General features: G+C 66.4%; 57 protein-coding genes and 1 pseudogene (1 of these 58 only partly in view). 34 read left to right on the forward strand and 24 right to left on the reverse strand.

The genetic code is table 11. The features are described from left to right. The first annotated feature begins 726 nt into the window (after positions 1–726). Positions 727–1,314 carry a hypothetical protein gene (locus tag AH6_RS25200; protein WP_157431700.1) on the forward strand — a complete coding sequence of 196 codons (588 nt, stop codon included), beginning with the start codon at positions 727–729 and terminating at the stop codon, positions 1,312–1,314. Between the two features lie 165 nt (positions 1,315–1,479). Here AH6_RS25200 and AH6_RS25205 read toward each other — a convergent pair whose 3' ends face one another. Next, on the reverse strand, positions 1,480–1,779 hold the full coding sequence (locus AH6_RS25205; protein ID WP_067484188.1) for a hypothetical protein: 300 nt from the start codon (positions 1,777–1,779) through the stop codon (positions 1,480–1,482). 384 nt (positions 1,780–2,163) lie between these two features. Between AH6_RS25205 and AH6_RS25210 the strand changes: the two genes are divergently transcribed. From AH6_RS25210 to AH6_RS44045, 9 genes are all read left to right on the forward strand, one after another. Then, positions 2,164–2,622 (forward strand): hypothetical protein, encoded by a 459-nt coding sequence (locus AH6_RS25210; RefSeq protein WP_157431701.1) that lies wholly within the window; start codon positions 2,164–2,166, stop codon positions 2,620–2,622. An 89-nt stretch (positions 2,623–2,711) separates the two neighbouring features. Continuing rightward, positions 2,712–3,620 carry a hypothetical protein gene (locus AH6_RS25215; protein WP_067484192.1) on the forward strand — a complete coding sequence of 303 codons (909 nt, stop codon included), beginning with the start codon at positions 2,712–2,714 and terminating at the stop codon, positions 3,618–3,620. Then, positions 3,617–3,961 carry a hypothetical protein gene (locus AH6_RS25220; protein ID WP_067484194.1) on the forward strand — a complete coding sequence of 115 codons (345 nt, stop codon included), beginning with the start codon at positions 3,617–3,619 and terminating at the stop codon, positions 3,959–3,961. Before AH6_RS25215 ends, AH6_RS25220 begins: the two co-directional genes overlap by 4 nt. A 280-nt stretch (positions 3,962–4,241) precedes the next feature. Continuing rightward, positions 4,242–4,718 carry a L5-gp82 domain-containing phage-derived protein gene (locus AH6_RS25225; protein WP_067484196.1) on the forward strand — a complete coding sequence of 159 codons (477 nt, stop codon included), beginning with the start codon at positions 4,242–4,244 and terminating at the stop codon, positions 4,716–4,718. Continuing rightward, the gene (locus tag AH6_RS25230; RefSeq protein WP_067484198.1) at positions 4,711–5,190 is read left to right on the forward strand and encodes a hypothetical protein; all 480 of its coding nucleotides are present in this window, start codon (positions 4,711–4,713) and stop codon (positions 5,188–5,190) included. Before AH6_RS25225 ends, AH6_RS25230 begins: the two co-directional genes overlap by 8 nt. A 60-nt stretch (positions 5,191–5,250) precedes the next feature. Then, positions 5,251–5,586, forward strand: coding sequence for a hypothetical protein (locus AH6_RS25235; protein WP_067484200.1), 336 nt, complete (start codon positions 5,251–5,253; stop codon positions 5,584–5,586). A gap of 3 nt (positions 5,587–5,589) precedes the next feature. Continuing rightward, on the forward strand, positions 5,590–6,147 hold the full coding sequence (locus AH6_RS25240) for a hypothetical protein (RefSeq protein WP_067484202.1): 558 nt from the start codon (positions 5,590–5,592) through the stop codon (positions 6,145–6,147). 166 nt (positions 6,148–6,313) lie between these two features. Further along, positions 6,314–6,916: a hypothetical protein gene (locus AH6_RS25245; RefSeq protein ID WP_067484204.1), complete on the forward strand. Its 603-nt coding sequence runs from the start codon at positions 6,314–6,316 to the stop codon at positions 6,914–6,916. A 250-nt stretch (positions 6,917–7,166) separates the two neighbouring features. After that, positions 7,167–7,331: a hypothetical protein gene (locus tag AH6_RS44045; RefSeq protein WP_157431702.1), complete on the forward strand. Its 165-nt coding sequence runs from the start codon at positions 7,167–7,169 to the stop codon at positions 7,329–7,331. A gap of 297 nt (positions 7,332–7,628) precedes the next feature. Here the strand turns inward: AH6_RS44045 and AH6_RS44050 are convergent, their stop codons facing one another. After that, the gene (locus tag AH6_RS44050) at positions 7,629–7,928 is read right to left on the reverse strand and encodes a hypothetical protein (protein WP_157431703.1); all 300 of its coding nucleotides are present in this window, start codon (positions 7,926–7,928) and stop codon (positions 7,629–7,631) included. 255 nt (positions 7,929–8,183) lie between these two features. On the opposite strand from AH6_RS44050, the gene AH6_RS25250 reads away from it, so the two are divergent. The 11 genes from AH6_RS25250 (at position 8,184) to AH6_RS25300 (ending at position 14,815) form a co-directional block, all read left to right on the forward strand. Beyond that, entirely contained in the window at positions 8,184–8,447 is a 264-nt protein-coding gene (locus tag AH6_RS25250; protein WP_067484206.1) for a hypothetical protein, read from the forward strand. Positions 8,448–8,906: 459 nt separating this feature from the next. Then, the gene (locus tag AH6_RS25255; protein ID WP_067484208.1) at positions 8,907–9,308 is read left to right on the forward strand and encodes a hypothetical protein; all 402 of its coding nucleotides are present in this window, start codon (positions 8,907–8,909) and stop codon (positions 9,306–9,308) included. 127 nt (positions 9,309–9,435) lie between these two features. Beyond that, complete coding sequence (locus AH6_RS25260) at positions 9,436–9,627, forward strand: hypothetical protein (RefSeq protein ID WP_067484210.1); 192 nt, start codon at positions 9,436–9,438, stop codon at positions 9,625–9,627. A gap of 199 nt (positions 9,628–9,826) precedes the next feature. Continuing rightward, positions 9,827–10,090 (forward strand): hypothetical protein, encoded by a 264-nt coding sequence (locus tag AH6_RS25265; RefSeq protein WP_067484212.1) that lies wholly within the window; start codon positions 9,827–9,829, stop codon positions 10,088–10,090. After that, positions 10,090–10,365: a hypothetical protein gene (locus tag AH6_RS25270; protein WP_067484214.1), complete on the forward strand. Its 276-nt coding sequence runs from the start codon at positions 10,090–10,092 to the stop codon at positions 10,363–10,365. The genes AH6_RS25265 and AH6_RS25270 overlap by 1 nt, the downstream gene beginning before the upstream one ends. Positions 10,366–10,613: 248 nt before the next feature. Further along, the gene (locus tag AH6_RS25275; protein WP_067484216.1) at positions 10,614–11,198 is read left to right on the forward strand and encodes a hypothetical protein; all 585 of its coding nucleotides are present in this window, start codon (positions 10,614–10,616) and stop codon (positions 11,196–11,198) included. Between the two features lie 135 nt (positions 11,199–11,333). Continuing rightward, positions 11,334–11,753 (forward strand): hypothetical protein, encoded by a 420-nt coding sequence (locus tag AH6_RS25280; protein WP_157431704.1) that lies wholly within the window; start codon positions 11,334–11,336, stop codon positions 11,751–11,753. A 162-nt stretch (positions 11,754–11,915) separates the two neighbouring features. Continuing rightward, the gene (locus AH6_RS25285; protein WP_157431705.1) at positions 11,916–12,083 is read left to right on the forward strand and encodes a hypothetical protein; all 168 of its coding nucleotides are present in this window, start codon (positions 11,916–11,918) and stop codon (positions 12,081–12,083) included. A 964-nt stretch (positions 12,084–13,047) separates the two neighbouring features. Next, the gene (locus AH6_RS44780; RefSeq protein ID WP_067484228.1) at positions 13,048–13,443 is read left to right on the forward strand and encodes a single-stranded DNA-binding protein; all 396 of its coding nucleotides are present in this window, start codon (positions 13,048–13,050) and stop codon (positions 13,441–13,443) included. A gap of 116 nt (positions 13,444–13,559) precedes the next feature. Next, entirely contained in the window at positions 13,560–14,261 is a 702-nt protein-coding gene (locus AH6_RS25295; protein ID WP_067484230.1) for a DUF4192 family protein, read from the forward strand. Positions 14,262–14,584: 323 nt separating this feature from the next. Next, positions 14,585–14,815 (forward strand): hypothetical protein, encoded by a 231-nt coding sequence (locus AH6_RS25300; protein ID WP_157431706.1) that lies wholly within the window; start codon positions 14,585–14,587, stop codon positions 14,813–14,815. Positions 14,816–14,866: 51 nt separating this feature from the next. On the opposite strand, the gene AH6_RS25305 is transcribed toward AH6_RS25300, so the two are convergent. Then, entirely contained in the window at positions 14,867–15,385 is a 519-nt protein-coding gene (locus AH6_RS25305) for a hypothetical protein (protein WP_067484234.1), read from the reverse strand. 477 nt (positions 15,386–15,862) lie between these two features. Here AH6_RS25305 and mobF point away from each other — a divergent pair, with 477 nt between their 5' ends. The 6 genes from mobF to AH6_RS44060 all read left to right on the forward strand — a co-directional run bounded on the left by mobF (position 15,863) and on the right by AH6_RS44060 (position 23,422). Continuing rightward, entirely contained in the window at positions 15,863–20,956 is a 5,094-nt protein-coding gene (gene mobF, locus AH6_RS25310; protein ID WP_067484242.1) for a MobF family relaxase, read from the forward strand. 442 nt (positions 20,957–21,398) lie between these two features. Further along, positions 21,399–21,581, forward strand: coding sequence for a hypothetical protein (locus AH6_RS44055; protein ID WP_157431707.1), 183 nt, complete (start codon positions 21,399–21,401; stop codon positions 21,579–21,581). A gap of 493 nt (positions 21,582–22,074) precedes the next feature. Beyond that, positions 22,075–22,299, forward strand: coding sequence for a hypothetical protein (locus AH6_RS25315; protein WP_067484245.1), 225 nt, complete (start codon positions 22,075–22,077; stop codon positions 22,297–22,299). Continuing rightward, positions 22,292–22,525, forward strand: a complete 234-nt coding sequence (locus tag AH6_RS25320) for a hypothetical protein (RefSeq protein ID WP_157431708.1) — start codon at positions 22,292–22,294, stop codon at positions 22,523–22,525. The genes AH6_RS25315 and AH6_RS25320 overlap by 8 nt, the downstream gene beginning before the upstream one ends. Before the next feature lie 19 nt (positions 22,526–22,544). After that, positions 22,545–23,135 carry a hypothetical protein gene (locus tag AH6_RS25325; RefSeq protein ID WP_067484248.1) on the forward strand — a complete coding sequence of 197 codons (591 nt, stop codon included), beginning with the start codon at positions 22,545–22,547 and terminating at the stop codon, positions 23,133–23,135. Between the two features lie 20 nt (positions 23,136–23,155). Further along, positions 23,156–23,422 carry a hypothetical protein gene (locus AH6_RS44060; protein ID WP_157431709.1) on the forward strand — a complete coding sequence of 89 codons (267 nt, stop codon included), beginning with the start codon at positions 23,156–23,158 and terminating at the stop codon, positions 23,420–23,422. A 119-nt stretch (positions 23,423–23,541) separates the two neighbouring features. Here AH6_RS44060 and AH6_RS44065 read toward each other — a convergent pair whose 3' ends face one another. From AH6_RS44065 to AH6_RS25380, 13 genes are all read right to left on the reverse strand, one after another. After that, positions 23,542–24,093: an SMI1/KNR4 family protein gene (locus AH6_RS44065; protein ID WP_157431710.1), complete on the reverse strand. Its 552-nt coding sequence runs from the start codon at positions 24,091–24,093 to the stop codon at positions 23,542–23,544. Next, positions 24,071–30,085, reverse strand: coding sequence for a fibronectin type III domain-containing protein (locus tag AH6_RS44070; RefSeq protein WP_169807904.1), 6,015 nt, complete (start codon positions 30,083–30,085; stop codon positions 24,071–24,073). Before AH6_RS44070 ends, AH6_RS44065 begins: the two co-directional genes overlap by 23 nt. 509 nt (positions 30,086–30,594) lie before the next feature. Beyond that, on the reverse strand, positions 30,595–30,909 hold the full coding sequence (locus AH6_RS25330) for a transposase (protein ID WP_067484251.1): 315 nt from the start codon (positions 30,907–30,909) through the stop codon (positions 30,595–30,597). Between the two features lie 184 nt (positions 30,910–31,093). Then, positions 31,094–31,444, reverse strand: a complete 351-nt coding sequence (locus AH6_RS25335; protein ID WP_067484254.1) for a hypothetical protein — start codon at positions 31,442–31,444, stop codon at positions 31,094–31,096. Between the two features lie 16 nt (positions 31,445–31,460). Further along, entirely contained in the window at positions 31,461–32,486 is a 1,026-nt protein-coding gene (locus tag AH6_RS25340) for a DnaB-like helicase N-terminal domain-containing protein (protein ID WP_067484258.1), read from the reverse strand. Positions 32,487–32,607: 121 nt separating this feature from the next. Further along, complete coding sequence (locus AH6_RS25345; RefSeq protein ID WP_067484261.1) at positions 32,608–33,603, reverse strand: DnaB-like helicase N-terminal domain-containing protein; 996 nt, start codon at positions 33,601–33,603, stop codon at positions 32,608–32,610. Further along, the gene (locus AH6_RS25350) at positions 33,600–34,514 is read right to left on the reverse strand and encodes a hypothetical protein (protein WP_067484264.1); all 915 of its coding nucleotides are present in this window, start codon (positions 34,512–34,514) and stop codon (positions 33,600–33,602) included. Before AH6_RS25350 ends, AH6_RS25345 begins: the two co-directional genes overlap by 4 nt. Then, complete coding sequence (locus AH6_RS25355) at positions 34,511–36,373, reverse strand: type IV secretory system conjugative DNA transfer family protein (RefSeq protein ID WP_067484267.1); 1,863 nt, start codon at positions 36,371–36,373, stop codon at positions 34,511–34,513. Before AH6_RS25355 ends, AH6_RS25350 begins: the two co-directional genes overlap by 4 nt. 2 nt (positions 36,374–36,375) lie before the next feature. Continuing rightward, the gene (locus tag AH6_RS25360) at positions 36,376–37,875 is read right to left on the reverse strand and encodes a VirB4 family type IV secretion system protein (protein ID WP_067484270.1); all 1,500 of its coding nucleotides are present in this window, start codon (positions 37,873–37,875) and stop codon (positions 36,376–36,378) included. 2 nt (positions 37,876–37,877) lie between these two features. Beyond that, a complete protein-coding gene (locus AH6_RS25365) occupies positions 37,878–39,434 on the reverse strand; it encodes an SCO6880 family protein (protein ID WP_067484273.1) in 1,557 nt (518 codons plus the stop codon). Continuing rightward, positions 39,431–41,017 carry a hypothetical protein gene (locus tag AH6_RS25370; protein WP_157431712.1) on the reverse strand — a complete coding sequence of 529 codons (1,587 nt, stop codon included), beginning with the start codon at positions 41,015–41,017 and terminating at the stop codon, positions 39,431–39,433. Before AH6_RS25370 ends, AH6_RS25365 begins: the two co-directional genes overlap by 4 nt. Before the next feature lie 56 nt (positions 41,018–41,073). Further along, a complete protein-coding gene (locus AH6_RS25375) occupies positions 41,074–41,811 on the reverse strand; it encodes a DUF8175 domain-containg protein (RefSeq protein WP_067484279.1) in 738 nt (245 codons plus the stop codon). Between the two features lie 11 nt (positions 41,812–41,822). Further along, positions 41,823–42,143, reverse strand: a complete 321-nt coding sequence (locus AH6_RS25380) for a hypothetical protein (protein WP_067484282.1) — start codon at positions 42,141–42,143, stop codon at positions 41,823–41,825. Between the two features lie 255 nt (positions 42,144–42,398). On the opposite strand from AH6_RS25380, the gene AH6_RS25385 reads away from it, so the two are divergent. The 4 genes from AH6_RS25385 (at position 42,399) to AH6_RS25400 (ending at position 46,414) form a co-directional block, all read left to right on the forward strand. Further along, a complete protein-coding gene (locus tag AH6_RS25385) occupies positions 42,399–42,848 on the forward strand; it encodes a helix-turn-helix domain-containing protein (RefSeq protein ID WP_067484285.1) in 450 nt (149 codons plus the stop codon). Between the two features lie 198 nt (positions 42,849–43,046). Then, complete coding sequence (locus AH6_RS25390) at positions 43,047–43,628, forward strand: hypothetical protein (protein ID WP_157431713.1); 582 nt, start codon at positions 43,047–43,049, stop codon at positions 43,626–43,628. 2 nt (positions 43,629–43,630) lie between these two features. Continuing rightward, positions 43,631–44,791 (forward strand): MAB_1171c family putative transporter, encoded by a 1,161-nt coding sequence (locus AH6_RS25395; RefSeq protein WP_067484291.1) that lies wholly within the window; start codon positions 43,631–43,633, stop codon positions 44,789–44,791. A 333-nt stretch (positions 44,792–45,124) separates the two neighbouring features. Continuing rightward, complete coding sequence (locus AH6_RS25400) at positions 45,125–46,414, forward strand: C40 family peptidase (RefSeq protein WP_067484294.1); 1,290 nt, start codon at positions 45,125–45,127, stop codon at positions 46,412–46,414. A gap of 160 nt (positions 46,415–46,574) precedes the next feature. Here AH6_RS25400 and AH6_RS42735 read toward each other — a convergent pair whose 3' ends face one another. From AH6_RS42735 to AH6_RS25425, 6 genes and pseudogenes are all read right to left on the reverse strand, one after another. After that, positions 46,575–47,771: a DUF4238 domain-containing protein gene (locus tag AH6_RS42735; protein WP_169807905.1), complete on the reverse strand. Its 1,197-nt coding sequence runs from the start codon at positions 47,769–47,771 to the stop codon at positions 46,575–46,577. Between the two features lie 188 nt (positions 47,772–47,959). Further along, positions 47,960–48,283, reverse strand: a pseudogene (locus AH6_RS42740) (IS5/IS1182 family transposase); the annotation flags it as partial. A 3-nt stretch (positions 48,284–48,286) separates the two neighbouring features. Beyond that, positions 48,287–49,210: a hypothetical protein gene (locus tag AH6_RS25405; RefSeq protein ID WP_067484297.1), complete on the reverse strand. Its 924-nt coding sequence runs from the start codon at positions 49,208–49,210 to the stop codon at positions 48,287–48,289. A 592-nt stretch (positions 49,211–49,802) separates the two neighbouring features. Further along, on the reverse strand, positions 49,803–50,069 hold the full coding sequence (locus tag AH6_RS25410; protein WP_067484301.1) for a helix-turn-helix domain-containing protein: 267 nt from the start codon (positions 50,067–50,069) through the stop codon (positions 49,803–49,805). A 92-nt stretch (positions 50,070–50,161) separates the two neighbouring features. Beyond that, positions 50,162–50,566, reverse strand: coding sequence for a helix-turn-helix domain-containing protein (locus AH6_RS25415; RefSeq protein WP_083983440.1), 405 nt, complete (start codon positions 50,564–50,566; stop codon positions 50,162–50,164). 610 nt (positions 50,567–51,176) lie between these two features. Then, positions 51,177–52,718, reverse strand: coding sequence for a tyrosine-type recombinase/integrase (locus AH6_RS25425; RefSeq protein WP_067484307.1), 1,542 nt, complete (start codon positions 52,716–52,718; stop codon positions 51,177–51,179). A gap of 142 nt (positions 52,719–52,860) precedes the next feature. Here AH6_RS25425 and AH6_RS25430 point away from each other — a divergent pair, with 142 nt between their 5' ends. Then, the gene (locus AH6_RS25430) at positions 52,861–53,241 is read left to right on the forward strand and encodes a hypothetical protein (protein WP_067484320.1); all 381 of its coding nucleotides are present in this window, start codon (positions 52,861–52,863) and stop codon (positions 53,239–53,241) included. Between the two features lie 431 nt (positions 53,242–53,672). Next, positions 53,673–54,956, forward strand: coding sequence for a WD40 repeat domain-containing protein (locus AH6_RS42750; RefSeq protein ID WP_169807907.1), 1,284 nt, complete (start codon positions 53,673–53,675; stop codon positions 54,954–54,956). 214 nt (positions 54,957–55,170) lie between these two features. Here the strand turns inward: AH6_RS42750 and AH6_RS25440 are convergent, their stop codons facing one another. After that, positions 55,171–56,016, reverse strand: a complete 846-nt coding sequence (locus AH6_RS25440) for an AraC family transcriptional regulator (RefSeq protein ID WP_067484323.1) — start codon at positions 56,014–56,016, stop codon at positions 55,171–55,173. A 96-nt stretch (positions 56,017–56,112) separates the two neighbouring features. On the opposite strand from AH6_RS25440, the gene AH6_RS25445 reads away from it, so the two are divergent. Further along, positions 56,113–56,499, forward strand: a complete 387-nt coding sequence (locus AH6_RS25445) for a Dabb family protein (protein ID WP_067484326.1) — start codon at positions 56,113–56,115, stop codon at positions 56,497–56,499. Between the two features lie 45 nt (positions 56,500–56,544). Here the strand turns inward: AH6_RS25445 and AH6_RS25450 are convergent, their stop codons facing one another. After that, a protein-coding gene (locus AH6_RS25450; RefSeq protein WP_067484329.1) for a cobalamin B12-binding domain-containing protein crosses the window boundary here: on the reverse strand, positions 56,545–57,039 show its final stretch. Its footprint extends 603 nt past the window's final position; only the last 495 of its 1,098 coding nucleotides appear in the window; the start codon falls outside the window, past its right edge — the gene reads right to left on this strand; the stop codon is at positions 56,545–56,547.

A 57,039-nucleotide genomic window follows, 5' to 3' on the forward strand; every position in this document is an offset into this window, starting at 1 on the left:
AAGGGCATCCGCGAGATAACCCGCGACGAGTTCGACGCGCAGTCTGCCGTACAAGCCGAAGACGCGCGGGCCCACAGCCGACCTTCCGAGACGTCCGGATCGAGAACGACCCGTACAGCAGGCCAGGCTCACGCCGTCGATCCGCTTCCCTGGCTTACCCGCCACGGCAGTGTCCGCATCTATGCCAGGACCTCACCTGTGGGGGTTGCGCGACCTGGTGCTGCCCGTTCGGTCTCCTGTGCTCTCGTCAGTATCTCCTGTAGCCCTTGATCGACATCAAGGCGCTCCCTGATTGCTTCGTCCATCTCAGCGCACAGGTTGGCCAGTTCAGATAGCTGCATGGTGCCTCCTACAGACAGGGGTCTACAGGTAAGAGGGTGTCCGCACCGAAAGCGTGAACTCGATAGCGAAGTTTTTCGCCACCTTGCTCCAGACCCAGAACCAGTGGCTCGGTGACTCACACACCGGTGAAGGCCACTAGCAACACGAGTCCGCACAGGTCAGCACCCAGATGTCAGCTATCAGGCCACTTGGTGAACGTCATAGACTCAGCCAAAGTCAGGAACCGATCCGGCGACTCCCACAGGTGTGTCGCACCGCTGTAGATCGGTCGCCATCGAAGCGACGCTTCCCCTTGAGAGACCTGATCCAGTGCCTGCCTCCTCACCACCCGATGATCACCCAGATCTGCCGCCCCTGTCCGCTAAAGATCAACGTGACCTGGAGTTGCTGCTCACTGGACGCAGCCCGCGCCGCGAACGGCTGGACGACGTCGAACCCGTTGCCTGCATGGCGGCCATCGCCACCGCGATCGTCATCGGCATGTGTGTGTTCTTCATCCGCGGTGGCATGACTCATCAACTGTTCTGGCCGATAGCAGTCCCCGCTGCTACCTGCGCCGCAGTCACCTGGCACAGCTCGGCCTGGCTCCTTTGGGGCAATCGTCTGCGTCTGCCGCGCCCAGGCGGGCGGATGGTTGTCACGCCTGCCGACCGGCGCACGATCAACGTGGCAGCGGCACTGGTGGGGGTCGATGTCGTGGCGGTGCTGGCCTCGACGATCGCAATGCTGTGGATCGGCATCGCCGATGGTGGTCAAGCTCTCGTCCGTGCAGTGACCTATCCGACAGTGGCTGGAGGGATGAACCTCTTCATGGCCCTGTTCCTGCTGGAGGTGCAGATCCAGCCTTGGCGCCCGGTAGATAGCTGCCAACGCATTGACTACCAGCAGGCCCGTTTGCTGCGCTGGCTGGTCACCTCCCCTGCTATGCAACGGCTCAGTTGCATCCTCTTTGGCCGTACCACCGGGCGCTGACTATGGCGTCCTGTTGATCACTATGTTCTTCCAACATCTCGCGCTCGGGCTCACCACACATCTGAACTGACCAGGTGGGGTGGGGTGACGATGCAGGGAAGCGGAGCAGCCGACCGCGCGCAACCGGCTCCGCAGTTTTCCCCTGCCGCACGCCCGGGTCATGAGTCAGTCGATCAGCAGCGGCACGGTGTCGCGCACCAGTCGTTTGGCGCAGGCATCCAGGCCACTGGAGGTGAACACGATCGCCGCCCGCAGAAGATCCTCCTCGTCCCTGGCCAGCCGACCGCGCGCGTCCTTTCCCTTCTCCGACTGCTTGGCGTCGCGGATCTGACCAAGCCCGTCGAAGACACCCTGCACCGACCCATGAGCGGCCGTCAGGAACCGCCACGCCGGATTGATCGCCTTTCCCCGCGGCTTGGCCGGGAGTGCGCTGAGCTCGATGGAGGTGTATCCGTTGCCGCCCATTCCGCCAGTTCCGCAACCGTTTCTCCGCGCTGCACGCCGATCTTGATCAACAAGTAGATCATTACCCGCTGATCTCATTGGTGATCATGGCGGCGCGAGAGCCGTCAGCCGCCGGTGACCAGGTCTTCTCCCAGAGCACGAGCCTTGAGACGGTGCCGCCCCGGCGGTACGGATTCCGGAGCCTGGCAGACCACGGCCGTCCGCGCCTGGTCGTTCGTCCGCGCGCTCGTTCCTCGCGCTGCGGGCGCTCCACCACGGCGCTTGCCGTCCGTGGCCCGCCCTGACGGCTCCTCCGTCCCGCCGGGCGGACACCAGAGACCTCACGGAGGCCGTCATGCACCCTGCCCTGCACCGAAACCGGCCGTGCGTGCCTGGGGCTGCGCCGTGCTGATCCCCTCCATCAAGCTCACCTTCGACCTCAATCAGGCCGTCGCACTGGCCAGGGAGTCCCTCGAAGACACCGATCGCGTCACCAAGCTCTATCCCAACCTGGCCGACGCGGCGTCGCTGCGCCCGGCGCTGCTGTTCCACAAAGGCGAGGGCGTGTTCCTCATCTCGTCCGCCGACGCCATCGGCAGCCGGCCCCTGTTCGCCGACGGTTTCGATGCCTACCACGACAACTGGCGACCACGCTGGGCCGAGCACGGCCTGCCGGAAGGGCCTTCCGCCCACCGTATCGACCTTCTCGCCGGGGGGCTTTTCACCCACCTGCGGGAAGCCGCGGCCGATCGGCACGTTCTGCTGTGCATCACCTACACCGAGGGCTTCGCGCCCCGCGTCACCCATCCCCACGCCGGGCCCGGCACCGACGCCTACGTCAGCGGCTGCTGCCCGCCCTCCTGACCCATTCGCCGCCGCCGGGCTCCCCAGGGCCTCCAGGTCCAAGGGCCGGTCCGGTTGCCTCACCTTCCCATCCCGAAAGTGATTCTTCTTTGGATCAGGTCATCATCGACGCGCCGTCGTCGGTCACAACGTCGTATCTCGTCGCCACTCATTTCCACGTCGGCCACCCGCAGCTGCTGATCATTCCGCGGCTGCGTGAGCTCCTGGCCGATGAGCACCCGTTGGCCGAGACCGCGTTGGAGCTGCTGCGGTCGGACTCGTGCACGCTCACCCAGCTGGAGGTGGCCTCCTCCGGGCGGCGCGAAGACCTCCAGGACGTTCTCGGCGAGCAGCCGGCGTTGCGTGCGATCCAGGCCGCCCGCTACCACCAGGTCCTCACCGTGGAGGCAGCGGTGGCGGCGCTCCCCAAGGTCGCTCAGGCCATGCGGCTGATCGCCCGCACCCTCGCGTTCGTCACGGGCGGGGTGTTCGTGGACCTTGCGGGTCGGATCGTGCTCGCCGACCGGCATCCGGCGTTGGAGCCGTCGGCGTTCACCGTGTCGGCCTGCTGGGTGACCATCGTCATCAACCACGGCCACGACCCCGACAGCCTTTCCGCGCAGACGTGGGGGCTGAGCCGGTTCGGGCTGCCCGAGCTGGGCACCTCCGGGTTCGGGCAGCCGTCGACGCTGACCGCGTTCAACCTGCTGGCCGGGATCTCCACCCACCTGCTGGACGGCCAATGGGCCTACCTCGCCTCCCGCGGAACCGGCCCCACCAGGGCGCTGCCCAGCCGTCTGGACCTCGACGTCGCCTGGGTCTACCGCTTCTACGACCTGCCGCCGGCGACCGCGGGAACCCTGCCGCTTCAGCTGCGGCCCGTCTCCTCCACGCCGGCCGACGGCCTTCATGTCCTGCCGGCCGGAGGCACCGACGCGGATCTCGCCCGCTGGTGGCGGACCCAGGTATCCGCAGTCATCCCCGATCTCCATCCGAAATCTGGAAGGAACCTGCGTTGATCCACAATGATCGGCCCGACCGTCCGCTGTCTGCCGACGACCTCGACTATCCCACGGACAAAGCCCATTCCCGCGCCGTCCTTCCGGATGGTCCAGGCGACGAGAGCGATGCGCACGGTCCGGCCCCTTACGAAGAGATTCGTATCACGACGACGTTCGGCCAGCACAGATTCGGCCGTGCCCTTGCCCGCGCCGCCGTCCGGTCGGGTCTGAGCGTGGAGTACTTCCACAACGGCCAGTGGTCGCTCCGCACTCACCTGCTGCGGGTGACCGGGCCTCGCGCGAAGACGTTCTGCGTAGCCGTCATGCAGATCGCGGCCAGGATCGGAAAGGCCCGGTGACCCGATCACCTGCGAACACCACAGCGCCGTTCGAGCCCTTCACTGGCACCGTGAAGGAGTTCACCCGAGCCCTGCACGAACACAACCTCAGCTGCCAAACCTGCGCTCCGTCCGGCTTGCCCAGCACCGATGACGGCCCGCTGTGCCCGAGCGGCCGCACGTTGCGCCGCAGCCTGGCCTACGCCCGAGGACGCGAGGCGAACATGACCGGAGCGTACCTGGACAGGTGAAACCAACTGATTCACCGCTAGACGGCCCGGCCATTCGGACCGATAGCGTCATGCCCGACGGCCGACTGCTGCCCACCGATCTGATCGGCGGGTTCTTCCGCGTCCACTTCAACCTGCGGACCCATGTATGGAGCGTGTCCGCTGTCGCCGGGCTGGCACGAGGCCGGGTGGTCGCAAACGTGGACGACATCACCCTCGCCCGTGCCCGGATGATCGTCTCCGAGGCCGGGCTGCGCCGGGTCAAAGAGAAAGGTCACCGTGCGGTCCACGCTTGGGTGTGCGGCACGGTGACAGCCGTCAACACCCGACCCGATCTCACCGGCCTGACCAAGGTCTCCTACAACCCCCGCCCGAAGGACGAGGGCTTCGACCCCTTCTTCCGGGTGGTGGCGGCGTCCGGCCTCGGGCCGACGGTCACCGAGGCCGACTGGCTCCTGCTGGCCAAACCCTCCCCTGACGCTCCCAAGGGCTATGCCTGGCTCCGCCGACCCGTGCCCCAACTACCGAAGGCGTCTTCCCATGCTTGATCGCTACGACGTCCGCCCGGCGCTTGAGCACCTGTGGCAGCTCCTGGCCGACCAGGTGATCGGCGAAATCGAGCTGGGCCCGTTCGGCTGGCTCTGGCTCGGCCGACCCGCACCCAACCTCGACAACCTGCTCCTGCGCCCGGTTCCCGCCCGCCCCGAGGTGATCGAGCTGGTCAATCCCACGGCGCAGCGGTGGATCGAGGCCACCGAGCTGTTCATCGCCCCCGCCCGCGTTCTGTCCCCGCTCGGCGTGATCACCGGCGGGACCGCTGTTTCCGCGACCGGGCCCGTGCTCGGTCTGGAGTGCTGGTCCCGCCGTCTGGACATCCGCACCAGCATCACCGCGCCCCTGCACGGCTCCCCCGTCTCCGGCCTCGGTGAGCGCGCCTACAGCACCGCAGGCCGGCCCCCGCACTGGGTCCAGCTCGTCCTGCAACCCCACTGTCCTTTCACCGACCGCTCTCAGCCCTGACCCAGATCGAAGGCCGCGAACCAAGAGCCCGAATCTCCGCATCTCCCCCGAAAGATCGCTATGCCGACCCCGTATCGCCTGTTCATGTTCACCGCCGATCCCCGCGTCCGCGCGCTCGGCGAAGCAGCCGCCGCCGAGCTCCGCGCCCCCTACGCCGTCACCTGCGACCCCGCCGCACTCGCCCGCGCCCTGACCTTCTCCACCGTCCCGGTCTTCATCGGCGACGACCTCATGGCCCAAGCGCTCGACGTCGCCCGCTCCATCGACCAAGCCGTCCTCAACCGCCGCCCCGCCCACCGGACCGCGATCAGCGCTCGTCTTCCCGGCCTGCTGGACGCTGGCCTCCACGTGGCGCTCGGCTTCAACCAAGCCGTCGATGTTCGCGTCGATGCCTAGGCCGTGCCCGACCCGGCCCAGGTCACCCGGCTCACCGGCTGGCTTCGCGACCAGCTCCCCGACCTGTTCGACCCCGCCCAGCTTCCCGGCGCCTACCCCTACAGCTACGGCGTGCCCAGCCCCGAGGGTGACTGGCGCTACCTCCTGGACACTGACTCGATCAGCTACGGGGCCGGGCTCTGGCCTTTCTACCGATCCACCGATACCGGACAGCATCCGGCCGGCGTCCGCTTGTCCCCGGGCACCGAGCTCTACGCCTGGGCCAACGAGCACATCTTCCTCGGACCGAGCTTTTGGAGCGGCGACATCGCCGAAGCGACCCTCCACCTCTACTGCGGATACGACGGTGCCCAGCACTGGGGTCACGACGGCAAGATCCGGCTCCTGCTCGCCCAGCACACAGCCGAAATCCACCCCGAGATCCCCGAGACGCTACGCGAACAGGCCCAGGACAAGGCCGACAAGCTCCTCGCCTCGATCATCACCCATCGCGTCGCCCGCGACAGCGGTGCCGCCGAGCCGCTGACCGCCCGGCGGCATTTCCGCCCTGACGCCCCTTGAACTTCCCACCTCGCCCGGTCAGCGGTCGGCGTTTCAGCAGCCCGGCGCTACACCCCTGCCACCCATTCCTCAGTTGCTTTCTCATCCCAGAGAAAGAAGGATCATGACTCCTGGCCGTCGCGACGTTTTCTCCGCTCAGCCGCCTAGCTTGCTTGATCCGGCGATCGTGAACCGCCGCTCAGCGACCGGGGCGGCCTTCGCGGTCGTCGGCGGGCTCGACGATGACCTGTTCGGCCCCGCCCCCCGGGACGAATGCCAAAGGTGGATCACCGAGTCCGCGGATGTGCGGCAGATGCTCGCCCAGCTCCCCGTCCCGGCACCCCGCACCAAGGGCGTCACCGCCCCGGGCCACCACCAGGACGACGTGGTCGAGTTCGTCCGGCTCGGCATGACCTTCAGTCTGGAGTTCGCGGTGCAGGTCACCCGAGAGGAGACCTTCGCGCGGTGCCTGCTGCACATGGCGTACGGGTCGATGCGGCCTGTGCACACGATCGGTCTGCTCCTGCCGTTCTTCCGCCAGGCTGCCCACGTCGAGATCGGCCGCCTGGTGGAACCGTTCGTCACCATGCACTTCGCCATCGCTACGCCCGACCGGCAGCGGGTGTGCGCTGAACTGGTCGAGGCCGCGTGGCGTTCCAAGGCCGACATCGTCGGCGTCCGGCACCTGACCCCCTTGGGATCACGAACCGACCGCTACACCTACCTGAGGCGCGGATCCACCAGCGTCGGGGATGCCCCGATCACCGTCCGGATGAAGTGGGACGGCTGACCTTCATCCTTCCTCACCGGCCGACGCGGGAAGGGAGCGGCGGCTGACCCGCTTCACTCCCTTCCCTCGGTCGCCGCTCCGAGGAGTCGGCTTGGGAGCCTGGCAGGCATCGGCCGCAGCCCAAGGTCGTTCGTCCGCGCCCTCGTCCCTCGCGCTGCAGGCGCTCCACCTTGCGGCTGACCTGGCCGCCGCCCGCCCGAGCGGCTTCTCGCCGACACCCGGCAATCGAGCCAACCGCAGGAGGGCACCCATGGGAGTCATCACCACCGGCAGCCACGATCACTCCGACGCCGCATCCATCATCATCGCGCTGCCCAAGCTCGACAAGCAGTTCACCAGCCCCCACATCCTGGTCTACGGCGGCGCACACGGCGCTGAAACCACGGCGGCCAAGGCCGCGACGAGCCTCAGCTGACAGGTCGAGGCCCACCAGATCAACTGGCAGGCCCCTTGCGTCCACCAATGCAGGCACGGCGGCCAGCGGCACAACCACAACGGCAACTACTGGCCCGGCTGTCAGCCTCCGCCACAACCAGAACATGGCCGACCTCGACGGCGATCTCCTCTTGGCCCCCTTCAAAACCGGCGTCACCAACTGCGGCATCACCGACATGGTTCAGCGCGCCGGCACCCCCGTCGAGATCTACTGGGACTGACCGCCTCTGGGCTTCCTAGACTGCCTGAGGAGCCCTTCTTTCTACCTGGCCACAATCTAGTTCTCCGCTTCCAAGGAGCCGCGAAGGCCGCCCGGGAGATCGCATGGCGGTTCCTGCCCCAGCTCTACGCCCGGCTCTGGGAGCACAGCGACTTCAAGCAGAGGTTTCTCCAAGCGCGGACCCACCGCATCGCCATGCAGCGCCCAGCGCGGGACATCCTCGGCGAGGATGATCTGTCCTCGTAGTTCTGGCGCCATACGACCGACGAGCAGCAACCCATCGCCGTCGTCGGGGCCCGCAACCACTACAACGACATCCACACCAAGATCACCTTCAACCACGCTGAATTCGGCCACGCGCATGACTATGAGCAGGTCGACTGCCTGACGTGTTAGGCCCGTCCACCGGCGAGCTGCTCCAGCTCACCACGGCACTCGACACGATCCTCAAGGCTCGGCCCATGGCCTGGGACACGAGCGCGGCCAGCCGAACCGGCTGACCTCCTTCGTCGATCAACCACTCGTGAGCGCGGCCCGTCACCCTCACCGCTCGCTCCCGTCATCCCCCGGCGTTCCTCTGCGCCTGATCCTGGCCTCTCTTAGTCTGGCCGGGTGAACAGCGCGCCCGACGACCTGGCTGAGGCTCTCGCCGTCGCCGCACGCAGACTCGCCATCACGGCGGAGAATCACCTGCTGTCCCGGCAGGTTCCCGGTATCACGCGGTCGCTGGTCGAGGTGGTCGGTGAGCTGGAAGCACTGCTGTCGAGCGCTCAGTTCCACAACGCCTTGTCCGGCGATCGGCAAGAAGCAGACCGGCAAGCGGCTCTGGAAGGTTTGGCGCTGGCGCAGCGCGCTCTCGTCCGCTTGTCCCTGTGAGCTAGCGTCCAGCCTCAGCAAAGGGGCGAGCCCGCCGCGACGGGGCACGCGGCGGGCTCAAGGAGCGCCACCGACGGGGCTTCGGCGGCATCGGCCTGGCCGGAGCCTCGTCATGCTGTGGTGGCGTGCACGAAACCCCGACGAGAGGAGTATCTGACGTTCGCGGCGTTCCCGCCAGAGGTCTGCCATCAATGGTTCCGTCACGCTTCCGGCACGTGAGTGATGGCGATCCCGCCGATTTCTCCGAGATGCCCGTTGCCCTGGCCGCCACGGTGAAGCTCGCATGATTGGTTGACCTGCCCTGAGGTTGGGTGACCGGTTGGCGGCCGGTGGGGTCTTGGCTCGTAGCTTCGCGGACGCGCTCCTGCACGCAACCGGACTCGCTACGCTCCCCCGGTGTGCGCTCCGTCGCTGGCGCCCGCGCGCGGCCTCGCTTCAAGACCACCACTGGAGGCCGCCATGTCCGACTCGTATCCATCCGCGCTGCTTCGGCACCGCAAGCTCGCCCTTCGCCAGGCTCTGCTGATCGCAGGGGTCGCCTGCGCCTTGCACGCGGTGTCTCTGTCCATCGAGCTGCCGTCGGGATCCGGCGCTGCGCGCCTCATCGCGATCACCGTTTCGGCGGTCAACGCGGCGTTCTTCCTGTGGGCGGCCTGGTACGACCGTCACGGTCGGCCCCACGTCTGGTTCTCCAAGCTCGCGCGGGCCGCGTTCTTCCTGCTGCCGATCGTCACCATGATCGCCGGAGGCGTCGCCACCCAACGCACCGGCGGCCACGTAATCAGTGACGTGGTGTTCTTCCTGGTCCTCCTGGTGGGCGCCGTCATCGCTCTCACCGCAAAGCGGCAGCCCGGCAAGTGATCCAGGGGAGCCGCAGCGTCAGCTGCAGCTCCCCTTCTCCCGCCGCCTTCTCTTCCACCAGGAGACACCGCGTCATGCCCCTGTTCGCTGTCGTTGCCGTCGCGGACTCAGATCCGGTGATCAGCCGGTGGGCTTCGTCATCGAGGCCGAGCACTACCACCGGATGCCTGAGACCGGAACGACACTGACCGAGACCACCAGGACCCCGCACGTCCACACCCACCAGGTCGTCGACCACCTGATCGAAGTCATGGGGGAGCGCGGCGACCGGTTCTCCGGCATGGAGACTGGGAGCTGGAGACCTGCCGTGCCTGGCTGACCGACGCCCTCGACCGATCCGGCGAGATCGGCGATCTGCACATCGGCGGCCGGGAGGGGGTCAACTTCTCCGTTTGGACGAAGCTTTGATCTTCCGCCGTTCCCACCACGCCTAACGCCCGAGGCGTCCGCTGAGTCCTTCAGTGGACGCCTCTTGCTGATCGGAGCCCCGAATGATCGACTGCGATCACTGCCGAACCATGGCCGAACTCGGTCTCCCCGGCCACGACGTCCAGATGGCGTTGCGGATCCGCGGTGAGGCCATCGAGTGCGACCCCGAGCGCTACGACGAGGTCCACCAGGTCCTGTCCGCCGCCTACGCCGCGCTGACCGACCATGAGGATCTCAACGGCACCTACTGGTCCCAGGTCTACTGGGTCCGCCGCACTCACATGCACTGGCATCGCGACCACGGCACCGAATGCCGTCTCGGCCGGCTGCTGCGCGAACAGAATGCCGCGTGATGAGCGTCTGGGACTACGCGGTCAAGCCCGGCGAACTGGTGTTCATCGACTGCTTTTCAGGGCTCGTGCCCGGCCAAGCCATCGGCCGGGTCCGGGAGGGAACGTTCGAGCAGATCGCGGTCAAGGTCACCGCGACCACCCGCGCCTACCGCAAGGGCGAGGTCACTTGGGCGGGCAAGAACTGGGTCGTCCACCGCAGCGCCGTGTCCGTCCGCAACGGCCACTACCGGATCCGCAACCACCACTACGACTGGTCCGCGCTACCCGTCCTTTGACTCTGGAACGTGGATCTGTGGCGGTCGGGATGCCGGTGCCTCCCGCGCGTGGTCTTGGGCTCGCAGCCTGGCGGGCACGGCCGTCCGCGCAACCGGGCTCTCGCTCCGCTCGCCTGGCCAGCGCCACAGATCTTTCCTCCTGCGTCGGAAACATCTTGGCACCGACCGGGACACCCGGTGTGCACTCCCTGCCGCAACGCCCGCCCACGGCCTCGCCCTCAAGCCCACGCCGAACCGGGAGGCCACCCATGTACACCAGCGACTCCGCGCAGATCCCCGTCCATGTCTTCCACAACCTGACCTACCCGTCCTCCCGCCCCTACTTCAGCGGGTATCTGTCCGGCGACCCCGCCGTCCACGTGTTCACCACCACCGCGCCCCGGGGCAGCGACCACTTGGAGGTGTGCAAGGACATGTACCGGCTACTCAACGTGGGCGACGACCCGGAGTTCGGCACGCCCGACCCGCGCGCCATCCACTACCGGGACCAGGGACACCGGAGCCTGTCGTTGTCCGATCTGGTGTGCGTGGACGGCTCCTGGTACTCCTGCGAGTCGTCTGGGTTCAGCAAGGCCGAGCCGCCGCGCGTCATCGAGGAACCCGCAGATGAGCCGGAGCCGGTCGCCGCGCCCGTCTTCCGTTCGGGCCGGCTGGCAGCCTTTCCGTTGACCGAGCCGATGCTCGGGCGCAAGACCTTTGGCGGTGACGGCCCGATCCGGATCCGCGCGAAGGGCCGGAGAATGCTGTCGCTGCGGCGGCGCGCGATCCGGCTGAGCAAGCGACGTGAACGCTCCGAGTGGAAGAGCGAGCCGCACGATCTGGACCTTTGGTAGCGCCAGAAACCGCGCCCGGCCTCGCCGACATCTGGCGAGGCCGGGGTTCCTTCTGCGGCAGGAACCGCGCCTCGACCTGTGTTAAGGGCCCGATGACCCTCTACGATCCCGTTACCGTCCCCAGGAGGAATCTCGTTGCCCGAGCCGATCCTTCCGCCATCCTCCCGCTCTCGTAAGAGGCTCCCCGCCCCGCTGGTCGTGGTCTGCGCGACGCTCGGCGTCTTGTGGACTGGGTTGTCGATCGCGCTGCTCGTCGCCGGGACGGGGTACTCCGGCGCGCTGCACGTCGCCAACGTGACGACCAACCTCACCGGCGGGCTGCTGCTGTGCGCGACGGCGTGGCTCGGAACCCGGCCGCGGCCGGCCGCCGCGCTGTCCGGTCGTGCCCTGGCCGCCGCCATCACGATCTGCTCCATCCCCGCCGCCGCCATCGTCGAGGGCATCCTGGGCCGCCGCGCGGAGGTGACCACCTCGGCGCCGTTCGACGTCCTGGTTTCGGTCGCCGCCGGGGTGGCCGCCGCTGCCGTCGTCCGGTCCCGGCCGGCCGACAGCTGACCAGGCCCTGGCCACCGCCCGCCCGTCGGGACGGTGGCCGTCGCGCGGCCGGGCCCGGCCGCGCGCCGTAACAGGGGTACCGGGGCCAAGGCCCGCCCGGACAGGAAGATGGTCCGGGCGGGCCTTCGCCGAATCGTCCGCCCCGCTCGCTACGGTGAAACCATGGACGCAGCCCTCCCCCGCCCCCTCGCTGTCCCGGCCGTGAGCCGAGCCGTCACCGGCGAGCCCGAGCTGGCCGTGGGCTCGCCGTGCGCTGGGGTGATCCGGAACGTGGAGCGCTCCGACGGCAGCGGGCTGGCGATCATCCAGCCGTGCAGCTGCGCGGTCTGAGCCCGGTTTCCCCGCGCGCCGCGCGTTTCTGCCGCTACCGGGGCCTACCGCCGCCGGTGTCTGGGCGCAGGGTCTGGTGATCCTGGTGAAGTGCCCGGCTCCGAACGGTCGCGGGCGTGCGGTGCGGCCGTCCGTCCCCCCGTGCTGAGCCGAGCACTCACCGGGACATCCTCAACAGTAGCGATCTGGCCGGGAACCGGGGACTGAATCGTAAGGTCCTCGAAGCGGGAGGCCCGTTGCGATGAACAGTCGCGGCGGGGTCCACTGCTACGGGTCGGGCAGGCGGTCGCCGCACGGCGAGGGGGCGGGAAGGTCTTGCCAGCCCGCACGCCGGCAGACGTCAGGGCGCCTGCCGCCCGTCTGGGTCGTCTATCCGCTGATGCGTTGTTGACGGACTCCCGTTCCGTGATCGGCTGCGGAACGCGCCGGACGTCTGACCGTCGGGCAGGACGCCCGAGGGCTACCTTCTGGCCGTCTCGATTCTCCGGGGCCCTGCGTGCCGATGGGCAGCAGGGCGTTCCTCACATCGGCGGCTGAGGTCTGCGACGTCCCGGCGGCCGCTGCCGGTCTGCGGTTTGCCAGGACCGCTGTCGAGGCGGGCGTTGCGCGCGGCTGCCGGTCGGTGGCCGTGGTGTTGGACTGGCATGGCGTCGGGCGCAGCAAGGGTTCTCCCTGCTTTCGATGTTTCGGCGTCTAGGTCCGCCTGTGCTGGTGGATCTGTCGCACCCTGACCCGGCCCTGCAGTCTCGCCGCACTGGCCGACCCGTCAACCGGGCTTTCGCAAGCTCAACCCCGACCTTTCAAGATCTTTCTCCTTCGTCGAAACATCTTGACGGCCGGGGCCGCCCGGTGTGACGACCCGGCAGGCGTGCGACGTGGACGCCTGCGTGCCGGGACGGGGCAGACAGCCCCAGGCCGCCAGCACGGCGGCCCAATCCACCCGGCGAACCATCGGAGGTTCCCCATGCTGCACACCGACTTCATGACCGAGGTCATCGGCCACATCGACCGCGACATCCGCAAGCTCGAACTCCGCGACGGCATCGGCGCCTCCTTCACCGTCAAGACCAACCGCGACTACGTCGACGAGTACGGCATCCCCCACTCCAAGAACATGTGGATCCCCTGCGTCACCTTCGACACCGCATGGGCCGACTACATCCTCTCGACCTTCCACAAGGGCAGCTTCGTCCAGGTCATCTGCCGGGAGGTCAGCGTCAACGCACCCCGCCAGGCCAAGAACGGCAAGTACTACAACTCCTTCGACTTCGTCATCGACGAGATCTTCAACGCCCGCGAGCTCAACCAGGAGGCCATCGACGAATCCGCCGAGGTCCTCGCCGGCGTCACCGCCTCCTAGCCCCGCCCGCCGGGGCGGCCCACCGGCCGCCCCGGCACGTTTGTTCCCAACCGCCCCGGCCCGCGACGGGCCGGGGCGCCGCCGTCCCCAACGGTCTCCGTCTGCGAAGGGTCGCCATGTATGCCGTTCACGCCTCCACTCCCGAAGAAGCTGTCGCCCTGGCGCCGTATCTGCTGGGCTACCAGCAGCATGGCGCGCTCGGCACCGGCAGCGGCCCGAAGGCCGCCGTCGCTGCTGTGGCCAGCTCATGCCGGGGCGTCGACTCCCGCCTGGAGCGCCCCGCCGGGATGGTCAGGCACGTCGTGGGCGAGGACCTCATGTGGATGATCGCCGAGACCGAGCGAGCCCAAGCCGAGCTCATCACCGCGGGATGGCGTCGCTGGCGCAGGCGCAGTCAGCGGTCAGGGCTGGCGTTGGAGCTCATCGCCTCATCACGCAGGCTCACCGACCGAGAAGCAGCGCGTCTGTCCGTCGTCCTCGCCCACCTGTGCGACCGCGGCGAGGCGCTCGCCCTCCTGCCCGAGACCGAGACCGATCACCGGTTGGAGCTGTGGGCTGATCTCACCCGGCGCGCCATCGGCCGCTACGCCGCAGGCCCGGCGGTGCTCCTCGCCATGACCGCCCTGCTGCACGGGGACCGCAGCACCGCCGCCACCGCCCTGGAGCGGTGCCAGGACACCGGCCACCGCCACACCCTCATCCCGGTGTGGGGAGAACTCCTCCCGATCGCGTGGAGACTCCTCAACCAACGCGCCGATCCCGAGGACGTCCGCCGTGTGCTCTTTGAAGACCACGGCGGTCAAGACGGCGAGCGGTAACCGGATCGCCCCGGCGGCGATGTCCGCCGGGGTGGTCTGGGCCATGGCCGGGCACGCATCGTCTCCCGGGGTCGGGCTCCCACCCGTTCTTCCTTCACCTTGAGCGCAGCAGACCCGCCCCCACCGCGCAACCTGCCTGACGGTCACCGGGCAAGCGCGGGCCGGCGCGGGTTCCGGGGTTCCAAGATCTTTCTCACTTCGTTCCGAAACATCTTGGAACCCCTGGCGTGGAAGTTGCGCGGTGGGGGCGGGCCCGCTGGGGCTGGGTGCAGGAAGACCGCATGGGAGCCCTCAAGCTCCCTCCTCTCGAACGGAGCCCGACCATGACCCAGCCCGCACGCATCCGTGAAAGCCTCTCCATGCCGATCCGGCTGGGGGACCTGCTGGCCCCCTACCTGGAGGCCGGTCACGATCACGAGATGGCGCGGGCACTGGTCGATGCCGACGCCGCGCTGCTGGAGCTGCCCGAGGAGCTCGCCGCCCGCTGGGGCGACGACCTGATCGAGGCGGTCACCGCGCAGGCCGAGCCGGAGGAGCTCACCGCCCTCTGGTGAGCCGGGCGGGCGGGGGCCGGTGCCCCCGCCCGCTTCCGCGCGCTCCGCCGCCTACCCCACGGCCGTCGGCCAGGTGGCCGACACCTCCGCGCTCCCGCCCATCGGCTTCGCGGGCTCACTGTCTCTTCCTTCACCCGTCACCTCGCCGGTGCCGGGTCGTTCGGCGTGTTCGCCCGTGCTCGCGTCTCCCTGCCCCGTTCCAGCCGTCGTCTGCCCGGGGGCGGGCTCTATCTCCCGGTCGTTGGCCAGGGCCCGGACCGCCGCCACGCTCAGCCCGCACAGCTCCGCGATCTCGGCGTTCGTCTGCTCCAGGCCCCGCAGCGCGCGCACGCCCCTGGCCGCCTGCACCTCGTGCAGCCTCGCCTTCTCCTCCGCGTCGGCGATGATCCTCTCCGCCTTTATCCGGGCGTCGTCGCGGACCCTCGCCGCTCCGGTCGAGCCTTCGAAGAAGTCGGCCAGTGCCGCTTCGATCTTCTCCTCACGCAGGCGCCGTTCTTGGTCCCGCGCCGCTTTCGCTTCCCTGGCGGCCCGAAGCGCCGCCGCCCTGCTTCGTGTCGTGGACTGTGCCATACAACCCCATCTACTCCGTAGAGAATTCCTGTGCACTTAATTTACACTCACAAGAATGAGGGTCGTCAAGGCGCTGCCCGTCCGGGCCAGCCACACCACGCAGCGCGTCAGCGCACGTGCGTTCTCACACGCCCTCATCCGCCCCGTCGCGCTCTGCGCGACGTCCTGCGGTCAGGCGTCCGGGACTTCCTGCTGTTCATCAGCCGTACCGGCAGGTCTGCTGTCTTCCAGCTTCAAGCCGACAAGACACCTCTTGCACTTCCGGCCGGTGCGGGACGGGTCGCCCCGCATCCGGGCCGTCGGGCTCGCAACCGGGCGTGCGTTCCAGGGACGTCACAGCGGCACCGACGAGGCCGTTCGGCGGTCGGGGGCACGCAGTTCGGAGCTCTGTTTCCGGCCGTCCGCGAGCATTTCCACAGGCCGGTTCAGCTGCTCGGAGTGCGCTTCGGTGAGGCTGTTCAGGGCCGGGTGGTGCCCATGATGACCATCCATAAAATCACCGCAGGTGACGGCTACACCTACCTCACGCGGCAGGTCGCCGGCGGGGACGTGGCGAGGGAACGAGGTCAGGACGCCACGGCCTACTACACCGCGAAGGGGAATCCGGCCGGCTGGTGGATGGGCCAGGGCATCGACGAGCTCAACCTGGACGGCCAGGTGGTGACCGAGGAGCAGATGCGGGCCCTGTACGGGCTGGGCATGCACCCCGAAGCCGACCGGCTCGTCGCCGACTACCTGGACGAGCACCTCAAGGCCGGGATGACCGACGCCCAGCGCTCCAAGCTCCAGACCGCGGCGATCCGGCACGCCACCCTCGGCCGCCGGTTCCCCGAGTACGCGCCGCTGGCCAAGTTCGCCAACCGCGTGGACGAGCGGCTGCGCGCGATCGAGGAGGAGATCGGGCGGGCGCCGACCTCGACCGACGTCAAGCGCATCCAGGCCGAGGAGTCCCGGCGCGTAAGGACGGCTGTGGCCGGTTTCGACGTCGTGTTCGCGCCGGTCAAGTCCGCGGCCCTGCTGTGGGCGTTGGACCCGCGTGGCGAGGTCCGCCTGGCCGTCCGCGACGCCCACGAGGCGGCCCGTGACGCCGCGATGGCGATGCTGGAGCAGCACGCCGCGCTCACCCGCACCGGCAGGGGCGGGCTCGCCCAGATCGAGACCCGCGGGCTGGTCGCCGCCGTCTTCGAGCACCGCGACAGCCGCGCCGGTGACCCGAATCTCCACACCCACGTCGCGATCTCGTCCAAGATCCAGGGCATCGATGGCAAATGGCGGTCGCTGGACGCCCGCGCTCTCTACCGCGCCACGGTGGCGGTCAGCGAGTTCTATAACACCCGGTTCGAGACCGAGCTGACCTCCCGGCTGCCGCTGCGGTTCACCACCCGCGCCGACACGCGGGACGGCAAGGAGCCGATCCGGGAGATCGCCGGGATCCCCCTGTCGTGGATCGAGCACTTCAGCAGCCGCCGAACCGAGATCGAGGCCCGCTACGAGCAGCTGCTGCGCGAGTTCCGGCGCGAGCACGGCTACGACCCGAACATCAAGATCTGCCACCAGCTCGCCCGTCAGGCCAACCTCGACACCCGCGAGGGCAAGAAGGCCGCGCGCTCGCTGGAGGAGATGCGCACCGACTGGGAGCACTCCTTCACCACCGCGTTCGGAAAAAACGCGGTCGAGGAGCTGTTCAAGGTCGTCGACGACACCAAGCTCACGACCTTCACCCAGCGGCTCAAGGAGACCGCCGGCCGCGTCCTTGGTATCGCCGCGGCCCCCGAGCCGCAGCAGGAACAGGAGTTTCAGTGGCGGACGCTGCCCGACTACGCCGATCTCGTCGTCGGCCGCGTCGGCATGGAACGCTCCACCTGGACGGTGTGGAACCTGCGTGCCGAAGCCGAGCGGATCGCCCGCCAGGAGCTGGAACTGACCTCGCCCGCCCAGCACGAACAGATGGTGAACGAGCTCGTCGCCCTGACCCTCTCCCCTGACCGGGTGGTGCGCGTCGACCAGCCGTCCGTGGTGCCCGAGCCCGCCTCGCTACGCCGCTCGGACGGCACCTCGGTGTTCGTCGAGCACGCCGGCGCCCGGTTCACCAGCCGTGCCGTTCTGGACGCCGAAGACCGCCTGGTCGCCGCCGCCCGCACCGCTACCGCAGTCGGGTTGGCCGGCCCTCAGGTGACCACCGCGCTGGAGGGGTTCGACGCCCAGCTTGCTCCGCTGGGGCTGCGGTTGGACGCCGGGCAGCGGCAGCTGGTCACCACGTTCGCGACCGACAACCGGCTGATCGTCGTCGGCCTCGGACCGGCGGGCGCCGGGAAGACCACCGCGATGCGCGCCTACGCGCACGTCACCGCCCAAGCCGGTCAGCGGATCCTGCCGCTGGCGACCTCCGCCGCGGCCGCCGAAGTCCTCGGCCGGGAGCTGGGCATGAAGGCCGACAACCTCCACAAAATGATCACCGAATACACCTCCGGCCGGTACGCGACCGAGCTCAACGCCGGGCAGCGGGTGCCGGTCTGGGCGCGCATGTACGCCCTCAGCCCTGGAGATGTGATCCTGCTGGACGAGGCGGGGATGGCGGGCAGCTACATGCTCGACCAGCTCGTCAAGATCGCCCGGCGGCGCGGCGCGGTCATCCGACTGCTCGGCGACCACCGGCAGCTCGGCGCGGTCGAATCCGGCGGCGCGCTGCGGCTGATCGCCCACGAGACCGGAGCCGTGGAGCTGTCCACCCTCTACCGGTTCACCAATCCAGATGAAGCAGACGCCACGCTGAAAGTCCGGGTCGGGGACTCCTCGGGCCTGGACTTCTACTTCGCCGATGGCCGTGTTCGCGCCGGTTCGAAGACCGCGATGGTCGAGGCCGCCTACGACGGGTGGAAGGCCGACATGCTCGCCGGCAAGACCACCATGATGGCCGCCGCGACCAACGCCAACGTGGTCGATCTGTCCGCCCAAGCTCGCCGCGACCGTGTCGAGGCCGGCCAGGTCGAAGCCGACGGCGTCGCCCTGCACGACGGGAACATCGCCGGGAAGGGCGACTGGATCGTCACCCGCCACAACGATCGCAAGCTCCGCACCGGCCGCGGGGACTGGGTGAAGAACGGCGACGCCTGGACCGTCATCCGGCGCCACGACGACGGCTCGCTCACGGTCAAGCACATGACCCACCGCGGCACGATCACGTTGCCCGCCGACTACGTCGGCAAGGAAGTCGAGCTGCTGTACGCGAGCACGACCAACCGGGAGCAGGGATCGACCGTCGACACCGCGCACCCGCTGATCACCCCGGACATGGTTCGCGAGAACTTCTACGTCATCTCCACCCGCGCTCGCGAGCGCACCACCCTCTACATCGTCACCCATGAACTCCTGGCCTTCGACCCCGACGACCGGCTCGACCGGGTCCGCCACGACGCCCGCCAGTACGCCGCCCGCGAGATCCTGGAGAACATCCTGTCCCGCGAAGGCAACGAGTTGTCGGCCACCGAAAGCCTCCGCCAGGCCGCCGACGACGCGGTCTCCCTCGCCACCCTCGCCCCTCGCCACGACTACGGCAGCGAGCTGATCGCCACCGACTTCTACACCGACCTGGCCCGCCAGACGCTGCCGCGCCCGCTCGCCGACGCCCTCACCGGCTGTGAGAGCTGGCCCCAGGCCGTCGCCGCCCTCACCGCCGCCGAACACGCGGGGTGGCCAGCGGTGCACCTGCTCAACCGGGTCGCCCGGGACGGTGAACTCCTCACCACCCAAACCCCGGGACAACTTCTGGCGTGGAGGATCAACGACTTCATCACCGACCGGCCGGCGCCCGCACCGCTGGCCCGGCCGACCGCCGACGACACCCGCCGCTACGCCGACCTGCTCTCCGGGCTGCCCGGAGCGTCCGGCCTCGACCCCGCCGCCGCGGCCAAGGCACCCGCGATCCTGGGCGGCGCCGGTGCGCCGTCCCGCGCCGGCTTCACCTCCTCCGACGATCTCGCCGACTTCGCCCACGCCGCCGCCGACGCGCTGCGTCTGCCCACCGAGCAGGTCACCGGGCACCGGGCCTGGCCCCACCTGGCGGCGAGCCTGGCCGCCGCGCACCGCAGCGGCCGCAGCATCCCCGAACTCCTCGGTCCCCTCGCCACCCAGACGCTCAGCCCTTCCGCCGCCACCGACCCCGGCGCTGTTCCCGATCGGGTGACGGTCCTGTCCAGGAACGTGCGCCGGCTACTCCGCGCCGACCCTGCTACCGGCCCGATCACAATGCCCCACCAGCTCAAGCACACCGTCACCGCGACCGCCGCGCTCGGCCACGACACCACGCACCAGCTCCGATCCGAGCCCGCCTGGGCAGCACTGGACGCGGCGCTCCGCCGCGCCGAACGCTCCGGCCACGACCCGATCACCATGCTCAAGACCGTCGCGCAAGCCCGCGAATACCAGACCGCAGAACGCCCCGCGCAGGCGCTGGCGTGGCGCCTCAACCGGTACCTGTCCACCCAGCCCGACCAGCCAACCGCCGCTCCTGGAACCGACTGGCGGCTCCTGGCCTGGACGATGAAGGGCCTGGAAGAACGAGGCGTCGACCTCACCCAGCTGCTGTCCGACGCCCAGCCGCGTACGCTGACCGACGCCATGGCCGCCGCGTGGCGCGTCGGAGTCGAACAGCGGTCCGCACACGATCTCGCGGCGGCCCCGTTGCCGTGGATCAGCCGCCACGACGTCTTCGCTGGCCGCGAGCACGAGCTGACGCCGTTCTTCCACGGCCTCGACACCGCCATCAGCGCGCGGGTCCGCTCCCTCACCGCCACCGTTCTCGACGGTCGGCCGGCCTGGTCGGTGCCTCTCGGCACCGCCCCCGAGAACGAAGCCCAGCGTGCCGAATGGGAGCGGCACGTCGCGATCGTCGCCGCCTACCGCGATCAGGCCAAGGTCGTCACCGACGACGCTCGCCAGATCCTCGGCCCCTACGCCGAAGCTGGGCGGCACGACCACACCGCCTACTGGCACGCCGTCGACTCCATCCTCACTGCCCGCCGCCTGGCGGGCTTCGCACCTGAGGAGCCGCAGAGCAGCGATGAGCGGGCCCGCGCCCAAGTCGCCACCGACCTGTATCTCGCGCTACCCGCCGACGAACGCGCCATTGTCCAAGATGCCGTGACCGAAAGGCGCGGCACCCTGTGGTTCGGCGGACGCATCGGCCTGGACGACACCTCCGTCATCCACCTCGCCAACACCCGCGACCTCCAAAACGTGCTCGCCGAACGCGGCCACCTCGACAGGCCCGAGCGCGAACACACCCAACGAACCGCCCAGCCGCCCGCGCAGCAGCCCGTCGAGGTCGAGACCGCTGACACCCGGCAGCGGGCCCGGCAAGCCACTGAGCGGACCGCGCGGATGGAGGCCGCCCGCCTCAACGACCTGCGCAGCAAGAACCGACGGGCGCGCCAGCAGCCGCAGCGCGTCCAGACCCAACGCACTCAGACCCAGCGCACTCAAGCCCAGCAGACGCAGACACCGCAGGCCACGCCGACGGTGCAGCCGCAATCGCAGCAAGAGCAGCGGCAGCAACGCCGGTTCAGGCACTGACCTGGCTGACCGCATGTCCTATAGCTACCAGCGGACCGGAACCTGCCGAACCTGCGACTGGACGAACAGCTACTTCTGCCAGAAGCGGCACCACGAGGACCACGACTTCATCCCGGCACCTTCTCCCACCCAGCCTGGTCCCGCCGCCGGGTCATGAACCCAGAGGCGGGCAGGTAGGCCGAGAGTCTCCAGTCCCTCGCTCACATACAGGGCCTCCGCTGCGCTACCTGCTGTGGCTTGAAAGACCTCACCTGTGGTCCGTGTCGCGCACCCTAGGTCATTGAGGCACATCAAAGCCGTCGGTCGTGACCGCGCTCGCAGTGATCCGGAGGCACCGCGAAGTATGCGGGAACCTGCATCGCGAGGCGACCGGGACTCCTCGAACCCGCCTTCGAACCGCCCAACCTCGACCGTGCCTGGCCGTCCGGCTGCGCCCGGCCGGATGCTGGAGCGACCTTCCGACGAACAGATCTCCGCGCTACGGACGGTCGACGTGACCGGCGTCTGCCAGCAGCAGGCCGCCGCTTGGGCCGAGGTGTCGCTGCCGGGGATGAAGATCGAGGGTCCAGCAGAGCCGAGCCGCTCTGGCCGCCGCGATCGACGCCTGCTGCCGAATCCGGAGTGACGCGCGGCAAGGTGACGGACATGGCTCCGTGCGCTGGGTCATGCGGCTGCTGAACGTCCGCAACGACCACCCGGAACGGGCCTGGTGGTTCTGCCGATCACCAATCGCGGGATCCGCGGGCCGCTTCACCGGCCGTCCGCTTGGCGCGGCGAGTATCACCCGAAACCACGATCGCAGGGTCTGGCGGACATCGAGTCCGTCCTTGGCAGAGGGCCTTGCCCTCCCGGGCGGACCCAGATTGCGCCGACCTGACGGGACGCAACCCGGCTCTCGCTGCGCTCGCCCCGGACAGGTCCAGAGATCTTTTCCCTACGGGAAAACATCTTGGCCCGGCCCAGACCGCCAGGCTGACGTCCCGTTGGCGGTCGACGCAGGTGTTCTCTCCGCCGGGAGGGCCGACCCTCTGCTCTCCCCAACGTCTGGAAAGGATCACACCGATGATTGCTTTTGTCCTGCACGTGCCGCTTCAGGCGGCTACGGGGCGGTGGGCCACATGACCGTCCAAGAATATCGGCTTTACGAAGTAAGTTGCGATTTTTGCGTCCAGATCCACGAAACCCAGACCACCTACGACACCGTCGAAAGCGCCCGCGCCGACGCCATCGCCGACGGGTGGGACGTCCACGACTCCAATGAGGCACGCTGTCCCCGGTGCAAGCGGGCCGAACACACCGATTCCGCCGCCACAGTCATAGTGAGCAGGCCGCAGTATGCCTGACCAGACCTTGCGCGACGAACACCAGCAGACTGCCCAGTCAGCCGCCGACACGATCGAGGCCGCGCTTCGGCGCTGGCGCGGTAACGGCGCCGGTAGCTCGGTGACTTCCTACGTCGCCCATTCGGTTGATCATCGGTGGGAGCGGCCCCGGATCGTGGTCGGTTTGAACGTCGATGAGGCCCTCGCGCTGGCCGCCATTCTCACCGCCCAGCTCCACCAACCCTGATCATCAAGGAGCAGCACTCTTGCCCGAACCCAGCACCGCCGAAAGCGCCGCCAGCTCACCCCAGCCAACCAGTCCTTCGCGCTGGATCGACATCGGCGCACCGATCGTCCGCAAGTACGGCACCCTCTGCATCGACGAAGCCATCCACGGACTGAGCTGGCTGCCCTTCTCCCCCACCACGTCCTCGCGCCTCGGCTTCTTCGACAAAACCGCGATCAAAACGCTGATCGTCGGGTTCAAGCTCCCCCAGGTGACCCACCTAGCCGCGCGGGTCACCGTCCCGCCCCTCTTCTCCTACCAGGACGAGATCGCGGTATTCGGCGTCGAAGCCCGCTACGCCAACGGCACCTGCCGGATCTACGCCGCCGACACCGGCGCCGACGTCATCGTCCTCGGCGACCGCTTCACCCCGAACCCCGAATGGAACGTTCCCCTCACCAAGGAGTCCCCAATGGAACTGTCTTACCTGCCTGAACTGCCCGCCGGCTGGGACTGGGGCGACCTCGGCGAGACCTTGATCTGCCCCTGCGACGACGCCCATGAGATCGAGCTCGACGGCCGCTGCCCGGTCGGCCACGTCTCGCCGCTGCGCGCGATGGGGCTGGTCTGATGCCCGGCTACCGCGTCACCATGGCGATCGAGGAGAACGCCAATGATCCACGCCAAGCCGCCGAAGAGGCCCGCAACGATCTCCAAGCGCTCGGCCCGCGCATCAACCGGTTCACCGTGACCGACCTGCACACAGGAGTGGAGACCCTCGTCCACTTCGACGGCCCGAGCCGGGCCGGGAGCACCCGTTCGACGGGCGGGCGCGGCAGGAGGGCCAGTGAATGGGCATCTGCCTCCGAAACGGTTCGCCGATCTGTACCCGGTCGGCACGACAATGGTCGCCAATGAGACCTGCGCCAAAAGCTTCATCTATCCGACGCACTTATCCTTTTCCGGCAGCCTCTTGGAGGCTGCCGGAAAAGGATAAGTAGAGACATTGATGCAATAACTCGCAACAAAAGCGTCATTCAGGGAAATATTTGCTCTACGATCAAATTTGCATTGCCTGGAAAATCATCAGGGAAAAGGGGATTATCAACTTGACGCGAAAGCAAATCATTCAGACAATTAACTATACTTCCTCGATAATGCCATACTTTAAATCTATTGGCTATCACCACCGTCCAGAGAGCCGGGTCTCGATTTGTGAGCCACATGCAATAGTCGCCGTTTACAGTAATACCCCAAGGGAACAATCCATTTACTTTTGGATATACAGAAAATGGGCCACCCCATTCGACAGGGATCACGTCATGCGCAGGGATACAGACACTGAGCTCCTTTGGCTGCCATGATCTTGGTATGTTCAACATTCGATCATTCCAGGCAGCGTCGCTAAAACAAGGATGGAAGACAGTCAAGAATTCATTGAAGACCAATTCCGGATAGCGCTCGGTCAGTGCTATATAATCCCGAGGAAATTTCAGTCCGTACTCTTGTCCCAATTCATTCCAGTCAGCAGCAGGCGCTTCCCGTAGTGGCGGACCAATCAATTGTTCAAGCTGTGCAAGGGTCGTCATAGGTAACAATCCCTCCTTCCACATTGGGGATGCAGGCATCTAGAAAGAATCCCTTTTCGCCGCTTGCGACAATATGAATCTTGTCGGGCATACGCTTAGCGAGGTCCTGCTCCTCTCCTTGTGAAGGTATGTCGGTGTAGACTGGGGCTACATAATAATAGAGATCCTCGCCATCCTTCACAGTATTGGCGACCTTGTCCTCTTCCGGGTCCATCAGTTCACGATTAGCGAGCTGGAACATTGTGACGAGGTTGCGCGCATCGGAGCCTGATCCCCCTAGCTGATTGCCCAAGAGGTGTCCGCGCGCCCACCTCCACTCCTTGGTGCCAGGGATGTACTCGTTCTTTGCGGGCCAGCCCGGTGGCTTAACATGCGCGCTCGCCGGAGTTCCCTCTGGCATGGGAAAACAAAGCTTCACCCTCATCCCGGTACGGCGTCCATATTGACCGATGTAGCCATAGTCCGGAACGTTGCACCCTTGAAGATTTCCACGCAATCCCGGGAGATTGTACGCTTGATACCAGACTCCCGTATTGCAAAAGCCAGAGCAGCGAGTTTCAACCAATGCAGCACCGCCATCATAAGTCAGCGACGCAATAGTACCGAAATTCGATTCCATTGTCGTGCCGGCAACGGAGTCAAATATGCCATTTGTGCCATCATAACGCCAAGCGGTTATAAACCTTCCATTGGCACTCAATGAACGCGCGTCAAAGACCCCATTTCCGCCCCCGACCGGGACACCGGGCACACCGGCGGCAGTGACCTTCTTAGTAAAAGCTGTGAAAGGGCCATTTTCAGGAGCCTGCGCCGAATAGGTAAGAGTTGTCCCGTCCGCAGAAATATGCGGCCAATGGAAGTTACTATAAGGTGTCTGATTATTTTTTATTACCCTGTAAGATATTTCAGTCTTCTGAATGCTGTGGTAATATATTTTTATTTCGTGCATGTAGGCTCTGGATTTTTGCAGCCATGTCGTGTAATCATAAACGACGGTATTCCCATCGCTTGACATATCTGAGAAGCCAAGAAAAGTTGAATCCGAAGATTCATCTTCACTGTAGTATCGTCGATCGACTATCTTGCTGGAACCGTTTCGTTCCGCCCGGATCAGCTGGCAGCAATCATTCGTGTTGGCATCCAGCCCTTCAATCTGGAGCAATACAATGTCGCCATCGCCGCTAATATTGCCGATCTCAGTCGGCGTCCAATCTGTGGTTCCATCATAGACAGTCCAGGTGTCTCCTTGGTCGATATCGATGACGATTGCATCAGTGGCCGGGTCGCGTCCTGATGGCGAGGAGCTGCCCCCCTCGGGCATGGTGATGTAGGCAGCGCGCTCGCCATCGCCTGTGATCGCGTAATTAAACCTTGGCACTATCGGTGCGGGCGTACGTCCATCTGCCCGACGTGATACCAGTTTAATTTCACCGGTGTCGATATCTTTACGAACAAGATAAAGAGAACTGCTGCCGATCTTGCGCGCTTCGGCGGGAATCAGATTGCTACTTGCCTTAACTGCAAAGAAGGCATAGCGACCGTCCCCGGATATTTTGGGATAATATGTTGTGCTATCCCGCTCACTATCTATATTACCGTTTGCATCGACTGTAAGAAGTCGAGCATCCCCCTGAGGGTTCAACCCCTTAGTCGGTGTTACAGTTACCGCTTGCGAAGGCGAGCTCACGGCTCGTTCGGTAGCTGCATACACCTGTATACTGTACGCTATTCCAGGCACCAGTTCAGGAATCAGAAGTCCTCGCTCGGACGGGCTCGTGTAGCCCGTAACCGCACGAGCTTCCTGATCGAGCGGCGTAGCAACCACCGCATATTGAGTGATACCGACCAACGTGTCCTTCGGTGGCTGCCAACTTACGTTTGCGGATAGCGGTCCACCAGCAGCCTTAATGTCTACTGGCGCGTTAGGCACATACGGATCAACTTCGACGGTGGCTTCCGCCGTCGGATCATCAACGTTGCTGGAATCTTCCCGGGTAGCCCGAATTACCGCACGGCCCCCCGCAGAAGCTACATACAGCCCGGTCTGATCGATAGAGCCGGGGCCTTCGATAACTTCCCACCGGACCGGACCGTCAGCAGCGTTATGAACGGTCACATTGAAATCGACAGATTTTCCTCGTCCGGTTGAGATATGGTCGGGCGTGATCGATATTCCCCGGAAGGGACCATCTGCGCTTTTTAGTGTGACATAGAAATCTTTCGACAGCGAAGCTGGTGTGCACTCGTCGAACCACGAGACGCAAGCCCGTATATCCGCTCCCGCACGCACAAACCACCAGGGGGTGGCGCTGGTGTCTGCTTTTGCCATCAAATAAGGATTAACCTGGGCACCTATTCCGAGGGTTCCCGCAACTGACACAAACTCCGCCCCCGTAAGTCCAAGACGAATAGATGCCGAGCCGTCTAGTTCAGGACGATCGGCAACGGTATTGTCTTCGAAGAGCGGTCCAGTCGTCCCCTTGGGACCAGAAAGGTTCGCCTCAACACCTGTCGTGATATCGGGCCTGCCTGAGAGTGTCACTGCGCCAGACGCGTCCGCATGCACAGTGGCCTTCAGTATATGTGTTACAACAATAGGTATACGGTTTCTACCAGCCTTGACGGTAGTCAGGAATTTTTGCTTACCGAGACCAAATTCCTTGCTCCAATTCTCTTGGCGGGCAGCATGCGCCCGGACGTGACCAGTGAGGCGACCCTGCAAAGCAACCCGCCCACTGATCGTACCACTGCGGATTTTCAAATTATAAACGAGCTTGGGGGCAATGGTGAGGTCTGCGTCAATACGGCCACTTTTACCGATGCTCTGATGAAGGGGAAAGTGCAGTGGAGGCCCAGCTGGAATTTCCCCATCACCACGCCGCTGCTGTTTTCCTGTCTGTCTTTGGGGACTGACTAGATCGGCGGCCCCCAGCGTCACTTGTCCACTGAAGTCACCGTCGGTGATCAGATCGGTTAGATGCCCAGGAACGGTCGCGATAGTGACGCGAGTACCCAAGTTGCTGATTCTGACGACCCGCCGGATCATGCCTTCAGGAGCGGCCTTAGTCGGCGGAATGATCACTATACGCCCTGAAGCGAGTTGAGTGACTTCCGCCGGTGGAGCATTAAAGATCAGAGTTCCGTCGTCTTCTGAGGAAACGAGCGTCTCTGCGGCCATGGGCGTAAGTTGCCACGCGTCGGCTTTGCTTCGGAATATGGCGCGGATTGGAGCACTGGTTTCACTGGCAGGACCAGTGCCATCAGAGTTGTTGGCACTGATATTGAAGGTGTACTCCGTGGCAGGATCAAGTCCAGTGACTGTGGTGCGGCAGCGTTCTTGCTGGACGCCACAACCCTGTTCGGTGACCGTTTTGCCACCAGGATTTACCGTGATGCGGTATTCGTTGATCGGTGATGCGCCAGGATCGGCAGGGGGGTGCCAACTCACCTCTACTTGACCATCGGCAGTGGCGGTGGTCTCCAAGTCGAATGGAGCCGACGGCGCTTGTCTTTCCTTGGGAACAAGATTGGCGACACGTGTGGCTTGACTGGTACCGACCCTGTTGATCGCCGTTAGTTGAATATTATAACTTTTACCGTTAGCAAGCCCAGTGAGGGAGGCTGTGGTGGCGTTGGCGGGCACATCGACTTGAGGCCCGTCCGGTTCCGCTGCCAGTTTGTAAGCCAAGATGGAGGCCCCACCGTCGCGGGCGGTCAGCCAGTGGATATCGATCCGGCCATCCCCGGTGACCGTACGCACAACAGTGGGCTGGAGAGGGACTTGCCCAGCACGAGGTGTAGCTTGCACCGGGATCGAGAAAGTGCCCTGACCGATACCGTTAATGGCGACGATGGTGAATGTGTAAGAAGTACCATTGTCCAAATCTCGGACCGTCGTCGCAGACACCTCACCAGCGATTTCCAGTATTCGAGCGCCAGGCTGTACCGTGATCCGATATTTTGCAACAGCCGCACCACCAGTCTGCGGTGGCGCCCATGCCAATGCGACCTCACCGTCGCGCGGTTCGGCACTGGTGATCAATGGTCGTCCGGGAACGGGAAGCGACTGTGGGGTAACCGCGTTAGACAGGTTTGACCATGCCGAGTCGCCGATATCATTAGTCGCTTTGACCCAAAAAGTATAGGTCCGTCCATTAGGAAGATCTGCGAACAGCGCTGTTGTTCCGGCTACGGTGACCGATTTAGAAATGGTGGGCTCTGTGACGGTGTAGCTGGTGACCGGGGAGGTGCCTGAGTCTGTAGGGGCGGCCCAGGTAACGCTTACGCTACCATCGGCGGCATTCGCAACGACTTGAGTGGGAGCGCCCGCTACACGTCCCACTTTGACCGCAACTGAAGGTTTCGAAGCGGCAGAGGTGCCAGCGGAATTAGTTGCGGTCACTGTGAAAGTGTAAGTCGTCCCATTGTTCAGCCCAGAAACAGTTGCCTGTGTCTGGGAACCAGCGACGCTGACCATCTTGCCACCGGGAGAGGACGTCACGGTATAACCGGTGATCGGTGAACTTCCCTCGGCGGATTTCTGCCACTTAACAGTAGCGCGCGCATCGTCAGGTTCAGCGGTGACGTCAGTTGGCGGCGTCGGCTTGACCGGTGCTGGTTTAGGAGTGATGGGCGCGGACGCGGAAGATGGGGCTGAGGTGCCCACAATGTTGGCAGCGGTCACCGTAAAGGTGTAGGCGGTGCCATTAGTCAAGGTGGCGAAGGTAGCTTGAAGCGTAGAGCCGTCGACGTTCGACTTAGCGCCGCCGGGATTGGCGGTAACGGTATATCTGGTAATTGGCGCCCCTCCATCAGAGGCTGGCTTCTGCCAAGTTACCGTAGCCGATGCATCTCCGGCCGTAGCAGTGACGCCAGTTGGCGGGCCTGGTGCTACAGAGATGGTGAAGTAGGTGAAGGTGTCGACCGACAGGGTGATCGCCGTAGTACCAGTGTTTTTGATGGTGAAGGTGCCATCGACACCAAGCTTTATGGGAATGAAGTTGGCCCAGTCGTCGTTGGCTTGGAAAGCGATGGACCCGCCATTGGGGACGTTGGTCTGCCCGGTGGGGTAGACGCGCAGCAAACCGCCAGCGGTGCTCTTGGCGGTGAGATTGATCCCCACCGCACCCACTCCGGTTCCTGGGACGCCTGCTTTGCCACGTGGTGCCACCGCGTAGGTTGCGCCGGCCGCGACCGTAGCGCTATTGACGATCCGAGTGGGTGTGACCGGGGTCTGAGTAGAAGCCGAAACCGCTGCGGTGGGAGCGGCGAAGTACCCAGTGATGTCGGCATACACCGTCAAAGGGGACGAGCCGACATTCTTGATTGAGATCTTCCCGTCACTACCGGGCGGCACGATCACCAAATTCGACACGAAAGTGGGAGGCCGATAGGTAATATTGGTGGAGGAGGGTGCCGTGCCACCGGAGGGAAACACCATCGCCCGCCCTGAGCCTTCACTTTTGACAACCAGCGAGAAGACGACCTGTCCAACATTGGAAGAGGGAATACCGCCGACCCCCATAGCAGCGAAGGTAGCGGTAGAGTTAGCCGCCACCGTCTGGTTGCCGATGATGCGCGCGGTGTCCAGCGGGACATAGTTGGAGCCAGTCGCGGTGCCCTCGGCGGTGAAGTACCCATGCACATCGGCGTACACCGCAGCCGCTACCGTGCCGGTGTTTTTAACCTTGATTTGGCCGTCGGTACCGACCTTGACTATCAGCAGATGGTCTTCAAACACACCCGACCGATAGCGGGTGCCGGTCACTCCCGGCGCCGCAGTCAACTCAGAGGGATAGGCCGTCAACGCGCCCGACCCGCCGGTGCCGTTGACAGTGAAATTCACCGCCACACTCGATATACCCGTCGCCGGGATTCCCCCGACCCCGGCAACCTTCACTATCGAAGTCGCACCAGCCGCAATCGAGACATTGCTGAGTAGACGAATCCGCAAGCCACCGGCGTACTGCCCCGTTCCCGCAGCCAAGCGCACCGGAGAGACGGTATTGAGCGTTGGCGTTCGTGAAGCGGAGGTAGTTGGTGATGGAGTTGCTCGGCGGACACCTGGCGTGCGAGGACGCGGTGAAACCGGAGAGGAAGACGACTTTGTGACGCGCGGTGTCGGGACTGAGGGAGTCGGTGAAGAGGCTCTCTGACCTTGCCGAGGGCTTGGGTTCGCAGGCTCGGCATGCGCAAGGTCCACCAGCGCCGAGGGCATTGACACCACCAGTGCTAGGCACAGTAGCAACCGCTTGAGCACGAGCCCTCCAGCCTTCGCAGCTACCGCGCCGAACACGCGGATCGAGCCTGGGCGGAAAGATCCGCTAGGACTCGCCAGAGGAACATATACACAAGATCACTGAGACGGGAAGACCTCCAGAAGGATCACCCGGTTTCTCCCGTCCGACAAGGTCATACATGCTCGTCCAGCACTGGCCACAAGTCAGATAGCAGCACCGAAGAGGACCGAGCTTAGAGTAACCAGACTGCTTCACACCGCCATCACCCGAAGGCTTTCCTCCCGTAGAAACGCCTACGTTGCCGAGGATTAACGGGTGTTGTCGTCTGGGTGAGGCCGGTGGCTGTCAGGCAGGCGTCGATGAGGTGGCTGTGGTGTTGGATCTTGCGGAGTCCGCGGCGCAGGGTGCGCATCAGGTGGTCGGGGTCGGTGAAGGTGGTGTTGGCCTGGCTGGAGCGATGTAGCAGTGACCAGATGCCCTCGACGGGGTTGAGGTCGGGGGCGTAGGTCGGCAGGTAGAACACGCTCAGCCAGTCACAGGCGTCGATGAAGGCACGGATCCGGGCGTCGCAATCCATGTTGAAGTGGCAACGACACTATTCTTCAAAGCTCAGTAACTTCGGCCAAACAGCGGTAGATCCGGCCGCCATCGCGCTGCGGCAGGTACGGGTGCGGGCGTGGATGATCGTCGTGTCGATCGGTCGGCGAACTCCGGTTCCTGGTACGGGGCGTGGGGGTCGAGGAGAGAGCCGTCGTCGCTACTCACTGGGGTGTCGTCTCGGTGCGGTCGGCGGGTGTGGGCCGGTGCACGGCGCTGCGGGCAACGATGGCGTCCTGGCCGGTCATCTCGGCGGACCGCGCTTCCAGCATGTCAGCGAGGCGCTGGTCCGCGCTGATCCAGCCGCGTTCGAAGTGGATCCACCAGCAGTTTCGAAAGTGCACGGCGTAGCCGATCGTCTGCCCGAACCTGCGGACGAGCCCGGCGTCGAGAGCGTCGTTCATCTCCGCGTGGCTGATGATCGTGCCTGCGGGGATCGCAGACTCTGTGCCCGGCTCTGCGGTCGGAGAGGGGGCGGTCGACGGGGCGGCGGTGGTGCGCTCGGGGAGCGTCATGATCGTCAGGGCTCCTTTACTTCTGGCGCATCTCGCGACCGTCGAGACCGATCTGTTGGGCGGGGGGTTCGAGGAGCGGCGCTTGGGCCTGGGGTACTTCGCGGCCAAGCGACCGCTGCTGGGTTTCCTGGCGAAGGGTCGAAGCCCGGGTGTGGTCGGTGACGACCGACAGGGTGACCTTCCCGGCGGTGAGCTCGTCGCGGGTGTGGTCGGCGAGGAGGTCGGCGCCGATCTCCACGGACGCGCCGGCCTCGACAGCCAGGGAGGCGAGCCGGTTGATCTGTCCGGCGCTTGCCGGACTCCCGCCTGAGTCGGTGATGGTGGCTGCGATGGGGAGTTCGCTCTGCTGGGAGCGGGTCATCTCCCAGGCCAGCGTGAGTTCCTCGATCGGTTCGCCATTCAGCTCGACGGTGACGATCGCGTGGTACAGATCCCGCCGCTCGTCGGCGGTGAACACCCCGGCGTCCAACCAGGGGCTGACCTCGGCGATGTAGGCGGGGTGCTGGATCAGGTCGGCGAGCAGCAGTTCCTCGCGCACCGCGCGGGGGTCCTCGGTGGTCTGGTCGACGTCGGCGACGGTGAGAGGTGCGTTGAAGGCCGCGTTGAATCGGATGTAGTGGCCGGCGAGAGCGTGCGCGAGCTCGTCCAGGTGGTCGAGCTGGGGGTCGACACCCCGGACCTCGCCCGCTTCCCGGGTGATCCGTTCGGCATGGACGGCGAACTCGCGATACAGGCCCGCTTCTTGGATCATCCGGCCGTAGTGGGCGATGGACGCGATATCCGGGCTGTTGAGTGCGAGGCCGGTCAGCCGGTCGAGGGTGATGTCCGGCTGGTTGGCCAGAAAGACGATCTGTTCGGCCAAGGCGATGCCGCGCAAGGCCGGTTCGTTGACGCGCAGGTCAACGAGCTCGGCGAAGATCGCCTGATGGTCGGGGTCGTCGAAGTGGCTGGGGCGCAGATAGGGAGCGTCAGCCACAAGGGCCGGGTTGTGGATGAGCGCGCCCAGCAGCGCTTCTTCCGTGCGGTGAACAAGGGATGTCATCGAGGGAAACCTCCTGTCGTCGTGGGGCCTGCCTAGAAAGGAGGGTCCGAACTGCCGTTGCGGTGAATGGTCGGCTGGGCTGCCTCCGGTCTGCGCCTGCCGGTGCGGCCATCGGCGTTGTTCACCGTGGGGCTTCGAGGGTGATCGGCCGGTCGGCGGGCGCTTGCTGGGCGTGCTGGTGAGCGACGTGCGACGCACCGAGTTCCTGGGTCCGTTCCGCTTGGATCGGCGGTGGGCCCTCGTAGCGGAGGTCGGGAGTGTAGGGGCCGGGGTAGAGGGAGGGGTACAGAGCTCGGACCGGTGCGGGGAGCACCATGGGGGGCTCGGTCATCGTCAGTTCTTCCAACATGACCCGGGCGAACTCGACGCCGTTGAACTTGCCCATCGACGCATGCGCGAGGTATCGGATGTAGCCGTCCTCGTTCAGGTCGAAGCTGTTCAGGTTCAGCCCAGTGCTGGGCAGCTCCCATGCAGGATCAGCGGCCACGCGCTCGGCCAGGGCGTCGCGGGCGACGTTGACGTCCTCGACCAGCGTCGGGCCGAAGCCTCCTGCGGGGAGTTCGGCGAGCTGGTCCGCGGCGAGGATCGCCTGGTAGATATCGCGTCTGTTCGGCGTGGTGAACGCCTCGGCCGGAAGCCATTCGGCAACCTCGCGCGCCAACTCCGGATCTTTGATCAGGGCGGTGAGGACGAATTCCTGAATCCGGGTGGGTCCGTCCTGGCCGTTCGGGTCGCTCAACGCCCGGAAGTGTGAAATCCGCTCGGGGAGCGGGCCGCCGTTTCGTGCTTGCGCGAAGGCGATCAGGTCGTCGGCGTCTCGCGCGAGGAAGATGGGCTCGGTGTAGTGAAACGCCATGCCGAGCAGCCTCTCCGCACGGACCGCAGGGTCGTCGACGGCCGCGACGATCGCGTTCACCAGGTCTGTGCCGCGCAGCTCGGGATCGACGGCTCGTGCTTGAACCAGCGCGCCGAGGATCGCGACGTGGTCAGGAACGAGGATCCCTTCATCGGACAGCAGCCGCTCTCTCACGGGGAGCGGGATGTCCTCAAGCCGGTCGGGGTCGTAAATGAGCGCTCCGAGGATCCCTTCCTCGACCGTGTGTGCCCAGACTTTCATCGGCTCTCCCCGTTCTCCTGGTCGGTGGTGCGATCAGTGCGGACTCTGTTGACGCTGCGGTCGGCAAGGCGGAGGGCTTCGGCGCGCTGATCGAGCCAGCGGTGCGCTTCCAGGTCGATGACCCGCAGCCAACCGCCGTCCTTGTGCGCCCACCAAGACCCGTCGTAGTGGACAAGCTCGCTCACGGCTTGGCTCATCGGCGTTGCCGTCCCAGTGGCGACGTGGCCGGTCATCGTGGTCGTGGTCAGGTACAGGTAGCTGTCGCGGCGAGGTGCTGAGGCCACTTCCGTGGCGGTCTCCTGGCCAGTGCTCTCCTGGTCGGTGAGCAGTTCAGACGGGATACCGGCGCAGTGGTCGGCACCGGTCCAACGCTCTTGAAGGCCGTGATCGCTGTGTGCGGGGCTGGTGGATCCCCGGTGGCCGGCGCGGCAGCCGTTGGCGTAGAAGGTCGCTGCCGCGGTCATCGTCTGGCGGAGCTCGGCGTGCCAGTATCGAGCCGCCTGCCCGGTGGACCCGGCCACCGCGTAGATCTCAACCCGCCAGGCGCGCAGGGCCCGGAGTTCCTCGATCATGCCGGGGTGCTGCGCCCAGCAGCGAGGCAGGCGTTCTTCCACGTCAAGCTCATACCGGTCGTGGAGCCAGGTCACCCAGGCGCACAGCTGCGCCCATTCGGCATCGCGTTCGTCGGCGATCAGGGTGTGCCACTCGGCGAGCACCGGCTTCTTCGGTCCCTCAGCCTGGGCCTGGTTGTCGGCCTGGGCCTGGGCTTTGCGATGGGCGCGCAGCCTCCACATTGTTTTGGAGGCGGAGTGGTGTCCTGCGGTCAGGGACGGCTTGATCCGCGGCACCGACGGGGAGAGCAACTCATCGTCGTAGGATCCGGGCTCGGAGTCGGGGTCGGTGTGGTTCATCCCGTCGCCGCCGTCTCCGGGCTCTCTGGGAGTTCGAGCCCGTGCCCGTTGATCATCATGCGGGCCTTCGCGGCGGACGCGGCGTAGATCTCCTTGTCCGGGCCCTCGTAGTGGCGAAGCATCCGGACGACCACCGCCGGCGTCGACGACTCGATGATCAGTGCTTCGCGTTTGGTCTTGTCCAGGGTGCGGATCGCGTCCACGCTCATGGTGCGGCGGTCGTGGAGCGTGGATTGGACGGTGTGCTGCCCGCCGGACCCGTACTGGTAAGTGGTGAGCATCTCCCGGTATTCGCCGGCCAGGCGGGAGAAGTCCTCCAGTTCATCCCCCGCCAGACCGGCCATGGCAATCTTGACGGTGGCGGCCTTCCACAGCATCGCGGCCCCATAGGGCCCAAATCTCGCCTCGGCTTGGGAGCGGTTCTGCAGGACGCCGACGAAGAACATCCCAGAGCCCCCGGAGAAGCTCATGAGGTCGGGAGTGTGGGGGTTGGGCAGGGTGTTGGCCATCTCGTCGATGATCTTCATGACGGGTGGGTCGGCTCGGCCGCCGGGGAACGTCGCGGCGTGCTTCATGAACGCCTCTTGGAAGGCATCGTCGAACGCCGTCATGAGCGGGGCGAGCGCGCGGGCGTCCTGCTCGCTGATCAACAGGTAGAGGGTGCCGCGCTTTTCGATGAACTCCTGGAAATCGAGGGTGTTGGCGTGGCCCGGCGGCACGAAGGTCTTGCGGACGGTCGGTGACAGCAGCGGGGCCAGCGCCGTCAAGGCGGTGCTCCACAGGTTGGAGCGGGTCTCTCCCGGCTGCCGGTAGAGGGCGTCCATCATCCCCGCGGTGCCCATGGCGGCTTTGGGGTGGTCGCGGAGGATCTTGACGGCTTGGTCGTTGCGCTCGTCGAGAGCCCATTCGAGCATGTAGTCCGCCGGGCCCTTGCCGTCACTCATCGCGGCGAGATCCATGAGAGCGGCGGCGTGCAGCCAGCCCGCCACCAGATTGGTGGCCGTCATGCCGAAGAACGCCCCGTTGCCCGTGTCGCCGGCTCCCTCGCCCTTGCCTACGGTGACCATGATGTCGGCGCGGCGGCGGGCCCGGTCGAAGTCTTCACACCCCGAGGTCGGCGACCAGCGGACCATGGTGGGCCAATTGATCATGCCGGTCGGTGCCATCACCCACACCGGCCGGCCGTCGGTCGCGCGGGTCCCCCAGGTCGCTTCCAGCACGTCCGACCGCAGGCTCACCACGAAGGCGGCGCCGGGCCAGTGGTGGATCCAGGGGATGACGACCTGGCTGGTCTTGCCCGTGCGCGGGGCGGCGAGCAGCAGCACGGACGCCTCGGCGGAGACGGCCAGTGCCTGCCCGGTGTGGCGGGCGCGTCCGATCCGGACGCCGACGTCCTCGACCGGGAAGTCGGTCCCCTTGACGCTGGGCCGGATGGACTCTCCTGCGACAAGGGCGGCCTTGACGGTGAGGGTCTTGTCGAGTTGTTCGGCCGAGGCGAACCCGCGGACCGAGGTGGAGCGGGCCTTCCGCCGCATCAGGTGGGTCGCCGCGGCGGCGATCGCGGTGAGCACCAGCAGCGCGGTGACACCGAATCCGAACAGGCCGGGAAGAGAGGATCGGGTGTCGGCTGGCCAGGCTTGCCGGGGATCGCTCAGGTGGCGCGGGAGCTGTCCGAGGATCGACAGGCCCGTGCCGATGGGGACCTGCGGCCAGGTCCAGCAGAACAGAAGACCGGCGAGCTGGCCGATCAGCCAGGTGCCGATCATTCCCAGGCCGCCGAGCGTGACCAGGCCGACGATGAGATAATCGCTGGGCCCGTCGAGGAAGCTCCTCCTGACGACGGTTTCGTTGTCCTTCATGATCAAACGGCCATGCGTTCGTTGGTCCAGTAAAGGTGCCGTTCCTCCTGCGTCAGCACCGTTTGCACCACATGGGAGGCGGTGCGGCCGATCTTCCAGATCGCGCGGCCGAGCTGTTCGCCGGACCAGGAGGCGATGTGGCGGCATTCGGTGTCGGTCAGGCCGATCGCATCGCGCGTCATCGCCAGTGGTCCGGTGTCTTGGCGGAGGCAGATCCGCACGTCGCAGCTCGCGATGAGGTTGCGGGCGATGGCGACTTCGGCGGAGCCTTCGGGGCCGACGGCTTCAAAGTCGGCGAGGCGGTGGGTGGCCAGGACCTGCATGGTGCCCTGGGCTCGGGACAGGCGAAGGTCGGAGTCGACTTTGCGGATCATGGCGGGGATCCGCATCGCCCGCCACAGCTCGTCCCGCACGACCAGGCGGACCGGGCCGCCGGGTTCGTCGATCGCGGCCTGTCCCCAAGAGGAGACGCACGCGAGCGTCATCGCGACGGTCTCGTCCCCGCGGCCGTCGATCCGTGACAGGTCCACCGTCTGGATCGGCGCGTCGAAGTCGAGCCGGACGCTGGTGGGGGCGTCGAACAGGCCGCTGAGTGATCCCTGCACCATGTTGCCGAGGGCGTCGCAGGCGGGCCGGATCATCTCCCGGAGTTCGGTGATGTCCTCCCCTCGGATCCGGAGCTCTTCGGCCATCTGCGGGAGCGGGTCGCGCAGGAGCTGCCAGATCTGCGGGATCGTCGGGTCGGTCAGCGTGGTCGCGGCCGTGGCCTGGCCGCTCGCGTACTTGATCGCGAGGCTGATCGCGGCTTCCTCGGTCGGTGACAGGTCGCGGCCGAGCCGCATGACCAGCAGTGAGGACAGCAAGGTGATGCGGCGGCGGTGGATCTCCTCCATCCGCTCACGCAGCTGCTCGGGGTCGGACGGCAGGTTGGCGCCCAGCGGACCGGAGTCCAGCGGATTGAGCCGGGTGCCGAGCCCGGGTCCAAGTTCAACCGGCTCGACGCCGAACGCCCGCGCCAGCGGCGCGTACTCGTTCTTGATGTCACCGAGGATGAACGCCTTCACCCCATAGGCCGACAGCCGCGTGATCAGCGCCTTGATCGTGGCGGACTTGCCCGCCCCAGGCACACCGGTGATCAGCATGTTGGGGTTGGTGATCAGCCCTCGGTGCAGCCACTCGATGGGGTGGCAGGCGAACGCCGACCCGTTGAGGCAGTCGACACCTATATATGCGCCCACCGGCGGCATCGACGCGCCGTGCAGCCACGGGTACAGGCCCTGCACCTGGCCGGTGGAACCGCGGAAGACCGGGACCGACGGGATGTGGGGCGCGCGGCCGGCGAAGGCACGAGAGTACCCGCGGCGAGGCGGGACCGGGTCGCGGTGCTCCCTGGTCTGACCGGAGGGACGCCGCTTGGGCTTCTTGGGCGCGGGCGTCGTCCCCAGGAAATCGGCCAGGTCGAGGGAGTTCAGCTCGATGCGGTCGTTACGGCGAAATCCCATGATCAGTACCTCTTCTTCGGCAGGCCCATGCCGAGCGGGAGAGCGGCGAGCGCGAAGCCGACGTCCTGGGCCATCCACATGCGGCGGATCTCGATGCGGGCCTGGGCGGCGCTGCTCTCCAGCGCGGCGCAGGCGTTCTCCAGGTCGGCCAGGTCGGTGACGGTCACGGTCGCGTAGGCGGAAAAGCGGACCAGGCCGTGGCCGGCGGCGCGTTCCCGGTCCTGGGCGCGGGCCTGCTCCAAGGCCATCTGCTCGTGCTCGGGGACGATCTGGCCGGACTTCTTGCGCATGCTGACCGCCACGTGCCGGGCGGTCCGCTCGCGCATCACCTCGCTCTCGGCCTTGCGGGGGCTGAGCGGTTCGATGTGGATGGAGATCGAACGCCGGTGGTGGATGCCCTCGCCCAGCAGCGGAGCCAGCGCGGTGGAGAAGATCTCGTGCTCGGGCCACTGCCCGATCCAGTAGGAGACCGAGTAGGCGCCGTCGTGCTGGTAGTGGCCACGGTGCGCTTCAGCAGCGGCGGGCCCGGCCATGGTCGGCGGCACGCCCGGGACATTGGTCCCCTCGGCGCCCATCGCGCGGGTGGTGGCGGCGTTGGCGCGCTGTTCGGCCAGGACGCGGGAGGAGTGCGGGTCGAACGCGGTCCGCAGCACTTCGGCGAGGTCGCGCGGCGACAGCCAGGACTCGATCTGCAGGTCGGCGCCGGTGATCGCGGAGCTGAGCGCGTGGATCTGGCGGACCAGGACGACGGAGGCCCCCGCCGCACCGCCCCCGGCCGCCTTGATCGCCGACGCCGCCCGCCGCTTGTCGAGGGTGAAGGCCAAGAACGCCTCCCGCTCGCTCGTGGCCAGCGTGGAGTTCTGCAGCAGGGTCTTGGTGATCTCGGCTGCGGCCTCGGGCGCGGAGTCCGACAGGTGGTCGTCATGCCAGCGGCGCAGAGCCGCCCCGGATTCGGGGACCAGCCGCTGGAGCGCCTGCACACGGACGATCGGGTTGCCCTCGGTGCACAATCCGCTGAGCAGTGCTCCCCATCCGGCGACACGCTGATCCCGCCGGGACTGGTCCACCAAGGCGATGCCGGGGTAGCGGATGCGCGCGACCGCCGTGAACGTCCCGTCGAGCTCGTGCTGGGCGATCGCCATCGGTTCGAGGTTGCCGTCGACCACCTCACGGATCGTCAGCGGGGCCAGGATGCCCGGCAGGTCGAGCCTGGGCTTGACGCCGCGCTTCTTCGAGCGGGGGGTGAAAGCGGCACCGAGGTACTTGTGGCGGTCGCTCAGCCGGAGACCGCCGTAGGAGATCGCGGCGACCAGCCATTCATCGACGGTGCGGCCCGCCACCCGCAGGTAGGCCAGCACCGCCAACAGCGCGGCGATCGGCCACAGAACGATCCCCTGCCGGGGCGCCGACATCGAGAGCGGCCAGATTCCCAGGAGGACGGCGGCACCGAGCATGATCGCCCTTTGCCCGGACAAGCCCCAGATGAAGTTCACTTTCTCCAGCTGCCACCCGAAATAGGTTCGGGCGGCGGGGGCTGCGCTTTCGCTGTTCGTGGTCACTGGTCACCGTCCTTGGATTCGGGGAGAGGAGATTCGTCGATCGACTGGTTTCGGGGCCTGGAGGGCGGCCCCGGCTGCCCAGCCGGGGCCGGGTCGTCGTGGACGGTCCGGTGCTGCAGAGGCGAGGGGTCTGCGGGCTCCGGCGGGCTACTGTCCGGATCGGGAGCCGCCTCCGCCGGAGGCGCGTCGGGCACCTCGGCCTGGAGCGCCCCCTCCTCGGGAGGCGACGCCGGTCGGCCGTGCGGGGTGCCTTCGACGTTGCCGCCGTCCTCCTGCCCGCCGTCATCACCGCTACCGCCACCGCCACCGCCACCGCGGCTGTGGCGGTAGCGGTCGGCGTTGACCGGCATGCCCGCGGCGTACTGGGCGCTGCGGCCTTGCATCCCGGCGTGGGCGGCCATCTGGTCCATGCCGCCGGCGAGGGAGTTGATCGCTTTCTGGCCTGTCTTGGCCGCGAGGATCGCGATGCCCGCCACACCGGCGGCAGCTCCGGCACCCGCGCTGGCTCCACCTGCTGCGGCGCCGCCCTTTGCTCCGGCGCCCGTGCCGGCCGCGTTGCCGCCGGCCTTGGCGAACCCGCCGCCCTCTCCGGCGAACTGGGCCATGGTGCGGCCTTCGGCTGCCTGGGAGAACTGGTCAGGGCTGGTGCCGACCGGGCCGCCGCCACTGGATTTGCCGCTGTCGGCGTTCTGTCCTGCGGCGAACCCGAGAAGCGATCCGAGTCCGCTCGCGCCGCCGACCTGGACCGAGGCGAAGGCGAAGAACCGGGCGACGGCGGGCCAGGAGAAGGCCGCCATTGCCAGGATGAGCATTCCGGCCAGGAGCCCTTGCAGATCCTTGCTCTCGCCTGTCATCCCGAAGCCCAAGGCGAAGACCAGCGCGATGATCGGCTTGAGGACCATGAGCTGCCCGGCGGCGACGGCCGTCTTGGTCCACCATTGCCGGGTACCTTCGTGGACCTGTCCGGCCGCGGCGATCGGAGAGGTCGCGATCAGCACGAGGATCGCGGCGTTGCGCAACAACAGCTCGAACCACAGCACAAGGGTCAGCAGGATGCCGACCACGGCCAGGATCAGCAGCAAAGCGCCGGCCCCGCTGACCTGGCTGCTGTCCGTCCAGTTGATCACACCGGCGATCTTCGCGGTGAGTGCTCTGGTGCTGCCGAAGGTGCGGTTGATGATGAAGTCGGTCAGCTCGTCGGACGCCTTCAGAGCCGCGGTGGACACGGTGACCGTGAGCATGATCGCCAGTGCCGCTCGCAGCAGGCCCACCAGCCCGGTCGCCAGCCCGGAACCGTCGTGGGTGACGACGGTGCGGATGATCTGCCCCAGAAGCAGAAAGCAGGCGACCAGTGCGGCGATGCCGAGGCTGGTGAGGTAGACGTTCTTGACGCCGGGCGCGGAAAGGTCAGGTCCGTCGATCTTGGCGAAAGCCTTGGCGAACGACTCCAGCAGGGTGTTGGCGGCGGTCACGAAATTCTTGACCACCTGCTCAAAGGCGCTGCTGGCGAGCCCTTTGAGGCCGTCACCGATCGCCCCCGTGACGTCAGGGACACAGTCCGCAGGATTGATGGGGCAGGCCAAAGCACACTCCGGTGAGTGAGACGTTGATCAGGGAAGGGGGGTGCCGGAGAGCGCGGCTAGGAATTGAGGGGCTGCCAGCCCTTGGACAGGGCGTCGTCTGATCCGGGCGTGGCCATCAGCGGCGCGTAGTCCCCGGCCAGGTTCTGAGCGGGCAGCTTCCAGTCGTCGCCGACCCAGCGGATCTTGGTCGGGAAGAGCATCACCCTGGTAGCCAGCTGCTGGCCGGGCTTGCTCGTGGCGTAGTAGCCCAGGAGCAGGACGTCCATGGAGTCCGGCTGGACCGACCTGACCTGGTACATCAGGGGCGTGAACAGGACGTCGGCGCCGTCGGGGACGGGACCGGTGGCCGGGAGGCCAAGGAGCGCGCGGGTCTTGCCCCGGCCGTCCTGGATCTCCGGCACGGCGGTCGTCCACGCGGGGTCGGCGATCAACTTGATCAGCGTCGTGGCGCGGTCGACGTCGAGAGTGGAGGACAGCTGGCTCCAGTAGTAGACCGCCGCTGAGACAGCTCCGACCGGGGTGTGCGGGTACCCGACGGCGACGTCGCCGACCTGCCGGGTTCCCGGGAGCGTGCGCAGTGGCCCCACCTGGCCGGGAATCGTTCCCGCCTGGCCGATGCCCGTGACCGGGCCCGGCGACTCGGACGCGACCGGCGCCCGCGGGGCCGAGGGCGCCTTCGGCTCGCGCATGACCTGGACCACCAAGCCCACCGCGCCCAGACCGCCGATCCCGACGGCGGCGATGACCAGGTAGAGCAGGATCGGCCGGCGGCGGCGCATGAACGTGTTGCTCACGAGGTCTCCGCTCAGGTCGAGGCGCCGAAGACGGTGTTGACCATCGGGATCGCGATCGTGGAGGCGACGACGCCGATGAGCGAGTACACGAAGGCCCTCTTGCCCTTCTCAGCGGCGCCGGGCCGGTCGGAGATCGTGCCGAAGGCGATCAGGCCGCCGGAGGCCACGGCCACGACGCCGCAAGCGATCAAGACGCCCCACTTGGTGTAGCTCAGCAGGAGGTTGATGCCCTGGCTGCCGCCCGTGGGGTCGACGGGGGCAGGGTTCGGGATGTCCGCGGGCAGGGCTGCGACGACCTGTGCGAGGTGCGGGAAGGAGAGGGAGAGCGACACGGTGACTCCTCAGGGGTTGAGGTCGCATAGCCTGGAGCTTTGCGGCTGGGCCGATACGGCGCTCCAAAGGCACTGACCTGCACGTCTTCCACAGAAGACGGCGTGTCGCATGGTTATATGGGACAAATCGGGCAGGCGTCAACTGTGGGCTTCAAGACCGGCCCCGAAAGTCCAACTTGCTAAACCAGAGAAGCCAATGCATGCTTTGGCCGAGTTCCGGTCCCCGACGACGCACCCGGTGGAGGCGTTAACCGCATGACCGATGGCGATCCCGGCACACTCGGCCGTCGCCTCGACCACCTGTTCAAGACCGTCCACCCGCGCGATCGCGGCCCGTACTCCCTGCGGGAAGCCGCGACCCTCATCAACGAACAGGCCGGCGAGCAGGTCATCTCCCCTGCCTACCTCGGCGCGCTCCGCTCCGGGGACAAGCGGACACCGAGCCTCAGGAGGCTTGAACCGATCGCCGCCTTCTTCGGGGTGAAGCTTGAGTACTTCACCGACGACGAGGTGGCGGAGCGGACCAACGCCCAGCTTGAGCTCCTGCGGGCGCTGCGCGACAGCGGCGTGCAGCGACTGGCCCTGCGTGCCGTCGGACTGTCGGAGGGCAGCCTTGAAGCGCTCATCGGCATGGTCGACAACGCGCGCCGGCTCGAAGGTCTTCCGGTCGAAGACCAGGACACCTCTTCCGGGCCTGGCGAATAACCTTCGAGCGCGGTGAATAAATCCTCACCTGCTCTCAGGCCCGACAGCTAAGGTGTTTCGCCGAGGTCCAACCCGCCGCGACCTGTTTTTCTGGCCGGATCACCCGGTTTGCACCCTTACCCTCCCTTGACGCCTGAGGGCAGCTTCCCGCTCTGACCTGCGAGGAAGTGACTAGAACAGATTCGCTCGGGGGACGGCATGGGTGAAGAGGAGCGTTTGCGGGCTCGGTGCGAAGAACGTTTGGCGACCCTTCCCCTCCCCCGACCCTTCACCGTGGAAGCCTTTGGGAAGATCGTCTCGGCCGAGCGCGGCAAGCCCCTCTACCTGCTTCCCATGCCCGAGAAGGCCCGCTCCGCCCTGAAGATCTTCGGGGTGGCGATCTCCGTCCCCGAACTCGACGTGGTCGCCTACGATCCCACCGCCAGCCCGCTTCACCGCGACGGGATCATCCTCCACGAAATCTCCCACCTACTCCTGGATCACCGGTCGGAGACCGTGGTCGATGTCGACCTCCTGTCCCTGCTGGCCCCCGATGTCGATCTTTGCGGAAGCGGAATCCGGACGATGCTCTTCCGCGGTCTCTACGACTCCCGCCAGGAGAATGAAGCCGAACTGCTGGCCAGCCTGATCCTGGAGAAGGCCAGCGACGCCGAGCCCGCCCACGAGAACTCTCCGATGAGCCAGCTCGCCGACATCCTCCGCCCGCCGGTCCGTACCAGGAGAGCCAAGCCCACGCGCCGCCTTTCCGGCTGGCCGGCCTTCCGCAAGAAAAGCGCCTGACCATGCTCGTGGTTGCGGCTCTCTGGCTGGCCATCATCTGGCGCCTGCCGTCGGCGATCCGCCATCCGGGACGGCTGCGCCTCTGGTTCGTCTACGCCAGCCAAGCCATCGCCCTCACCTCCGGCTTTCCGCCCGTGATGGACGCCATGTCCAGGTGGCAGGGCCTTCCCGGGCCCGCCCACCTGGTGAAATACCTCCTTGGGATCATCGCGTGCTGGGCGTCCCTCAACTGGCTGGCGGGGACCGATTTCCCGGTACGGTCTCGCTGGCTGGCGCACAGGCACCTCGCCACGCTCGCCTTCGGCGTGCTCCTCACAGCGATCTTCGTTGCGATCGAGACCACCCCTAAGACCGAGTTCGCCTTGCGGGCCGCCGAATCGCCCCTGGTCGTGGCCTACCTCCTGATCTTCGATGGCTGCCTCGCGCTGACCCTCGTCGTCGGCGCGGCCATCTACCGCTCCTCCGCTCGGATGGCGTCAGATGCCTGCGTCCGCGCAGGACTGTGGCTGCTGTACGTCCACAACATCCTTGGAACGATCTACGCGCTGACAGACAGCGGCGTTCTCACCGTCGACTTCCTGAGCAGGAACTCTGACACCACCCCCGCCTGGGCATATCCCACCATTGCGCTCTTCTCCAACAGTGCCGTGCTGCTCGCCCTGGTGGGCCTAGCCATCCCCCCTGCGGGACAAACGGTGGCCCGGCTCCGCGACCGCTACCGGCTTATCGCGCTACGCCCGATCTGGCACCGCCTGACCAGCCACGCGCCCGAGGTCGTCCACCTCGGCCGGCCCCGGCTCCGCGACGACCTCACCCGTCCCGATCTCAAGATGGGACTGCTCCGCCGCACGCTCGAACTCCATGACGCGCGGCTCCTCCTTCGCAGCCGGCTCAGCCCGCAAGAACTCCAGACGATCACCGACAGCCTCCAGGCCAGTGGCCTGGAAGACGCCGAACTGGCCAGCGCGGTGGACGCCGCCACCCTCCGCGTCGGCATCGCAGCCCTCGCCCAAGGACGCAATCACGATCAGCAGCTCCTGGCCCCCGCCGCCGGTGGCCAAGACCTGCACTCCGACGTCCGCCTGTTCCTCGCCATCCGCCGAGCCGACCGGTCTCCAGCCGTCGCAGAGGCCGCACGCCGTCTTCTCCAGAAGGACTCTTAGCCCTTTCCGGCCGAGTCCGTAGCCCTGAGTTGACAGAAGCCAAACAGGACAATACGGTCACCACACTTGTCTTCCCTAGAAGACATGCTCTCTGAGCTGCTCTTTCTCGACGCCCACGGCGTCTTTCGTTCCCCCTGACCAAGGGATGTCTATGCGCTTGTACTCATGCTGCCCGAAATCCGGTGGCCTCCGATGAGCGGCAAGATCTACGGCGCTCTCGGCGCTACGGCAGCAATCCCCCTGGCTCTCGTCGTCGGCATCGGCGTCGGCAACGCCGGTTCGGCAGACGCTCAGAACGTTGATGCCTCGTGCTTGCAGGCCACCGGCGTAGGGATGAACGCAGGCAAGGGCGAGATCATCGACGCCAACCAGGCGGCCAACGCGGCGATCATCTACCAGACCTCGGTGGAGATGAAGCTCCCCGCCCGCGCCTCGATCATCGCCATCGCCGCCTCCATGCAGGAGGACAAGCTTCAGAACAGCAAGGTCGCCGACAACCTGGACTCCCTCGGCCTGTTCCAGATGCGCCCCAGCCAGGGATGGGGCACCCCCGCGCAGGTCACCGACCCGGTCTACGCGAGCCGCAAGTTCTACTCCGTCCTGGTGAAGGTCGCCAACTGGCAGAGCATCCCGCTCACCGACGCCGCCCAAGCCGTCGAGAAGAGCGGCGACGACTCCCTCTACGCCCAGTGGGAACCCTTCGCCACCAACCTCACCAACGCGCTCATCGCCAAGACCGCCGCCTGCCCCAGCACCGTCGACTCCAGCGGGCTCGGCGGCGCCATCCTCGCCGCCGCCCAAAAATGGATCGGCCTGCCCTACCAGTACGGCGGCGGCGACCAGAACGGCCCGTCGATCGGCCAGAACAGCCGCGGCGACGGCGCCAAGGGATTCGACTGCAGCGGCCTCACGGTCTGGGCGGTCTACAAGGCGACCGGCGGCAAGATCCTTCTCCCCCGCACCTCCCAGCAGCAGTGGCAGGACAAGCGCTTCGTACACGTCTCCCGGGAGCAACTCCAGCCCGGAGACCTCGTCTTCTGGCCAGGGGCCGGCGGCAGCCCCAGTGCCCCTGGCCACGTCGGCATCTACGCCGGCAACGACCGGTTTCTGAACGCACCACAGACGGGCGCCACCGTGAGGTTCGACAGCATGGCACCGGGCACCTACCGCCACCGCACCTTCAGCGGCGGCGCCCACATCACCGCCCCCGGCACCAAGCCCATCATCACCAACCCCGACGGCAGCAAGGCCAAGTCCCCGCTCACCGGCACCGCCGGCTGCACCGCCCGCATGGTCGCCGTCCGGAACGAGATCGACGCGCTATTCGGGCCCTACCCGGCCATCGGCTGCGCCCGCCCCGGCGACCCCCAGGATCACGGCAAGGGTAAGGCGAGCGACTTCATGGTCAACTCTGGCGGGAAGATGCCCACCAGCGCCCAGGAAGCCCTCGGCGATCGAACCGCGAACTACGCGATCGCCCACTGGAAACGCCTAAACATCAAGTACGTGATCTGGAAGCAGAGGATCTGGAACGCCGGCATCGGCAACCCCTGGCGGAAGATGAACGACCGGGGCAGCATCACCGAGAACCACTGGGACCACGTCCACATCAGCATCAAATAGAAAGGGGACGAATAGCATCCGATGAGCTATTCGCTTACTTGAAGAAGGCGTTTGGGCTGACTGTTAGCCTGTCCGGGTGACGTCGAAAGGTTGTCTTGTGCTTTGGTGTGAGGAATTCTATGGAGCGCTAGGTCAGGGGAGCCATCTATCGTCGGGCGGGTCACGAGCTGGTGAACACTCGGTGCCACCTCGGGCTTCGGCGGCCGTACGACCCGAACCCCACAGTGACCCGCCGTGCGGCGCGCGGCCTCAGCCAGCAGGGTCGGCCACTCCGCTGCCGCCAGGCCACCACACCCGACTGCAACCAAAGAAGATATGACTTTTTCGGCATCCTTACTGTATTTTGCACCGACCTATCCATCATTGCTGGAATCCTTGCACATACCCGCCTCACAAACTCTTCCCGCTTTGAGGCGGGGTGAAAGTAGACATACTTGCGAGCGGCTCTAATCTGAAGCTCATTCAATTGATCTACCATAAAAGAGCCGATCGCGCCTCTTGCAGTGGTCGAACTCAGTGACATGATTGCATTTCTGGAAATAGGCAGAACCACGGCAGAGGCATCACCAACGGCCATCTTGTAAGAATGTATGATATCATTTTTCATTCCGACTGAGACGGCTGGACAGTCGCCGATGACAAGCTCGTTCGCGCCTGTTTCGAGTACTTCCACTCCCCAAGGATCGATCAAGATTCGCATTTTGGTGAACGTGCGTTCTATGCTCTCGCGAAACAGGGTGCCGTCAAGCTCTCCTTTGACCGCCTCGGACCGGTTTACTACACGCTCGGCATAATGTTCAATAGCCGGACCGTCAGTTAGGTAAAGGCCAGTCTCAGAGAGCGCCCAGGCCCGGAGTTCAGCTCCAAGCTCCCCGACGAGACGACGCTTCATCTTTCCCGATGTCTCGATAAAGGCGTTCTTGTGCACCTGGCTGTACCAGTGCGATCGCACAAGGTGCAAGGCGATTAAGTCCTTCAGCGCACTTGCTTCCTCCTGAGTGGGAATTGAAGTGCTGGCAATTATTCTAGGCAGAATCGGAGCTACCCTCTGCTCAACGATTCCCCAGAGTCTTTCTACCTGAGACGCATCTTTCTTAACGAAATTCTCGACCCATCCACAGGATCTAAGCGCCTTCGGACGGTGACCATGGTCGGGATGTTCGAGATTGAAGCTCACCACCTTCCAGCCGTTTCGGTCATATTTGGCAAACTGCTTCAACAGCATCTTGGACACAAGATGCTGTTGCCGCGGTTCGCCGGCCTTCTTTTGGGGTGACGCATCCATGGAATCTTGATACCACAGCATGGATGCAGTCTTCGCCTGATTATCTGGGACCCTTGCCCCCTTGGCGGACATGCACTTCATGTCTAGATTGCCCTATAAATCGGTGCCGACGGGCCGTGTGAGGCCGGTCATGCCCCCACGCCGATTCAGGCTCGTCCGTGGGTCGAAGGATCGGGTTGCAACCAGCGTTGGCAGGGACTTTTCCGCAAGTCGGCCCTGTTCGGCAGAGGGACTGTAAATCCTTCGGCTTAGACGTCGTCTCATTCGGCGAGGTGGCGGTAGCGGATGAGGGAGGCAGCGTTGCCGACTAGGGCCAAGAGGTGCTCAGCCTTGCGTTCGTAGCGGCGACGCAGTCGGCGGAAGCCGCTCATCCAGAACACCGTGCGCTCGACAACCCAGTGATGTCGGCCGAAGCGGTTGGAGTTTCGATACCGCGGTGGGCGACGCGCGGGACGATGTTTCGGCTGCGCAGCCATCTCCGCAGGACTGCATAGCCGTATCTCTCGTCGACGTGCAGCTTGCCTGGACGACGGCGGCGGCGGGCCGCGGCGAGACCGGGCCGACGGGATGCCGTGCACCAGCGGCCCCTAGTGCTTGGACGACCGTCCCTTCCCGTCCAAGTCGAAGAGCTTGCGCGCGGTCAAGAGCCCAACGCCTTCCCCTTCGGGCAGTTCCTCGATGGGTACCGCCGCCTTCTTCAGCTCTCGGGTGTGGCGGTACTCCGTGTCGGCGAAGTCGGGATCTCCGTAGGTCGTCAGCTGAATGTAGGCGCCTATCAGCAGCTGGGACACCTTGAGGTTCGCGCGACGCTGATCCTTCATCTCGTCCTGCAACTCAGGGAGATCTCGAATCGGGAAGGCACCGCCGTCGCGCCCGTGCTCGTTGACCAGTAAGACGAAGAGCGGCTGGTTGCCCCCGTAGGGCCACCGTGCGACGGCTTCGTACTGGCAGAGCCTGGTGTAGGTCCGTGACGGGAGACAGTCTCCGATCTCCAACAGAATCCCGTCTCGCGGCGGCGCCAGCAGATACTCGGCCTGGAGCGACTGTGGCAGCCTGTCGAGGGCGTCCAGGTCGGCGGGGTTGTTGAAACGGCGCGCAGGCAAAGACCGGCTGAAGGCCAGCGTGCCGTCTGGCTCTCCGCGGCCACCCTTCTGCTCCATATCGACGACAGCCGAGAGCCCGAACTCGGCAAGGCTATCGAGCGCCGCCTGGTTCGCCTCGCGCTCGGCGTCCTTCCCCGCCGTGGCGCCAACATCGACGGCGATCACGTCGATACACCCGGCGAACAGCGCCCACAGGAGGAAGTAGTAGGAGCCGACGCAGCCCTCCCATCCGCTTCCTCCGTGTGGTCGGCCGAGGGCATGGAAGAGAGAGCGGAATCGGCTCACGGTGTTCCGCGGGTGTTTCGCGATGAAGTCGATGAAGGGGGCGACTGCAGCGGACTCCAGCTCACCAATCGTTCCGTTGAGGAACCGGGCGAGGTCCCGATGCTCATCTCGCCGCATGCCCATGCAGCGATCCTGCCAGCTGGGGATCCGGTGATGACTGCAACCCACCGGTCATCTACTCGGTGGCGGGTCTGCCCATGATGAGCTGCAGTGACACCCCCACGTCCCCCAGATGAGTGGCGGCCGGTTGGCGGATTGGTGCAGGTCCAGACCGGTGTGAATCCTGAACAAGATGCAGGCACGGTCATACCCCAGGCAGATCCGTCCGGTGTGGGTGCAGGTATCACCGGGCCGGGACAGTGCGCGGGCGCCGAGTGGTGTTCAGCCAAAACAGCGGCCCGCTAGTGCGGACGGTGCCCTGACTGGCACCGTGTCGTATTCGACCGTGGTACTCAGCGGGCGGGGCGGGTTGCGGGGTAGTGGTGCCAGGTTCCGCTGGCGACGCTGGCGTGTTTGGTGGTGGTGCCGTGGTGGAACCCGAGGGCTTGGACGACGACGGGCGCGGGTGCTTGAGGCACGAGCTGCCGGAAGGCCGCGGTGCGGGTCTGAGTGACCGAGAGGCCGAGCGGCCGCAACTGGTGCAGGAGGGCGCCGGGTGAGAGCGGTTGGCTCGGCGCCGACGCCGTTGATGGCGACTCGAAACTGCCAGCCGAGCCTACGAGCCTCTTCCAGGAACCGACTCGCTCTTTTTGAAGCCTCCGGTCGTAGCGTCAGCTAGGAAAGCCACAAGCTCGGGCTCCCTGAAACGCAACTGCCTACCCAGGCGGATCACCGGCAGTGTTCCCGCCTCAACGGCGTCGTAGACCCAGCTCTTCTTGATACGGAAGAGCCTGCATACCTGATCCACGTCGAGCAGACGCAGGCTCTCGAAATCGTCGGCCCTGTCCAGGGACGTCTGTAGATTCTCATCAGAGTTACTCACGAAGTTGAATCTACACCCATGAGAATTATCGAGTCAACGGGCCCACCTCCAGAGTCCAGAGGTTCGTGCTGGCAGCCCGGCGGGCGCACTGATCACCTGGCAGCTCGACCGGGAGGGAGGCCTTGGAGCGCTCGCGCACTCTCCACCATGGCCCGGATGGCATCCAGCGCGTCTTCAGACAGGCCATCCGCGTAGATCGCCTGATCGCGTGCCGTATCACCAGCGGCAGTATCAGGCTCCTCGAAGAAGTAGCTCGGCCGGACTCCGAAGAATCCAGCGATCGCGATGATGTGCTTGTAGGTCGGGTTGTCCTTCTCGCCCTTCCGCAGGGCGTGGATGTAGCTCCCGGCGATACTCGGCCCATCGCCCGTCTCGCGGATGGCTTCCGCGACAGCCTGACTGCTGTACCGCTTCCCGTCCGGACGCGTCACAGTCTGAAACAGGTGTTCGAGTCGCTCAGCGAACAGGCCAGGCAAGGAGGCGGGCTTGTCACTCATCTGCTTCAGTGCCTCTCCAAACGTCTACAAGACTTCCCATGGGTGGAAGTCTCGGCAGTGTCGTTCTCCTCAGTGTAGTTTAGTCGGTCGCTCGATTGCAGGATCAAGCTCGTGGCGAAGACTCGCCAACGCATCCGACACCCGTGGGGATCTGCGATAACGACAGCATCCACCACGCCCGCGCGGTTCGTGATTTCGTAGTCGGCCAGCCCGGTCTGCACCTGTGGTTCGGCGCCCACTACAGCCCCGACGGCAACTTAGCCGAGCGACTCTGGGCCTCACGCAAGGCGTTCGTGCCGACGCCCCACCACCTGATCGGGTCGGCGCAGCCGATCCACGCCTTCTTCCGCGCCCGCCCACCCGACCAGCACCGCGCCTTGGAGCAGCCCCTAGTTTCCCCCTGTTACATGCAGAACTCTTGGAACGCTTAATTCAGCTGGGGATCGGATCGCGGCAAGGGCGAGCTCGGCGGCCGGTTCGGGGCGGTATGCATGCGCTGTTCACGGCTGGTCGCGATGGCAAGCGATACGCACCGACCCCAGGTCCCGCACCTACCGGTTGCGGGACCTGGGGGCGGTGTCAGCGCGCCGTCAAGCGGCTGCCGTGCTGTCTAACTGTCTATAGCGTTAACCGCGTCGGTGACGAGATGCAGACCGGGACGCGGCGCTAGTCGTTCGCCGGCCATTTCGCGAATCAGAGCCGGTCCCATCATCGACTCCATGCGCTCCATCATGGCGGCCATCTGGGCCATCATCGCCTCCTGGGCGCCGGGCTCCTTCTGCTTGTAGCCCAAGAGGACGTCCATGGCGTTGGCCGCAGTGTCGCTTTCCTCCGCCAGGGCCCATACGTAGTGGGTGGTGGAGCTGAGGTCGTTGTGGCCGAGGCGGGCTTGGACGTCGGGCAGGGGGACGCCGTTGGCTAGCAGGAGCGAGGCGTGGGAGTGGCGGAGTTGATAGGGGGTGATGTCGACGCCGATCTTCCGGCGAGCGGGGATCCAGATGTTGCTCCACTCGCTGGAGGCCATGTAGTCGTTGCTGTCGCGCCGAACGCGCTGGCGCGTGGTCTTGCCGCGGCGAGCCATCTTCTGTACTCGGTACGCCGAGCGGTAGTCGCGGTAGGTCTGTACGCACGGACCGCAGCGGCACTTGTGCTTGACGTAGGTGGACACCTTCGCGTGGGTGACGCGGTTGCCGGTCACTGCGGAGATGAAGGTTGTCTGTGCTGCGGCCAGCATCTCCTCTTCGGTGCACCGGGGCAGGTTGACCCAGGCGGTGGCCGGCATGAATAGCCGGATGGGGAAGATCAGGTCGCCCGGCTGCAGGCCGTGCTCGATGACGTGGGCGCGGATCTTCTCGACCAGCGGTCGGCCGAGCTTGAAGCGGCGGTGTTCGCCGTTCTTGGTGTAGGGGCGGGTGACGAACCTGCCGCCGGTGGGGTGGAACTGGCGGGCCACCTCCACAGTCGAGCGGCAGACCGTGAGCATGCAGGTCTCATAGTCCAGATCACCTTCTTCGAATGAGATCGCCTCACAGAAGCGGACGCCGGTCGAGATGATGTATTCGGCAAACAGTTTCTGGGTCGGCAGCGGCAGCTCTTCGCAGAGTTCCCAGAAGACGGTCTCGTTGATGACCTTGATCGACTTGTGAGCGGCCTGCTTACCGACGTTGAGGCCGCGGATGGGGTTGTCCGTCCGGTACTTCATGGTGACGGAAAGTTTGATCATGGCGGACAGCACCGTCCGGCACGCCTTCCTGTTGTTGACCGTCGTGCCAGCGTCATCAAGTGCGGTGAAATACTGGACGGCCTCGGTCGAGGAGAACGTGGCGATCCGGTGCTTCCTCAGGTACGGGCGGATGTGGTTGATCCAGTTCCCGAAGTAGGTCTGCATGGTGTTCGGCTCGACCCGATGGTGGCGCTGGAAGATCGGCCAGAACGCCTCGAAGGTGACGGCCCGCTTCTGCGCGAGCGTCATCGAGTCCAGCGAGTCGGCGTCGCGCTCGTCCTGCTCGCGCCGCGCGGCGGTCAGCGCTTCGAGTTCGTCATCGTAGGTGCCCGCCGAACGCGGCTTGGCGGTGGCGTCCCAGTACATGCCGGTGTAGCGCGGCTGACCGGTGCGCTTGCTGACTTTGGTGACTACGTACGGCTGTCTCATCTAACTCCGTCTCCTTGATCAACGGGTTAGAGAGACGGCTAAAGAACTGCCCGACACTGTCCTCCACCAGACTCCATCACCTCTTGATCAACATGCCTCTGACCTGCGGTTTCTTCTTGATTCTAGGCATGTTTGGCGGTGTTTGGCCATTTGGGAGGGCTCGGGCAACGTAGCCGCTCTCGACCTGCTGCGCGCCATCATGAAGGAACCGCAGACCCTCGACGCGTTCTTCACCGAGGTGGACCAGGCCGCCGGAGCCGACCCGCGCCTGGACGCGGCCATCACCGAGGTCAAGGACTCCTTCACGGACCTGGCGACCGTGGAAGTGCGCGCCCGCCGCATCGCCGAACGCCTGGCCCTGGTCCTGCAGGCATCTCTGCTGGTCAGGCACGGCCACCCGGCGGTAGCGGACACGTTCTGCGCGACCCGCCTGGCCGGCGACTGGGGCCACGCCTACGGCACCCTGCCCCCCGGCCTGGACCTGTCCCCCATCATCGACCGAGCCACCCCCAAACTCGGCTGACCACGCCCGGAGGAAATGGGCGTAACGGCGGGTTCGGGGATGGGGCCCTTGCTACATTTTGCCGATCATGGTGCGTGTGGGAGTCCTCGGGCCGTTGGACGTCCGGGTGGGCGGGGCCCCGGTCGTCGTCAGGCGGCGGCGGCAGCGGGCCGTTCTGGGGATTCTGCTCGCCGCTCGGGGGCACAGCGTTCCGGTCGATCGGATCGTTGGGGCGCTGTGGGCTGAGGACTCGCCTGCCAAGCCCCGTACCTCCCTGCACTCCTACGTGTCCAATCTGCGCGGTGTTCTGGAGCCCACCCGGCAGGTCCGTGTTCCTTCGCGGGTTCTGGTCGGTGGACCGGAGGGGTACGCCCTGCGGCTTGCCGATGACGCTGTGATCGCCACGGGGTCGTCCCCGCCGTCCCCCACCCTTTCCCGAGGAGAGTTCCACCATGGCCCTCATCTGCGGCCACGACGCCCCCGCCCACGGCCTGCCCCTGTGCGAGCACATCCGGAACGCGGCCGCCGACCCGCTCGACCACTACATCCACTACACCGGCCGGGGCCTGGAGCGGCAGCACATCTGCGGGATCTGCCACGCCGAGGCCGCCACCGCCGTGACCGCGGCCGTGTGCGAGGACTGCTTCGACGCGACCCTGGGGAGTTCACTCGGCGTGCTCGGGCACCCGCAGGTCATCGACGCGTCCCGGCCCCTCCCCGGCGCGGTGGAGACCGTCCCGTTCCCCGACGGGACCGGGACGGTGGTGGACCTCGCGCCGACCGCCCACGGGTTCGTGCTGCTGTGCGACGACGGACGCGTCCTGCGCTGGGACACCGGCTCGGGGACCTGCGCCGAGGCCGCCCGCAGCACGGTCGCCGTGCCGGACGACACCGAGCCCTGGAACGATCGCGAGCAGGCCCTCCGGCTGCACGCCTCCCGCGACGGGGCCTACGCCGCCGTCGTCATCGACTACGGCCGCACCGGAGAGATCATCGACCTGTCCACCGGAGCCGTCACGATCTCCCTGGAGAACGACGGTTACTACAGCTACACCGTGCCGTTCTCCCTGGCGTTCACCGAGCACGCCGGGCGCACGGTCGTCCTGCACCGCCCGCAGTGGAGCGTCGTCGAGGCCGTGGACGCCGCGACGGGCGCGCCGGTGGCCCGGACACCGGCGGACGACCCGCCCTCGGCCTGGTCAGGCCAGTTCCACGGCGCCCTGCGCCTCAGCCCGGCCGGTACCCGGATCGCTTCGGACGCCTGGCTGTGGCACCCCGTGGGCCAACTCTTCGCCTGGGACCTCGGCCAATGGCTCACCAGCGGCGAGCACGCCCAGGGCGTCGACTGGTGGCAGTTCCCGGGCTGCGCCTACTACTGGAACCGCCCCGTCGCCTGGCTCGACGAGAGCCACCTCATCTTGGGCGGCCTGGGTGACGACGAGGACGAAATCGCCCCCGGCGCACGCGTCTTCCACCTCGGCCACCGCGAACGTGGGGAGACGGTACTCGACGAGGTCGCGACCTTCGCCGGGCCCGAGGGCCGCTTCTTCACCGCGGACGGCCTGCTGTTCTCCGCCGCCGAACCCGGCCTGGAGATCTGGGACCCCGCCACGGGCACCCGCCTCGGCGCCCTCACCGGCTTCCGGCCCACCCACCACGACCCCGTACGCGGCGAACTCGTCGAACTCTCCGCCACCGGGCTGCGCCGCTGGCAGACCGCCCGTGCCACGTTCTGAGACGTCTCGGCCGCCGGGACGCCGCCGCTGGAGAGCCGACGAGATCAGCGCCCGCGACCTCACCCCCGCACACATGGACGCCCTTCTACGAGTTCCTGCTGCGGCGCACCCGGTACCTCCTCGACGCCCACCCGCCCGGCACCGAGGAGCACCGGACGGCCCAAGCACTGCACCAGGCCATCGGGCGGCCCCGGGAGGAACTCCAGGACTGCTTCTAGAGCGCGGCCCTGTACCGGCCTGGGGACTGCGCGAACTCGCGCTTGAAGGCGTGCGCGAAGGCGTACTCGGAGCCGTAGCCGACGCGTTCCGCGACCGCGCTCAGCGGCGCGTCGGACGTCCGCAGCAGCCGCGCCGCCGTCGTCAGCCGCCACCACGTCAGGTACGCCAGCGGCGGGCGTCCGACCATGGTGGTGAAGCGCTGGGCGAACGCTGAGCGGGACAGGCCGGCCCGCGTGCCGAGTTCCTGGACGGTCCACGGGTGGGCGGGCGCGTCGTGGATCGCGTCCAGCGCCGCGCCGACGGCGGGGTCGGCGAGCGCCGCCGCCCAACGGTACGGGCCGTCCGGGCAGGTGGGCTGCCGCTCCAGCCACGCGCGCAGGATGTAGAGCAAGAGGGTGTCCAGCAGGGACGGGATGATCGCGGCTGCGCCGGGGCCGGGATGCTCCAACTCGGTGCCGAGCAGTTCGACGGTCGCGCGCAGTCGGGGGTGCCGTCCGGGGCGGGCGGGCAGGTGGACGACGTCCGGCAGCTCCTCCAGCAGGGGGTGGCCCCGATCGGCACCGAGCAGGTACGCGCCGCACAGCACGACGCTGCCGGGTCCGTCCGGCGCGCTGATCTCGTACTCGCCGGGACGCGGCAGGAACACCACGTCACCGGTGCACATCGCCACGGGCGGGCCGTCGCCGAGGACAAGCGTGTACGCACCTTCCAGGACGACCTCGAATCCGGCCGTGCCCGGTGGGAGCCGGAACCGCTCGGTCCATGGGGTCGTCCGCTCGAAGCGCGCCGACTGCGAGGCGCCGGTCCGCAGCACGGTGATCACGTCGCTCAGCACGTCCATGGGTCAGGACGATCGCACATCCTTGGCGGATCGTGGAGCATTGGCCGTCCGGTGATGCGGATTTACGGTCATGGTGATCGACAAGGAGAGGAACCCATGATCGTTCTGTTGCTGCGCTTCGCCTTCAAGCCCGAGACCGACGAGCCGACCCGCGACCGCGTCCTGGAGCTGATGCGGCGCACGTCGGCCGTCGAGTCCGTCGCGTTCGCGACGGTCGGCCCGCTGCTCGGCGGCCCCGCCGAGGGCTTCACGCACGCGTACTGCGTCGGCATCCCCGACCTGGCGGCGCTGGAGCGCTACATCCACGACCCGGTGCATCTGGCCGGGGACCCCGACATCCTGCCGCACTTCGCCCGGCTGGCCCACGTCCGGCTGTCCGACGACCCGGACCCCGAGCTGGCCGCCAAGGTCTACGAGCTGCACCTGAAGAAGGTCGCGCTGTACCCCGAGTGGGGCGAGCTGCTGGACTCGATCCCGCAGTAGGGATCCAGACTGTCTCCAGCTGCCGGCGGTCGTCGAAAGCGCTGGTCAGGGCGTTTCCCAGGGCCGGGTGGAGATCGCGTCGTGCCCCGCCCGGATCAGGCGGCGGGCGCGCGGGAAGTCGCGCAACCGCTCCTCCAGCAGGTCCAGCCCCGGCAGCAGGGAGCGGGCCGGGACGCCGCGCGCGGTGAGGATCTCCCCCGTCCAGGTCAGGAAGCCGGTGAACAGGTCGGGGTCGTCCACGTAGAGCGCGGCGGCCAGGAAGTCCACGATGTGGGCCAGGTCCTCGGCGGTGCGTTCGCGCTGGTCGTCGTCGTAGGCGGCCATGGCCGGGTAGCGCCGCTCCAGCCCCTGGAAGGTCTCGCGCACCAGGTCGCGCGAGGACCGGGTGACCATCGTGTACTCCTGGTCGGCCAGGTGCGGCAGGTCGTCGACCGCCTGGTGGGGCGGGCGCGGGCGGGGCAGGGGCCCGGCGGCGAGCCGGTCGGCGGCGGCGCGGGCCTCAGGCGCCCAGGCGTCGGCGCCCATCAGGCGGGCGTAGCG

Origin of the sequence: Actinomadura hibisca NBRC 15177 (assembly GCF_001552635.1) — a bacterium.
In the GTDB taxonomy this organism is placed as follows: Bacteria; Actinomycetota; Actinomycetes; order Streptosporangiales; family Streptosporangiaceae; genus Spirillospora; species Spirillospora hibisca.

Excerpts from the sequence above, each read along its gene's own strand:
- AH6_RS25230 (WP_067484198.1), top strand. The coding sequence starts at position 4,711 with ATGCTTGATCGCTACGACGTCCGCCCGGCGCTTGAGCACCTGTGGCAG.
- AH6_RS25235 (WP_067484200.1), top strand. The coding sequence starts at position 5,251 with ATGCCGACCCCGTATCGCCTGTTCATGTTCACCGCCGATCCCCGCGTC.
- AH6_RS25335 (WP_067484254.1), bottom strand. The coding sequence starts at position 31,444 with ATGACGCTCCCCGAGCGCACCACCGCCGCCCCGTCGACCGCCCCCTCT.
- AH6_RS42750 (WP_169807907.1), top strand. The coding sequence starts at position 53,673 with ATGGCCCTCATCTGCGGCCACGACGCCCCCGCCCACGGCCTGCCCCTG.
- AH6_RS25425 (WP_067484307.1), bottom strand. The coding sequence starts at position 52,718 with ATGAGACAGCCGTACGTAGTCACCAAAGTCAGCAAGCGCACCGGTCAG.
- AH6_RS25395 (WP_067484291.1), top strand. The coding sequence starts at position 43,631 with ATGCTCGTGGTTGCGGCTCTCTGGCTGGCCATCATCTGGCGCCTGCCG.
- AH6_RS25390 (WP_157431713.1), top strand. The coding sequence starts at position 43,047 with ATGGGTGAAGAGGAGCGTTTGCGGGCTCGGTGCGAAGAACGTTTGGCG.
- AH6_RS25295 (WP_067484230.1), top strand. The coding sequence starts at position 13,560 with ATGTATGCCGTTCACGCCTCCACTCCCGAAGAAGCTGTCGCCCTGGCG.
- AH6_RS25405 (WP_067484297.1), bottom strand. The coding sequence starts at position 49,210 with ATGGGCATGCGGCGAGATGAGCATCGGGACCTCGCCCGGTTCCTCAAC.
- AH6_RS25400 (WP_067484294.1), top strand. The coding sequence starts at position 45,125 with ATGAACGCAGGCAAGGGCGAGATCATCGACGCCAACCAGGCGGCCAAC.
- AH6_RS25345 (WP_067484261.1), bottom strand. The coding sequence starts at position 33,603 with ATGAAAGTCTGGGCACACACGGTCGAGGAAGGGATCCTCGGAGCGCTC.
- AH6_RS25275 (WP_067484216.1), top strand. The coding sequence starts at position 10,614 with ATGTACACCAGCGACTCCGCGCAGATCCCCGTCCATGTCTTCCACAAC.
- AH6_RS25330 (WP_067484251.1), bottom strand. The coding sequence starts at position 30,909 with ATGGATTGCGACGCCCGGATCCGTGCCTTCATCGACGCCTGTGACTGG.
- AH6_RS25270 (WP_067484214.1), top strand. The coding sequence starts at position 10,090 with ATGAGCGTCTGGGACTACGCGGTCAAGCCCGGCGAACTGGTGTTCATC.
- AH6_RS25225 (WP_067484196.1), top strand. The coding sequence starts at position 4,242 with ATGCCCGACGGCCGACTGCTGCCCACCGATCTGATCGGCGGGTTCTTC.
- AH6_RS44060 (WP_157431709.1), top strand. The coding sequence starts at position 23,156 with ATGGCGATCGAGGAGAACGCCAATGATCCACGCCAAGCCGCCGAAGAG.
- AH6_RS25350 (WP_067484264.1), bottom strand. The coding sequence starts at position 34,514 with ATGAACCACACCGACCCCGACTCCGAGCCCGGATCCTACGACGATGAG.
- AH6_RS25315 (WP_067484245.1), top strand. The coding sequence starts at position 22,075 with ATGACCGTCCAAGAATATCGGCTTTACGAAGTAAGTTGCGATTTTTGC.
- AH6_RS25255 (WP_067484208.1), top strand. The coding sequence starts at position 8,907 with ATGTCCGACTCGTATCCATCCGCGCTGCTTCGGCACCGCAAGCTCGCC.
- AH6_RS25385 (WP_067484285.1), top strand. The coding sequence starts at position 42,399 with ATGACCGATGGCGATCCCGGCACACTCGGCCGTCGCCTCGACCACCTG.
- AH6_RS42735 (WP_169807905.1), bottom strand. The coding sequence starts at position 47,771 with ATGTCCGCCAAGGGGGCAAGGGTCCCAGATAATCAGGCGAAGACTGCA.
- AH6_RS25360 (WP_067484270.1), bottom strand. The coding sequence starts at position 37,875 with ATGGGATTTCGCCGTAACGACCGCATCGAGCTGAACTCCCTCGACCTG.
- AH6_RS25355 (WP_067484267.1), bottom strand. The coding sequence starts at position 36,373 with ATGAAGGACAACGAAACCGTCGTCAGGAGGAGCTTCCTCGACGGGCCC.
- AH6_RS25305 (WP_067484234.1), bottom strand. The coding sequence starts at position 15,385 with ATGGCACAGTCCACGACACGAAGCAGGGCGGCGGCGCTTCGGGCCGCC.
- AH6_RS25205 (WP_067484188.1), bottom strand. The coding sequence starts at position 1,779 with ATGGGCGGCAACGGATACACCTCCATCGAGCTCAGCGCACTCCCGGCC.
- AH6_RS25265 (WP_067484212.1), top strand. The coding sequence starts at position 9,827 with ATGGCCGAACTCGGTCTCCCCGGCCACGACGTCCAGATGGCGTTGCGG.
- AH6_RS44065 (WP_157431710.1), bottom strand. The coding sequence starts at position 24,093 with ATGACGACCCTTGCACAGCTTGAACAATTGATTGGTCCGCCACTACGG.
- AH6_RS44055 (WP_157431707.1), top strand. The coding sequence starts at position 21,399 with ATGCTGGAGCGACCTTCCGACGAACAGATCTCCGCGCTACGGACGGTC.
- AH6_RS44780 (WP_067484228.1), top strand. The coding sequence starts at position 13,048 with ATGCTGCACACCGACTTCATGACCGAGGTCATCGGCCACATCGACCGC.
- AH6_RS25415 (WP_083983440.1), bottom strand. The coding sequence starts at position 50,566 with ATGAGTGACAAGCCCGCCTCCTTGCCTGGCCTGTTCGCTGAGCGACTC.
- AH6_RS44045 (WP_157431702.1), top strand. The coding sequence starts at position 7,167 with ATGGGAGTCATCACCACCGGCAGCCACGATCACTCCGACGCCGCATCC.
- AH6_RS25300 (WP_157431706.1), top strand. The coding sequence starts at position 14,585 with ATGACCCAGCCCGCACGCATCCGTGAAAGCCTCTCCATGCCGATCCGG.
- mobF (WP_067484242.1), top strand. The coding sequence starts at position 15,863 with ATGATGACCATCCATAAAATCACCGCAGGTGACGGCTACACCTACCTC.
- AH6_RS25440 (WP_067484323.1), bottom strand. The coding sequence starts at position 56,016 with ATGGACGTGCTGAGCGACGTGATCACCGTGCTGCGGACCGGCGCCTCG.
- AH6_RS25445 (WP_067484326.1), top strand. The coding sequence starts at position 56,113 with ATGATCGTTCTGTTGCTGCGCTTCGCCTTCAAGCCCGAGACCGACGAG.
- AH6_RS25285 (WP_157431705.1), top strand. The coding sequence starts at position 11,916 with ATGGACGCAGCCCTCCCCCGCCCCCTCGCTGTCCCGGCCGTGAGCCGA.
- AH6_RS25320 (WP_157431708.1), top strand. The coding sequence starts at position 22,292 with ATGCCTGACCAGACCTTGCGCGACGAACACCAGCAGACTGCCCAGTCA.
- AH6_RS25340 (WP_067484258.1), bottom strand. The coding sequence starts at position 32,486 with ATGACATCCCTTGTTCACCGCACGGAAGAAGCGCTGCTGGGCGCGCTC.